Annotated in this window: 49 protein-coding genes, 2 tRNA genes and 2 pseudogenes (1 of these 53 cut by a window edge); 22 read left to right on the top strand and 31 right to left on the bottom strand. The window is 65.2% G+C overall.

What is annotated here, in order from left to right; genetic code table 11:
* The 13 genes and pseudogenes from MSIMFI_RS06485 to MSIMFI_RS06425 all read right to left on the bottom strand — a co-directional run.
* A protein-coding gene (locus MSIMFI_RS06485; RefSeq protein ID WP_191496585.1) for an EspB family ESX-1 secretion system-associated protein crosses the window boundary here: on the bottom strand, positions 1–402 show its 5' end (the start). Its footprint begins 984 nt before the window's first position; 402 of the gene's 1386 nt are visible here — the first part of the coding sequence; it begins with the start codon at positions 400–402; its stop codon lies beyond the left edge, outside the window.
* Between the two features lie 74 nt (positions 403–476).
* Positions 477–1865 (bottom strand): type VII secretion protein EccE, encoded by a 1389-nt coding sequence (eccE, locus tag MSIMFI_RS06480; RefSeq protein WP_191496584.1) that lies wholly within the window; start codon positions 1863–1865, stop codon positions 477–479.
* Entirely contained in the window at positions 1862–3202 is a 1341-nt protein-coding gene (gene mycP, locus MSIMFI_RS06475; protein ID WP_191496583.1) for a type VII secretion-associated serine protease mycosin, read from the bottom strand. The genes eccE (MSIMFI_RS06480) and mycP (MSIMFI_RS06475) overlap by 4 nt, the downstream gene beginning before the upstream one ends.
* A gap of 160 nt (positions 3203–3362) precedes the next feature.
* Complete coding sequence (eccA, locus tag MSIMFI_RS06470) at positions 3363–5222, bottom strand: type VII secretion AAA-ATPase EccA (protein WP_191496582.1); 1860 nt, start codon at positions 5220–5222, stop codon at positions 3363–3365.
* On the bottom strand, positions 5219–6760 hold the full coding sequence (gene eccE / locus MSIMFI_RS06465; RefSeq protein ID WP_191496581.1) for a type VII secretion protein EccE: 1542 nt from the start codon (positions 6758–6760) through the stop codon (positions 5219–5221). The genes eccA and eccE (MSIMFI_RS06465) overlap by 4 nt, the downstream gene beginning before the upstream one ends.
* Positions 6757–8255 (bottom strand): annotated as a pseudogene (mycP, locus tag MSIMFI_RS06460) (type VII secretion-associated serine protease mycosin). Before mycP (MSIMFI_RS06460) ends, eccE (MSIMFI_RS06465) begins: the two are co-directional and overlap by 4 nt.
* A complete protein-coding gene (eccD, locus tag MSIMFI_RS06455) occupies positions 8252–9742 on the bottom strand; it encodes a type VII secretion integral membrane protein EccD (protein ID WP_191496580.1) in 1491 nt (496 codons plus the stop codon). The pseudogene mycP (MSIMFI_RS06460) and the gene eccD overlap by 4 nt, the downstream one beginning before the upstream one ends.
* Positions 9742–10686, bottom strand: a pseudogene (locus tag MSIMFI_RS06450) (MinD/ParA family ATP-binding protein); the annotation flags it as partial. The pseudogene MSIMFI_RS06450 and the gene eccD, both read right to left, overlap by 1 nt.
* A gap of 73 nt (positions 10687–10759) precedes the next feature.
* Positions 10760–11593, bottom strand: coding sequence for an ESX secretion-associated protein EspG (locus MSIMFI_RS06445; RefSeq protein ID WP_191496578.1), 834 nt, complete (start codon positions 11591–11593; stop codon positions 10760–10762).
* Positions 11594–11668: 75 nt separating this feature from the next.
* Positions 11669–11959, bottom strand: a complete 291-nt coding sequence (locus MSIMFI_RS06440; RefSeq protein ID WP_085252957.1) for a WXG100 family type VII secretion target — start codon at positions 11957–11959, stop codon at positions 11669–11671.
* A gap of 56 nt (positions 11960–12015) precedes the next feature.
* Positions 12016–12342 (bottom strand): WXG100 family type VII secretion target, encoded by a 327-nt coding sequence (locus MSIMFI_RS06435; protein ID WP_186245399.1) that lies wholly within the window; start codon positions 12340–12342, stop codon positions 12016–12018.
* Positions 12343–12578: 236 nt separating this feature from the next.
* Positions 12579–13088, bottom strand: a complete 510-nt coding sequence (locus tag MSIMFI_RS06430) for a pullulanase (protein ID WP_191496577.1) — start codon at positions 13086–13088, stop codon at positions 12579–12581.
* A gap of 24 nt (positions 13089–13112) precedes the next feature.
* Positions 13113–14555: a CCA tRNA nucleotidyltransferase gene (locus tag MSIMFI_RS06425; protein ID WP_191496576.1), complete on the bottom strand. Its 1443-nt coding sequence runs from the start codon at positions 14553–14555 to the stop codon at positions 13113–13115.
* A gap of 510 nt (positions 14556–15065) precedes the next feature.
* Here MSIMFI_RS06425 and MSIMFI_RS06420 point away from each other — a divergent pair.
* The 5 genes from MSIMFI_RS06420 to sigM all read left to right on the top strand — a co-directional run bounded on the left by MSIMFI_RS06420 (position 15066) and on the right by sigM (position 23006).
* Positions 15066–15485, top strand: coding sequence for a MerR family transcriptional regulator (locus MSIMFI_RS06420; protein ID WP_191496575.1), 420 nt, complete (start codon positions 15066–15068; stop codon positions 15483–15485).
* 110 nt (positions 15486–15595) lie between these two features.
* Entirely contained in the window at positions 15596–16351 is a 756-nt protein-coding gene (locus MSIMFI_RS06415) for an NUDIX hydrolase (RefSeq protein ID WP_191496574.1), read from the top strand.
* Positions 16348–18741, top strand: a complete 2394-nt coding sequence (locus tag MSIMFI_RS06410; RefSeq protein WP_191496573.1) for a DUF6049 family protein — start codon at positions 16348–16350, stop codon at positions 18739–18741. The genes MSIMFI_RS06415 and MSIMFI_RS06410 overlap by 4 nt, the downstream gene beginning before the upstream one ends.
* 104 nt (positions 18742–18845) lie before the next feature.
* A complete protein-coding gene (murJ, locus tag MSIMFI_RS06405) occupies positions 18846–22382 on the top strand; it encodes a murein biosynthesis integral membrane protein MurJ (RefSeq protein WP_191498058.1) in 3537 nt (1178 codons plus the stop codon).
* Between the two features lie 51 nt (positions 22383–22433).
* Positions 22434–23006 carry an RNA polymerase sigma factor SigM gene (gene sigM, locus MSIMFI_RS06400; RefSeq protein WP_191496572.1) on the top strand — a complete coding sequence of 191 codons (573 nt, stop codon included), beginning with the start codon at positions 22434–22436 and terminating at the stop codon, positions 23004–23006.
* Positions 23007–23403: 397 nt separating this feature from the next.
* On the opposite strand, the gene MSIMFI_RS27865 is transcribed toward sigM, so the two are convergent.
* A complete protein-coding gene (locus MSIMFI_RS27865) occupies positions 23404–23559 on the bottom strand; it encodes a hypothetical protein (protein WP_224770101.1) in 156 nt (51 codons plus the stop codon).
* A gap of 63 nt (positions 23560–23622) precedes the next feature.
* Here MSIMFI_RS27865 and MSIMFI_RS27860 point away from each other — a divergent pair, with 63 nt between their 5' ends.
* The 5 genes from MSIMFI_RS27860 to MSIMFI_RS06375 all read left to right on the top strand — a co-directional run bounded on the left by MSIMFI_RS27860 (position 23623) and on the right by MSIMFI_RS06375 (position 27606).
* Complete coding sequence (locus tag MSIMFI_RS27860) at positions 23623–24051, top strand: hypothetical protein (protein ID WP_224770100.1); 429 nt, start codon at positions 23623–23625, stop codon at positions 24049–24051.
* A gap of 36 nt (positions 24052–24087) precedes the next feature.
* Positions 24088–24831: an anti-sigma factor gene (locus MSIMFI_RS06390; RefSeq protein ID WP_191496571.1), complete on the top strand. Its 744-nt coding sequence runs from the start codon at positions 24088–24090 to the stop codon at positions 24829–24831.
* 99 nt (positions 24832–24930) lie between these two features.
* Entirely contained in the window at positions 24931–25926 is a 996-nt protein-coding gene (gene trxB / locus MSIMFI_RS06385; protein ID WP_191496570.1) for a thioredoxin-disulfide reductase, read from the top strand.
* The gene (trxA, locus tag MSIMFI_RS06380) at positions 25923–26276 is read left to right on the top strand and encodes a thioredoxin (RefSeq protein ID WP_186245408.1); all 354 of its coding nucleotides are present in this window, start codon (positions 25923–25925) and stop codon (positions 26274–26276) included. Before trxB ends, trxA begins: the two co-directional genes overlap by 4 nt.
* 109 nt (positions 26277–26385) lie before the next feature.
* The gene (locus MSIMFI_RS06375; protein ID WP_191496569.1) at positions 26386–27606 is read left to right on the top strand and encodes an N-acetylmuramoyl-L-alanine amidase; all 1221 of its coding nucleotides are present in this window, start codon (positions 26386–26388) and stop codon (positions 27604–27606) included.
* On the opposite strand, the gene MSIMFI_RS06370 is transcribed toward MSIMFI_RS06375, so the two are convergent.
* From MSIMFI_RS06370 to rpmH, 9 genes are all read right to left on the bottom strand, one after another.
* Positions 27603–28379, bottom strand: coding sequence for an acetyltransferase (locus MSIMFI_RS06370; protein ID WP_191496568.1), 777 nt, complete (start codon positions 28377–28379; stop codon positions 27603–27605). The two genes, MSIMFI_RS06375 and MSIMFI_RS06370, sit on opposite strands and share 4 nt — an antisense overlap.
* Before the next feature lie 318 nt (positions 28380–28697).
* Positions 28698–29699, bottom strand: a complete 1002-nt coding sequence (locus MSIMFI_RS06365) for a ParB/RepB/Spo0J family partition protein (protein ID WP_191496567.1) — start codon at positions 29697–29699, stop codon at positions 28698–28700.
* Positions 29700–29701: 2 nt separating this feature from the next.
* Positions 29702–30682 (bottom strand): ParA family protein, encoded by a 981-nt coding sequence (locus MSIMFI_RS06360; RefSeq protein WP_390633717.1) that lies wholly within the window; start codon positions 30680–30682, stop codon positions 29702–29704.
* Positions 30683–30738: 56 nt separating this feature from the next.
* The gene (gene rsmG / locus MSIMFI_RS06355; protein ID WP_191496565.1) at positions 30739–31470 is read right to left on the bottom strand and encodes a 16S rRNA (guanine(527)-N(7))-methyltransferase RsmG; all 732 of its coding nucleotides are present in this window, start codon (positions 31468–31470) and stop codon (positions 30739–30741) included.
* Between the two features lie 91 nt (positions 31471–31561).
* Positions 31562–32137 (bottom strand): Jag family protein, encoded by a 576-nt coding sequence (locus MSIMFI_RS06350; RefSeq protein WP_191496564.1) that lies wholly within the window; start codon positions 32135–32137, stop codon positions 31562–31564.
* 150 nt (positions 32138–32287) lie between these two features.
* Positions 32288–33346 carry a membrane protein insertase YidC gene (gene yidC / locus MSIMFI_RS06345; protein WP_396820152.1) on the bottom strand — a complete coding sequence of 353 codons (1059 nt, stop codon included), beginning with the start codon at positions 33344–33346 and terminating at the stop codon, positions 32288–32290.
* 43 nt (positions 33347–33389) lie between these two features.
* Complete coding sequence (yidD, locus tag MSIMFI_RS06340) at positions 33390–33821, bottom strand: membrane protein insertion efficiency factor YidD (RefSeq protein WP_191496562.1); 432 nt, start codon at positions 33819–33821, stop codon at positions 33390–33392.
* Positions 33776–34138, bottom strand: a complete 363-nt coding sequence (gene rnpA / locus MSIMFI_RS06335; protein ID WP_191496561.1) for a ribonuclease P protein component — start codon at positions 34136–34138, stop codon at positions 33776–33778. The genes yidD and rnpA overlap by 46 nt, the downstream gene beginning before the upstream one ends.
* Before the next feature lie 24 nt (positions 34139–34162).
* Positions 34163–34306 (bottom strand): 50S ribosomal protein L34, encoded by a 144-nt coding sequence (gene rpmH, locus MSIMFI_RS06330; RefSeq protein WP_079219747.1) that lies wholly within the window; start codon positions 34304–34306, stop codon positions 34163–34165.
* A 517-nt stretch (positions 34307–34823) separates the two neighbouring features.
* Between rpmH and dnaA the strand changes: the two genes are divergently transcribed.
* The 9 genes from dnaA to MSIMFI_RS06285 all read left to right on the top strand — a co-directional run bounded on the left by dnaA (position 34824) and on the right by MSIMFI_RS06285 (position 47325).
* Positions 34824–36347, top strand: coding sequence for a chromosomal replication initiator protein DnaA (gene dnaA, locus MSIMFI_RS06325; RefSeq protein ID WP_191498056.1), 1524 nt, complete (start codon positions 34824–34826; stop codon positions 36345–36347).
* 524 nt (positions 36348–36871) lie between these two features.
* The gene (dnaN, locus tag MSIMFI_RS06320; RefSeq protein ID WP_186245418.1) at positions 36872–38068 is read left to right on the top strand and encodes a DNA polymerase III subunit beta; all 1197 of its coding nucleotides are present in this window, start codon (positions 36872–36874) and stop codon (positions 38066–38068) included.
* Positions 38069–39226, top strand: a complete 1158-nt coding sequence (recF, locus tag MSIMFI_RS06315; protein ID WP_191496560.1) for a DNA replication/repair protein RecF — start codon at positions 38069–38071, stop codon at positions 39224–39226.
* On the top strand, positions 39223–39783 hold the full coding sequence (locus MSIMFI_RS06310) for a DUF721 family protein (RefSeq protein WP_191496559.1): 561 nt from the start codon (positions 39223–39225) through the stop codon (positions 39781–39783). Before recF ends, MSIMFI_RS06310 begins: the two co-directional genes overlap by 4 nt.
* A 244-nt stretch (positions 39784–40027) precedes the next feature.
* The gene (gyrB, locus tag MSIMFI_RS06305; RefSeq protein WP_191498055.1) at positions 40028–42061 is read left to right on the top strand and encodes a DNA topoisomerase (ATP-hydrolyzing) subunit B; all 2034 of its coding nucleotides are present in this window, start codon (positions 40028–40030) and stop codon (positions 42059–42061) included.
* Between the two features lie 12 nt (positions 42062–42073).
* Positions 42074–45841 (top strand): intein-containing DNA gyrase subunit A, encoded by a 3768-nt coding sequence (gyrA, locus tag MSIMFI_RS06300; protein ID WP_191496558.1) that lies wholly within the window; start codon positions 42074–42076, stop codon positions 45839–45841.
* Between the two features lie 145 nt (positions 45842–45986).
* Positions 45987–46856: a DUF3566 domain-containing protein gene (locus MSIMFI_RS06295; protein ID WP_191496557.1), complete on the top strand. Its 870-nt coding sequence runs from the start codon at positions 45987–45989 to the stop codon at positions 46854–46856.
* 171 nt (positions 46857–47027) lie between these two features.
* Positions 47028–47101, top strand: a tRNA-Ile gene (locus tag MSIMFI_RS06290).
* Between the two features lie 151 nt (positions 47102–47252).
* Positions 47253–47325 (top strand) — tRNA-Ala (locus tag MSIMFI_RS06285).
* A 128-nt stretch (positions 47326–47453) separates the two neighbouring features.
* Here MSIMFI_RS06285 and MSIMFI_RS06280 read toward each other — a convergent pair.
* Positions 47454–47957 carry a cupin domain-containing protein gene (locus tag MSIMFI_RS06280; RefSeq protein ID WP_191496556.1) on the bottom strand — a complete coding sequence of 168 codons (504 nt, stop codon included), beginning with the start codon at positions 47955–47957 and terminating at the stop codon, positions 47454–47456.
* 62 nt (positions 47958–48019) lie between these two features.
* Positions 48020–48448: a cell wall synthesis protein CwsA gene (gene cwsA, locus MSIMFI_RS06275; RefSeq protein ID WP_191496555.1), complete on the bottom strand. Its 429-nt coding sequence runs from the start codon at positions 48446–48448 to the stop codon at positions 48020–48022.
* A 117-nt stretch (positions 48449–48565) separates the two neighbouring features.
* Between cwsA and MSIMFI_RS06270 the strand changes: the two genes are divergently transcribed.
* Positions 48566–49114 (top strand): peptidylprolyl isomerase, encoded by a 549-nt coding sequence (locus MSIMFI_RS06270; RefSeq protein WP_191496554.1) that lies wholly within the window; start codon positions 48566–48568, stop codon positions 49112–49114.
* 108 nt (positions 49115–49222) lie between these two features.
* Here MSIMFI_RS06270 and MSIMFI_RS06265 read toward each other — a convergent pair whose 3' ends face one another.
* Both MSIMFI_RS06265 and crgA read right to left on the bottom strand, forming a co-directional pair.
* On the bottom strand, positions 49223–49630 hold the full coding sequence (locus MSIMFI_RS06265; RefSeq protein ID WP_191496553.1) for a PH domain-containing protein: 408 nt from the start codon (positions 49628–49630) through the stop codon (positions 49223–49225).
* Between the two features lie 155 nt (positions 49631–49785).
* Positions 49786–50067 (bottom strand): cell division protein CrgA, encoded by a 282-nt coding sequence (gene crgA, locus MSIMFI_RS06260; protein WP_085252994.1) that lies wholly within the window; start codon positions 50065–50067, stop codon positions 49786–49788.
* Positions 50068–50168: 101 nt separating this feature from the next.
* On the opposite strand from crgA, the gene MSIMFI_RS06255 reads away from it, so the two are divergent.
* The gene (locus MSIMFI_RS06255; RefSeq protein ID WP_191498054.1) at positions 50169–50912 is read left to right on the top strand and encodes a DUF881 domain-containing protein; all 744 of its coding nucleotides are present in this window, start codon (positions 50169–50171) and stop codon (positions 50910–50912) included.
* 32 nt (positions 50913–50944) lie between these two features.
* A complete protein-coding gene (locus MSIMFI_RS06250) occupies positions 50945–51643 on the top strand; it encodes an aminodeoxychorismate/anthranilate synthase component II (RefSeq protein ID WP_191496552.1) in 699 nt (232 codons plus the stop codon).
* On the opposite strand, the gene pknB is transcribed toward MSIMFI_RS06250, so the two are convergent.
* The 4 genes from pknB to MSIMFI_RS06230 form a co-directional block, all read right to left on the bottom strand.
* Entirely contained in the window at positions 51621–53498 is a 1878-nt protein-coding gene (gene pknB, locus MSIMFI_RS06245; RefSeq protein WP_191496551.1) for a Stk1 family PASTA domain-containing Ser/Thr kinase, read from the bottom strand. The two genes, MSIMFI_RS06250 and pknB, sit on opposite strands and share 23 nt — an antisense overlap.
* Positions 53495–54799 (bottom strand): serine/threonine-protein kinase, encoded by a 1305-nt coding sequence (locus MSIMFI_RS06240; protein WP_191496550.1) that lies wholly within the window; start codon positions 54797–54799, stop codon positions 53495–53497. The genes pknB and MSIMFI_RS06240 overlap by 4 nt, the downstream gene beginning before the upstream one ends.
* A complete protein-coding gene (pbpA, locus tag MSIMFI_RS06235; RefSeq protein ID WP_191496549.1) occupies positions 54796–56274 on the bottom strand; it encodes a D,D-transpeptidase PbpA in 1479 nt (492 codons plus the stop codon). The genes MSIMFI_RS06240 and pbpA overlap by 4 nt, the downstream gene beginning before the upstream one ends.
* On the bottom strand, positions 56271–57671 hold a 1401-nt coding region (locus MSIMFI_RS06230; protein WP_191496548.1), incomplete at its 5' end, for an FtsW/RodA/SpoVE family cell cycle protein. The genes MSIMFI_RS06230 and pbpA, both read right to left, overlap by 4 nt.

Genomic DNA, 57671 nt, shown 5'->3' with positions numbered 1-57671 from the left:
TTTGAGATCCGTGAAGCCGGGATCGCCAGCTGCCGCCACCTGTGGCGTGTCCTGTAGCCCCGCCGAGCTGTCGCCCCCGGCACCCCCCGCCGATTCGGCCTCCACATTGCCGTTGCCGTCGCTGTTCAGGGCGGTCGCAGACTCGTCGTCAACCTCGCCGTAGGCCTTGGCCGCGTTGCGCAGCGACGTCGCCAGGCGCTGGCGTTCCCGATGGCCCGCCGCAAGGAAGGTCCGCATGTTCTCGGCTGAAAGGTCGAGCTGTTCGGCGGCATTCTGTGCGGCCGTGAGGGTGCACGGCGCGGCGGGGACATTAGTGGGCGGCTCGGCCATCGGGGCCTCCACCTCGTTGGCCCTCGCCAAGATTTCCTGCTGATCCACCGTCAGCGTCTGCGGCTGAGACATCTCGAATCATCCTCCTAAGTGCTACAGCCATTATCGTCGCTGGAGCCGGCGGTCCATGCACCAAAAATTTCGGACTACTTCGGCAGCGCCATCTGAAAGCGGCTCTCCTCAGGAGGGGAAACCCGACGGATCGGCAACTCGCGGTGCCGCGGCGTGCCGATCAGGTTGTGCCGCAGAATCACGCGGTCGATCCCGGGGTGCGGGCCGAGATAGGTCGTCGCATGCGGCCACACCACCTTGGCCACCGGCCCGACTTGTGCGCCGATCAACCTGGCAAAATCCGCGAACGGCGGTGCCACGGTGACGATCGCGCCCGCGGCCGCGGCCCGCACGGTGAACTGCGTGAATGTCTGGGCGTCGGCCAGGTTGATGCTCGCGTCGACGTCGTCGAACGGCATATAGACCGGACACCGGTTGACCGTCTCACCGACCAACACACCCGCGGACCCGATCGGCAGCTGGCAGTGCCGGTTGGCAACGAGGTTCTGGCCCGTCAACGCGGGCCGTTGGCCACCGAACAAGCGAGAGAAGCCTCGCGGTGTCTTGGGCTTATCCACTGTGGTCAACAGCACCGTGGTCTGCGGCGGCATCCCGGGAGCGATGCGGACCCTGGTGATGGTGTGATCGGCTCGCGCCGACCACCACAAGTCCGGGCCGCCGGGGGCGGTGTAGGCCGCGGTGTAGGAGTCGCGACCCTTGATCAGTGACCACTTCTCTCGTTCGAAGCCGATATCGGTGGCGTGGTCGTAATCGTCGAAGCTGCGTCCGCACACCGCGTCGACACCATTGCTGGCCAGGTTGTCGGCGATGCGTGTCGCCGAGGCCACCAGGTACCTGGCCAGCCCGGCGACGCCTTCGTCGCGCCGTTGCGCCGACTTGCGGGTGCGTTCCGGATCAGCACGCAGCATGATCCAGGTCCGGCGGTTCGCCGGAGCGGGGTCCGCACCAATCACCTGCTGGTACAGGCCGGCCACATCGGGTGATGCCGTCCTGCCTACGCGGTAGCCGGCCGACACGACATCGGCTTCCAAGTCGGGACAGTGCACCGACAGCAATTCCTGCAACAGTCGGGTGTCCAACACATCGTCGGTGTGGGCTTGCCCGTCGACAATGACCGTTGGCGTGAACGGACGGGGGTTGAGTTCGATGACGGCGATCAGGTACTTCCCTCGCCAACGCACCGCAACGTGATCCCCCGGCTTCACGGTGGCACCGACGACGGGCTCGGATGGGACGTCCGGCGGCTTGCGGCGCCGACGAAGCCACGCGTAGACCGTTGCCACCCAACCCGTCACCCGCCGCCCGTAGAAGGTGACGAAAGCAACGACGGCGCCCGCCGACGCTATCGCTACGCCCGCCCACCAATAACGCGTGGACAAAAACAGCATGACGACGGGTGGGCCCAGCGCCGCGGCGATCAATGTGTGCCCGGTGCTGAACCGTAGCCGTATTGGGTTCCTCATCGGCGTCTCATGGCCCGTGCGGTCAGCGAGCCCAAGCCGAGGGCCAGTACCAGGCCGACGACGGCCAGCGCCACAGCCGTGATCGGTCCACGGTCGGGGCCCGGCGCTATGACTGGAGGCGGAATTCGCCGGACGTTATAGGGGGCCGATGCGGGGCCAGGCGGAATGTCCCAAGTCAGCGCCGCGAGAGTGTTGATGACGCCGGCGCCTACGAGGTTGTCGACCCCTCCCCCAGGGTGACGCGCGGTGGCGGTGATTCGGTTCATGATCTGCGCCGGGGTCAGATCAGGAAACCGCTGCCGCAGCAATGCCGCTAAACCCGAGACGTATGCCGCGGCAAACGAGGTGCCGGCGATGGGGACCGGACCCTCCTTGCCCTGCAACGCGTTCACCGGGTCGCCGCGGTCGCCGAGCGCGACGATGTTCTCCGCGGGCGCCGCTACGCCCACCCACGGCCCGTGCATCGAGAACGAGCTCGGCACCCCGTTTTGTCCGGTTCCGCCGACGGTCAGCACCAACGGTGCATACCACGCCGGCGTGACCACCGTCTGCACCTTGTTCCAGCCACGCGCGTCGTCGGGTGCAGCCGCGTCAGGCGGCGGATTCTGAGCGCAGTCGCCACCGGTGTTGCCGGCCGCGACGACGATCACCGCGCCCTTGACGTTGACGGCGTAGTTAATGGCGCCCCCCAGGGTGGCCTCGTCGATCGGCCTGCTCACCTTGTAGCAAGCGGCTTCGCTGATGTTGATGACATTCGCGCCGAGGTTGGCGGCATGCACAACGGCGCGGGCAAGGCTACGGATGGATCCGGCCGCCGGTGTGGCGTTGGGGTCATTCGGATTGGGTTGTGTCCCGACCGGTTCGAAGGCCTCCGACGTCTGGCGCAAGGACAGCAGTCGCGCGTCCGGCGCGACGCCGATGAACCCGTCGGTGGGCGCGGGCCGGCCGGCGATGATCGAAGCGGTGAGTGTCCCGTGGGCGTCACAGTCGGACAACCCATTGCCGGCCTGATCGACGAAATCGCCACCCGGCTCGGCCGGGACTCGCGGTGAGGCGTTGACGCCGGTGTCGATCACGGCCACCGTGACTCCGGCCCCCGTCGCGAACTTGTGGGCGTCGGCCACACCCAGATACGCGTTGCTCCACGGCGGATCGTGAAAGCTGGAGTCGGGCAGGACTGTGGGGGCCGAACACAGGACTCGCTGCTCGGTGGGTTGGTCCGGTCCGGTCACATCGGGCGGTACCGCGCCCGGGTCGATCGCCGGTGGAGTGATGGCCAACGCGGGCGGCGCGGTTAGCAACGCGAGCGCCAGCGTCATCAGCAAGATCCGGTGCACCCCCGAATCACTCCGTTCATTTCGCCGCGTTGCTGCCCTGCGTGCAGTTTAGACGTAACGTACGCGTTAACGGAGCAGCTCCAGTAATCGAGTGTGCGTCCGGGCATCGATCGCGGTTCTGCGTACGCCGTAGGTTCACGTTCAAGCTTTGTCCGCACGCTCAAAGCGCTATCGGCACATGCTTTTCCGCGCACGCGTCGAGCACCGCGGTGATCACATCCTGGGTACGCAACGTCTGCAGATCCTCGACGGTGACCGAACCTTTCGCGCTGCGATGCTGGGCGGCCACCCGCGAATCCCGCAGCCGCTCGGCACGCTCGACCACGTTGCGTGCGAAGCGCCCGTTGTGCATGACGTCGACGCCGTGCGTGCCGTCGGGTGCGGTGTAGGCACGCAACGTCGTACACGCTTTGTTCAGCGCTTCGGCGGCGGCGGGCTCGATGACCGTGGCCCGCGGTTTGCCGTAGCGAACCGCGATTTCCACCAGCTCATCGGGTGTGTAGGACTCGAACCGCAATTTGCGGTTGAACCGGCCCGCCAGACCCGGGTTGACGGTGAGAAAGTCGTCGACTTCCTTCTCGTATCCCGCACCGATGAAACAGAAGTCGAACCGGTGCACCTCAAGTGCCACCAGCAGCTGGTTGACCGCCTCCATGCCGATCATGTCCGGCCGGCCATCCTGGTGACGTTCCACCAGTGAGTAGAACTCGTCCATGAACAAAATGCGGCCCAGCGAACGGTTGATGAGTTCATTGGTCTTCGGGCCGGACGCGCCGATGTGCTCGCCGCAGAAGTCCGCCCGCTTGACTTCGATGATCTCGGGATGACGCACGATTCCCAAACCCGCATAGATCTTTCCCAGCGCTTCGGCCGTGGTGGTTTTTCCGGTCCCGGGCGGTCCCACCAGCAGCATGTGGTTGGTTTGATTGGCCACCGGCAGTCCGGCAGCCAGCCGCAGTGCCCGCACCTCGATTTGATCCTCTAGTTCGGAGACCGCGCGTTTGACTTCGGCCAACCCGACCTGGTTGTCGAGAAGCGCGCGCCCCTCGTCCAGGAGTTCGTTGCGCCGCTCCTCGTGTTCGGCCTCCGTCCGCTGCTGTGCGGACCGCTGGGTGCTTACGTCCCATTTGTTGGACCGGGTTGCGATGGCTTCCTCGTCGGTGACCACTAGCTGCAGAGTGGGGTCGGCCAAAGCCTGTTTCGCGGATTCAACCAGCGCACCGTTGATCGTCGCCTTGGACAACCACACCTGCGCCTTGTGCTCCTCACCGAGTTGGCGATGCGCCATCCCCCGCACGTACGCCAGATCGGCCGCGATCAACGGAAAGTCGTTGGGATCGATTGCGGTGACGGCAGTATCGTTGCGGTCCCGACGCGACTCGGTGGGACTGGGGCGCCCGGCGCGCACCTCCACCCGGTCGGTCCAGTCCAGCGCGACCCGCGCCTGGCCTAGGTGAGCCGCGGCATGGGCGGCCAGCGCGCTGGTTGCCGCGGTCACCGCCGACATGATGATGGCCTGCGGCGGCAAGACGGTCGCCGCCACCGAGATCACGTCCGGCCAGCGCTGGGCAGCGAACATCAAGTAGGCCTCGATGTGCTGCTGCCACTGGTGGTTTTCCCACGTGTCCAGCAGAGATGAATCTGCCAGCAACGCTTCGGCTTTCTCGTACTGCCGATCGTCGATCAGTGCACTCGCCAATGCGAGGCCGGCGTGTGATGACTCGGTGACCGAAATCGACAGGTACGGACCGGCTTTGATGGGCGCCGATAGTCGCACGCCAAGCCGATTGGTCTCCCGGTGCAGCCGGGCCCCGTACCCGTAGAGCTGCTGCACCGTCGACAATGCCTCATCACCCGCGGCGATCCGGCCGAGCCAGGCGTCGGCCATCGACGGGTCGATCTCGGTAGCCTCGCAGAACCGCGCCCGTGCCGTGGCGATATCGGTGTCTAACAACGCCATTGCCTGATCGAACCGCTTGCGCGCGGCCGCCGTTGTCGTGACGCTGGTCCTATTGGTCATTGGGGTGTGTCCACTGGTTCGAGCTCTGAGCTTCGCAGATGCGTCGGCTCCGCCGATACGTAGCGGTTTTCGGCCCGAAACAATTCCACCTCCACCGTGTGCACTTGACCTGCTGCCCGCACCTCTATCGTCGCCGGACCCGTCTGCGTCACAAGGACATTGGCGTGTCCCCGGTAGGGCGCGTCCGGTTCGCCGACGGAGATGAGCGTGTTCGGACGCGGCGCCGGGGTAACGGTGCCGTCGACGACACTGACAGTGGTGCCCGACACCGGCTTGGCCCGATCGCTCACGGCGATGTCGGGCATGCGAACACTGGTCCACCGGTGGGTATTTCGGGTGTGCACCGTGATCCGCTCGCCCGCCCCGGCCAAACGCACCACGATCCGCTTGGCTAACGCATCCTCGGCGGCGATATGCACGCGGCTGAACTCCCCGGGATCGTCCAGCGGCAACAGCAGCCGATTTCCCCCGCCGACCTTCCCGAGCAACACCCCCGACGGCCCGATCGGGACAACGAGCGGACCGTTCAATCGCCCCCGGCTAATGCCGCGTAGTGCTGGCATGGGACCACACATATTGGCCGAGATGGCCCCGGCCTGCTCACCGGGCAACGTCTGCAACGTCATGCTCGGCACCGCCGTCGGCGGTTGTGCGGTGCGAACCGTCAAGGTTGCTGTGGCAGTGCCGTCACCGAAAAGCGTGATGTTCTGGATGATTCCGTCGGCACGGGTCGACCAGGCATGCGCCAACCTGTCCGTTGTGATGTCCCCGGGCCGGTACCAGTAGGTCGTCAACCAGCCGCCGTCGCCTCGGACCGAGCGCCAGCGCCGATTCATTACCTGGAGCGCGGAGCGTCCTAACCTTCGCTCCAGCTCGACCATGTCGGTAGCGGTCGCGACCTTCGCGCGGATGCCCTGTTGTCGCATCGCCGCATTGATCCGTTGTCCGACAGCCAGCGTCGCGGTACCGACCGAGGTACGCCATTGCAACGCCTCGGCGTTATCGAGCGCGCAGATACGCACGATGAGCCAGGTTTCCCGCTGACCGGCATACGGTGGTGTGCCAATCAGCGTGTCGTACACACGCGGATAATCACCAATGCTTCGCCGTCGGGCTCCCGCACTGACCACGCTGAGCGAATCGACTTGCAATCCAAGGCTTTGGCGTAGCAGCGGCTGTAAATCGGTTATGTCGAAGGCATTTTCGGTGAACGTTGCGGTCGATCCGGTGAACAAAGTCGGCGTATGGGCCCTGCCGAGCAGTTGCACAGCGACCACAGCTACGCCGTCCTGGAAGCGGACGCCGCCGCCGGCGCGGTCATTGGCCACCGTACGCGGCTCGGTCCACTCAATAGGCCGTCTGCGCTGAAGCCACAGGATCAACCATGACCACAGCGGCTGACCTCGCCAGGGTATGACGCCGGCGGCCAATCCGATCGCCAAACCGACTGCGGCGCCGAGGTATCCGTCGATCGCCCAGCCCGCCAGCGTTGCTACAAAGACGCCGACGATGATCGCCAGCCTGGTCGCGGCGCTCATCGCTCCCGCCGAGCGCGGGCGATCAGCGACGCCATCACGACCGCGGCCACAACCACACCGGCGAACGTGATCGCGATGTTGCGGGCGCGGTGATCGGGCGGCGGCGGCGGGGCGGCCGGCGTAAGCACCCGGTTGTGCGCCGCAGGTGGAAGTCGCTCGCCCGCAGGCACATCGAAGGTCAGCGCCGCCACCGGATCGACCACCCCGTACCCGACCTGATTGTCGACTCCGCGTGGCGGGTTGTGTGCCGTCTGCAAAATCCGGTTGATGATCTGATGGGCCGACAGGCCCGGATACTTGGCCCGTACCAATGCGGCCACCCCGCTGACGTAGGCCGCTGAGAAGCTGGTACCCCAGATGGGCATGTTCTTGTCACCCGGGTGGATCGGCGGGGAGGCATTGACCGGCCCCCCCGGTTGCGGGGACAGCCCCCTGATTCCGACGCCCGGGGCCGCGGCGGCCACCCATGGCCCCGTCAGGCTCTTATTGATCGGAGCGCCCGTGTTGTCCACTGCGCCAACCGATAACACGTAGTCGGAAAACCAGGATGGCGATGACACCGTCTTGACCTGATGCCAGTCGCGGGGGTCGGTCGCGTTCAACGGATCGAACAACGGGTTTTGGGCACAGCCATCTTCGCTGTCGTTACCAGCCGCGGCGACGATCACCGCGTCTTTCACGGTGGCGGCGTACCAGACTGCCGCGCCGATGGCACCTTGGTCGAGCGGGTCAACCGCTGACACACAGGATGTCACGCTGATGTTGATCACCTTGGCGCCCATGTTGGCGGCGTGCACAATGGCGCTGGCAAGGGTCGCGATCGATCCGGCCTTCTTGCGCACTTCCATGTCGCCCGGCCCTGGATTGACCGGTTCGAAAGCTCGCGACGACTGGCGGATAGACATGATCACGGCATGCGGTGCGACGCCGACGGGGTCGGCGGCGGTGGGGGTGCCGGTGGCGGCGGCGGTCCTCCCGGAGGCGGTGGCGCCGAGTCGGTCGCCGGCGGCGCTGCCGGTGGGGGAAAGGCTGGAGCGCTGGGCATCGCGGCGGGCATCGGGCTGCCCTGCGGTGCCGCGCCGATCACCGATGCCACGATGGTGCCGTGCGCGTCGCAGTCCATCAGGCCATCGCCGCCCATGATGTAGTCGCCGCCGGGCACGACCCGCAGCCGTGGACTGGGGTTGATGCCGGTGTCGATGATGGCCACCGGCACGCCGTTGCCAGTCGAGTACTGCCAGGCCTTGCTGATGTTCAGCATCGTGAAACCTGGTGCGGTAACGGCCAGGTTGGGATCGGCGACGGTTATGGTTCGCGCGCAGGTATTGCTTTGACGCATCGGTTGGTCCGGCCCCGGCTTGCCGTCTGCCGGTACTCGGGCAGGATCGACACTTGGTGGCGGAATCGCTTGTGCTGCGGGAAGGCTCGCTAGCATTGTGACGAGCACACCCACCCCGGCGATCGCGGAGACGCGACGGGTCAATCGACGGGTCATCGCATGCGCACCCAGGTAAACAGTCCACCGATCCAGGCCGCCAACGGGAGCGCGACGATGATGGCTGCTATCTCAAGCCATTCGGCGGTCATCCGCACCAGAGGCGTGAACCTGGTAATCGGCACCAGCAGCGCCGACAGCAAGCCGGCGCCGCCGAACGCGACCAGCACCAGCGCACCCCACGGCATCGAGTGACCCGATGCGGCGGGTTCGTGCACAACGTATTTGACAACACCCACGCAGGTCGCCGCGGCCGCACCGCACACCAGCGCCACGGCCTGCCGCTTGTCGGCGAACGCCCGGCCGCGGCTGATGAAGATCACCACGAACAGCCCGGCCAGCAGCGCGGCCGCGTTACCGCGGTCGCGACCCGGCATCAGGGTGGCCCACACCGCGGCTGGCAGCGCCAGCCCGGCCGCGACGCAAATGCCGGTCAACACGTGATTAGCTCGGACCGCGGCTGCCGCGGTCCGAGCCCCACGGGGCGTGGTGTCGGGATTGACATCCTCGTCGGCGCCCTCGACCGCGTCGTTCACCGGAGAAACCGCGTCAGCCGGCAAACCCGCGCTGCGACGGAACAAGTCACGCCCGGTGATGGATCCGAAGTATGGAGGCCGGATCCGGGCCACCCACAGTGCAATCGTCGGGGCCAGCGTGAGCACCAGCAGCAAACCGACCAGTGTGCACATGCCGAGCCACTGGCTAGGAACCGGCCACCACATCCTGACCGCGGCGACCGCACCACCCAGTCCGCACAGTGTCACCACCGTTGACGCCACATCGATGTGGCGGCGCGTCGCCGCGGCAATACCCCACGTCAGCACCCCGACCGCGAGTGCCGCGATGAATACGTGCGCGGATCCGACGTGGCCCGGAGCGCCGCCGCCCAAGGCCACCGCGAGCAACGGCACCGCCAACCACCCGAATCCGTCGAGCATGTCGTCACGCTGCGGCCACCACCGCCACACCGCAACCGCACCACCGGCAGCCAGCAGACCAACACTGCCGGTAACGATGCTGGGCATCAGGGAGTCGCTGCAAAGACGTTGGCGCACAGCCAATCCCAAAACCGTCGCCGCGACCATGGCCAGGATGGCCAACGCCGTGTGCGCTGCGGTTTGTACCGTGACCTGCTCGAAGAGGGACTTTGCGATCCGCGCCAGCCCGGTGGACAACGATTCGTACTGCGGTTCGAAGGACTCACCCTCGGCCGCGGGAACCAGGGCAAGCGTGGCGCCGTCCTCGACGCCGAGTTCGTCGAGGGTTTTGGTGACGTCCAGGCGCACGCCGTTTGCCTTGTGCATTTCGTATCCGACGCCCGACACCAGCCCGGGCAAGCCCCGGCGCTTGAGCTCGTCGTTAAGCAGCTCGACGACGTTGTCGATGAACACCTCGATCGGCACGGATGCCGGATATACCTGCGAGACGAGGTGCTCTCCACATACGACTGCAACGGCACAACGAGCCGGAAACGAAACTTTGGCCATTAACGCGGCCTGTCAGCATCTGGAACATACTTGTCGGCCAGCGTTGCTGTGATTTCGAATAGCCGTAGGCGCGTCTTTTTCTTCAGTTCGTGCCGGGTGTCGATTATCCCGCCTTTTGCGAGATACGGATCGTAGGGCATGAATTCCACGGTCGCCCCGGACTGACCGAAACGCTCAGTGAGGTAGCTCCGCGCGTCCGGATCGTATTTGTTGCGGCTGTCGTTCAATACGACCGTGCTACGTGACACCAATTCGTGGTAACCCATCGAACGCAATAGGTCGATCGCGCGCGTCACAGGTAGCGAGGTGTCCGCCGTCAGGCCGGACACGAAAACCAGCGTGTCACAGGAATCGAGCACGGCTTTCATCACCGGGTGTTCGAGGTCGTCAGAGGTGTCCACCACGATGACGGTATGTGTGCGCCGCAGCCGCGACAGCACTCCGGTGAACATCGACGGAACCAGCGGTCGCGGCTGGTCCGACGCGCGGTTCCCGGCCAGCACGTCCAGGCCGATACTGTTCTGCCCCAAGTGTTCCCGGATGTCCGCGTAGCCCTGGACATCGGTGTCGTTCAGAACCGCCGCGTAATCTCCCGGCGGGGATTCGTCGATGCGTCCGGCTAACGTTCCGAAGCCGGGTGCCGCATCGACCGCGACGACATTATCCGGCCGGCATTCCCGGAACACAGCGCCGATGCATGCGGTCATCGTGGTCTTTCCGACGCCACCCTTTCCCGAGACCACCCCGATAACATATTGCTTGCGGATGTGGCGCCGGATCCGCCCCTGTAATTCTCGGTAATGTCTTTCGGCTGGTGATTCGCCCAGGTTTACGGTTCGGAAAGATGCACCGTATAGGAGCTTTCGCCAGCCGGCGCCGGGCGGGATTTTTCGAGGGGCAACCATATCGGATATGCGTAATGTTCCCGACACGGAGTCCTGATGTTGGTAGCGCGCGGCGGGTACTTCGCGCTGGGTTGTCCCGGCTTCTTCGAACACTTTTTACGATACCTCTCAATTACACAACTTTTCGGTACGAATACCATTCTTGATCGGCGGGCAAGCGCCGTACCATTTGGTTGATCGCAGCGGCAATGTTGCTCTTTGTCCCGGGGGCGATGATCATCCAGTTCTTCCCGGCGGAAATGACGTCCTCGGCGATCAGCCGTCCTTCCGGGGTGTCGATGATGGTCACCGCACTCCCCTCGATGTGTGTCCGTCGGGCCTGGCCGGTCGCGACGCCGGACTGCATCGCGACGACCGAGGCTTGGGCGGATTGGCTGGGATCGGCGGCGAGTGAGAGCATCCGCAGCTGGTCGGTCTCCAGCCGCTGATCGGCCAAGAAGGCGCTCAACGTCTCTTGATTGGACGCCGCTGCGCGCAGGGCGTCCGCGTCCAGGGTGACGGGCCGTAGCGGGGCCGCCGTGTTTTCTCCGCACAGCCGCTCGATCTGTGCATCGAGCACGGTGCTGGCGGCCCCTTCTGCGCTGGCGGTTCCCGCCCCACTGATGCGGATGAGATCCGCCGACCGTTCCATGACCACCCACCAATGCGCGAATCTGGCCAGCAGCACCCGCGCCGGTTCGTCCTCACTGGGTATACGGATCTGGATGAACAGCGCGATGTCGCGGCGGGATAGGACGGTCAGCCATTCCACCACCGTGCTATCCACGACGTCCGACTCGTCGACAACCCCTGCCGCCCGTAGGTCCGTCATCACGGGGTGTTCCAATGCCAGGCGCTTGGGTTCCACGCTGGGCAGGGGCGGCCGCAGGCCTAGCTCTGGGGCTAGGGTCTCAATGCCCGTGAGCACTTGAAGGGCCCATAGCCCGTCGACGGTGGTGATTAACACGTTGCCCTCAACATAGGCCGGGGGCGCACGCTCCGCGTGCGCCCGCCAAGCCTCTTCACAAGTCCTTCACAGTTGTTACGCGAACAACGTGCCCATCTGTGCGTCACACGCCTGAGCCATCTCGTCCACGTTGTGCACGGTGTGGGCGTGCCGGCTGACGGTTTGGATCAGGTCTTCCAGCCCACGCAACATCTGTTGTTGCGCATCGAAGAACGCCGTTGCGCCGTGTCCTTGGAAAAAGTCACCGAGCGCCTGGGTGAGGTTGAGGACATCGCTGTGGATTTCCATCAACTGCGCCGCCTGCGACCCGACTTCGCCGGCGAAGCCGACGACGGCGCCGTGGTTGTACACAATCTGATCTGCCATGACAGTGGTTCCTTTACTTGGATAGGTCTGTTGGGATGAGGACGGCTGCGCTCGACCTAGACGGCCTGGGCGCCACCGCCGAAGACACCGTTGAGATTGTGGGAGGCGTCGGCTTCGTGGTTTTCCATCAGCACCGCAGCCTGGCCAAGCCCATGAGCGAGCCGCTGCCCGCCGGTCATGATCTGCTGCAGGTCGTGGTGGATCTGGCCGGCGGTATTGAGAGACGTCGTGCCCGCATCGCCGGCCCATCCGGTGGCGCTGATGATGTTCTCGTGGCCACTCAAGTACTGGTTGGCAATCGCAGCAGCCTCCTGCAATCGCGCTTCAATTCGTTGCTGAGTGCTCCGCAGCAGTTCCGGAGTGACGACGGTCGCATTTGCCATTATTTACGTCTCCCTCAATTAATTGCACTTCCCGGACCGGGATCTGGGTAAAACTAGAACAGCTACAACCAGCTGTCACTTCACTTCTCCCCAGGGCTACACCCGGCCCGAACAGGCTGTTCAGCACACACGAGAATTGATCGTGTGTCAAACGGTGGAGCAGCAAGCTGGCCTCGGCGTGCGGAGTGGCCGCGTCTTGATGGCGCGACAACCCGGCCGCGCAGGTTAGCTGGCCTTCACAACGGGGTGGCGCCGTCGGCGGTGCCGTCGCCGTCGGTGTCGGTCAACCGTATGTTCCAGCGCCCGTCGCCGTCGGTGTCGACGTAGCCGGTGACGCCTTCCTCACCGGCGCACAGCACTCGGTCGGCCACCCCATTGCCGTCGGCATCAAGGAGGCGGTCGTCGGGGTGACCGTGACCGTCGAAGTCGACCAGCGGACCGCCGGTGTGTTCGATGCCGTCTAACCCGAACCACCGCAGTGAGCCGCGGTGGTCGACGGCAACCGCCCACGTCCCCGAGCCGTCGTCGGTGAAGAAGCTTTCCGGGGTGCCGTCGTTGTCGAGGTCGAGAACTGCATGGTCGGCCACACCGTCACCGTCGAAGTCCGCCAGTGCGTCGTCTCGCATGCCGTCGCCATCGAAGTCGAGGCCGACGGCGTCGAGCCGGCCGTCACCGTTCAGGTCGAGGTCGGGCGGGTGATTCCAGATGGCAGCCGTGCCGTCGTCCGCGCCCATGCAGTACTCCACGACAGTTCTGACGCGGCCCCGCCGTTACGGGTTCCCCTTGGCCTTCCACCAGGCCAACAGCTCGGCCTTCGCTTCATCGTGCGTCAGCGGCCCGCGGTCCAACCGCAACTCCTTGAGGAAGCGCCACGCCTCCCCGACCTGCGGGCCCGCCGGGATCCCCAACAGCTCCATGATCTGATTGCCGTCCAGATCGGGGCGCACCCGGTCCAGATCCTCCTGGGCGGCCAGTTCGGAAATCCGCTCCTCGAGCCGGTCGTAGTTACCCCGCAGCCGAGCGGCGCGGCGCTGGTTGCGGGTTGTGCAATCGGCACGCACCAGCTTGTGCAGCCGCGGCAACAGCGGCCCGGCGTCGGTGACATAGCGGCGCACCGCGGAATCGGTCCACTTCCCGTCGCCGTAGCCGTGGAACCGCAGATGCAGATACACCAGCTGCGAAATGTCGTCGACCATCTGTTTGGAGTACTTCAGCGCCCGCAACCGCTTGCGAACCATCTTGGCGCCGACGACCTCGTGGTGGTGAAAGCTCACGCCGCCGTTGGGCTCGTGGCGCCGGGTGGCGGGCTTGCCGATGTCGTGCAGCAGCGCCGCCCAACGCAGCACCAGATCGGGGCCGTCATCCTCCAGCGCGATTGCCTGGCGCAGCACAGTCAGCGAATGCTGGTAGACGTCCTTGTGCTGGTGGTGTTCGTCGATGGCCATCCGCATGCCGCCAATCTCGGGCAGCACCACCTCACCCATCCCGGTCTCTACCAGCAAGTCGATGCCGGCGACCGGGTCATCGCCCAGCAGCATCTTGTCCAGCTCAAGGGCCACCCGCTCGGCACTGACGCGCGCCAGCTGCGGGGCCATCTCCTCGATTGCCGACCGCACCCGCGGTGCAACGGTGAACCCGAGTTGCGAGACGAACCGCGCGGCGCGGAGCATTCGCAACGGGTCGTCGCCGAAGGACACCGACGGTGCCGCGGGGGTGTCCAGCACCCTGGCTCGCAGCGCGGCCAAACCCCCTAGCGGATCGAGGAATTCGCCCGGTCCGGTCTGCGTGATCCGAACGGCCATCGCGTTGACGGTGAAGTCGCGGCGCACTAGGTCGCCGTCGAGGTTGTCGCCGAAACGTACTTCGGGATGACGCGACACCTGGTCGTAGGTGTCGGCGCGGAACGTGGTGAACTCCAGTCGTCGGCCACCCTTGCCGACGCCGACGGTGCCGAACTCGATGCCGGTGTCCCACACCGCATCGGCGAACGGCCGCACGATTTTCTGCACCTCTTCGGGATGGGCGTCGGTGGTGAAGTCCAGGTCGGGACTCAACCGACCCAGCACGGCATCGCGGACCGAACCGCCGACCAGGTACACCTCATGACCCGCAGCGGCGAATGCCGACCCGAGTTCTCGCAGCAAAGTGACATGCTGATGCAGGGTGACCGCGGCGGCGGTCAGCAGGTCAGCGTCTTGGGCGGGTTCGGCCACGTTCGATCAGCCTAGTCGGGCGACGATGCGGGCCGGGACGGCCCGCTGAGGAGCCCGACAATCAAGCCCCGTCGGGCGACGATGCGGGCCGGGACGGCCCGCTGAGGAGCCCGACAATCAAGCCCCGTCGGGCGACGATGCGGCTCTGAATCGAGTGTGCGTTCACGGCTTTGAGTGGGCGTCCAGGGCGGGCGTTTCGGCGATCCGTCGCCCTCGAATCACGCTGGAAGCCCTAGACGCACACTCAACCCGGCTCACCCGGTCTTTTTGACCAGGGCTACCCCGCAGCAGCAAGTCGGGGCGTTGTCGCACGCGCAGTCGCACGTCGAGGATGCGCCCTTGGTCACCGTCACCTCGCATCCACAGTTTGCGTTCGCGCAGGTGAAGACATCACCTTCCTGTAGCGCCATCGCGGACCCCTCTCTCCGTTGTGTCGTGCTCGGTATATCGGCGACGCTAGAACCTGCCCCCGGGGGCAAGGTCAACAATGGGTGCGAGGAGGTGTCAGCAATGACGCAACCGGGTTTGACCATCGGAGCGGCTGCCCGGGCCGCGGGCGTCACTCGCAAGGCGGTACGGGTGTACGAGGCCAAGGGCCTACTGCCCGCGGCCACGCGGACGGTCAACGGCTACCGGCTTTACGACAAATGCGACGTCGACCTGCTGACCTTCATCCGCCGTGCGCGTGCCCTAGGCCTGCACCTCGACGACATTCGCAGGATCCTCGCGACCCGCAACGATGGCATCGCGCCGTGCGCCACCGTCCGCGACCTGCTCGACGCCCGCATCGCCGAGCTCGACAACACCGTGGCCGAGCTGCTCGCGCTGCGCGAAACGCTGGTCCAAACCAGACAGCGCGCCGCGGACTGTACCGACGAGCAGCCCATCACCGTGTGTGGGATCATCGAGGACACCGCCGCGTTGGCGTAAGCCGGAGGCCCATCGATAAGCACCAGAATTGGGCACTCCGCACCCGTCGCGCATCCCGCGACCGGCGAGTACATCAGGAAGACCCGCCCGTGCCAGCTAATATCGCTTGAGTGTCCGACGGCGAACAAGCTAAACCACGTCGACGCCGGAACCGGCGCCGCGGTCGTGGCGGTGCGAATTCAGCCCAAAATCATACGGACGGTCACCCGGTCGGCGACGCCGCCCCGACCCCAGCTCCGCCTCCAGCAAATGCGAAACCGCGCCGGCCCAGTTCCCGCCGCGGTCCGGACCGGATGCGCACCGTCCACGAGACTTCGGCTGGGGGGCTGGTCATCGACGGTATCGACGGGCCCCGGGACGCGCAGGTCGCGGCGCTGATCGGGCGCGTCGACCGACGCGGGCGGATGTTGTGGTCACTGCCCAAGGGCCACATCGAGCTTGGCGAGACCGCTGAGCAGACCGCCATTCGCGAGGTTGCCGAGGAGACGGGAATTCGCGGGAGCGTCCTTGCCGCGCTGGGACGCATCGACTACTGGTTCGTCACCGATGGCCGGCGGGTGCACAAGACGGTGCACCACTATTTGATGCGGTTCTTGGGCGGTGAACTGTCCGACGAAGATGTCGAGGTCGCCGAGGTGGCGTGGGTCCCGATACGGGAACTACCGTCCCGGCTGGCCTACGCCGATGAACGCCGCTTAGCGGAAGTGGCCGACGAACTGATCGACAAGCTGCAGAGCGACGGCCCGGCCGCCCTTCCGCCGCTACCGCCCAGCTCGCCGCGGCGGCGGCCACAAACGCATTCGCGCACCCGTCACGCCGACGGATCCGCAGCCGGCCGGAAGAACGGTCACGGGCCGGGGTCGTGACCGGGGCGCGACTTCTGTGGGCCAGGTTGTTGCGGTTGGCCGCAGTGATCGGCGTCCTGGCCGGGTTTTCGGTGGTACTCACCGGACCCGCCGCGCCGCGCGCGACCGCCGGCGAGCCCAGCCCGACGCCTTTTGTCCAGGTCCGAATCGACCAGGTGACCCCGGACGTGGTCACCACCACCAGCGAACCCGTCGTCACCGTCAGCGGCATGGTGACCAATATCGGTGACCGCCCAGTCAAAGACGTGATGGTTCGGCTGGAGCACGCGCCGGCCGTCACATCGTCAGCCGGCTTGCGTACCTCGCTCGACGGCAGCACCGACCAATACGAGCCGGCCGCGGACTTCCTCACCGTCGCCCCCGAACTGCAGCGCGGGCAAGGGGCCGGCTTTACCCTGTCGGCCCCGCTGCGCTCCCTGACCAAGCCGTCGTTAGCCATCGACCAGCCGGGAATCTTCCCGGTCCTGGTCAACGTCAACGGGACGCCGGACTACGGTGCCCCAGCCCGACTCGACAACGCGCGGTTCCTGCTGCCGGTGGTTGGGGTGCCACCCGACCGGGCCGGCGACTTCGACTCCGTGGTGGCGCCCGAGACGACGAAGCCTGTGTGGGTCACCATGCTGTGGCCGCTGGCCGATCGGCCCAGGTTGGCCCCCGGCGTACCCGGCGGCACCATTCCGGTGCGATTGGTCGATGACGACTTGGCCACCTCGCTGGCCAATGGCGGCCGCCTGGACATCCTTCTCGCCGCCGCCGAACTCGCGACCAGCCGCGATGTGGACCCGGACGGCGCCGTCGGGCGGGCGCTGTGCCTGGCGATCGATCCGGATCTGCTCGTTACGGTCAACGCGATGACCGCCGGCTACGTGGTGTCCCACTCCCCCGACGGCCCCGCTCAACTTCCGGGCACCCCAACCCACCCCGGCACCGGCCAGGCCGCGGCGACCAGCTGGCTCAACCGGTTGCGCGCGCTGGCCCACCGGACCTGCGTGGCTCCGTTGCCCTACGCGCAAGCCGATCTGGATGCCTTGCAGCGCGTCAACGATCCCCGGCTGAGCTCGATCGCCACCATCAGTACCGGCGACATCGTCGACCGCATCCTGGACGTCACCTCCACGCGCGGCGCAACCCTGGTGCCCGATGGTCCCTTGACCGGCCGCGCCGTCAACCTGCTCAGCGCAGGCGACAGCATGGTCGCGATCGCGGCCGCCAATGTCTCTGCCCAGGATTCCGCCGATGGCCGGCCCGGCAGTGCCGATACCTCGCCCCGGCGGTTATCGACGCAGGTGGTCGGTGTGCCGTTCGACCCCGCCGTCGGCGCGGCGCTGGCCGGGGCGGGAACCAACCCGATCGTTCCCACCTATCTCGACTCCTCGCTGTCGGTCCGGATCACCCATGATTCGGCCACCGCTCGTCGTCAGGACGCCATAGGAGCCATGCTGTGGCGCGGCTTGGCGCCGGAAGCGGCTCCCCGCACCCAGATTCTGGTTCCGCCGGCGTCGTGGAATCTGCAGAGCGACGACGCACAGGTGATCCTGACCGCGCTGGCTACCCCCATCCGATCCGGCATGGCGGTGCCGCGCCCGCTACCGGCGGTGATCGCCGACGCCGCGACCCACACCGAACCACCCGCGCCGCCCGGCGCCTACGACGCCGTGCGGGGTCGCTTCAACGACGACATCACCGCCCAGATCGCCGACCAGAATGGCCGGCTGTGGAAACTGACATCCGCCCTGACCACCGATGACCGAACCGGGCTGACGGGAGTGCAGTACACCGCGCCCCTACGTGAGGACATGCTGCGCGCCTTGAGCCAATCGTTGCCGCCCGATACCCGCAACGGGCTGGCCCAGCAGCGACTGTCGGTCGTCGGCACGACGATCGATGACTTTTTCGGTGCGGTGACGATCGTCAACCCGGGCGGCTCCTACACCCTGGCCACCGAGCACAGTCCATTGCCGCTGGCGTTGCACAATGGGCTTGCCGTTCCGATTCGGGTCAGGCTGCAGGTCGACGCGCCGCCTGGGATGTCAGTCACCGACGTCGGTCAGATCGAGTTGCCGCCGGGATATCTGCCGCTGCGGGTGCCGGTCGAAGTGAACTTCACCCAGCGGGTGGCCATCGACGTGTCGCTGAAGACGCCCGACGGCACGGCGCTGGGTGCGCCGGTGCGGTTGTCGGTGCACTCCAATGCCTACGGCAAGGTGCTGTTCGCGATCACGCTGACTGCGGCCGCGGTGTTGGTGGCGCTGGCGGGACGACGGCTGTGGCACCGGTTCCGGGGCCAACCCGACCGTGCCGACCTGGACCGCCCCGACCCGCCCCACGCCAGGCACGCCGAGCAGCGCCGGCCGGTAGAACGGCGCGTCGACGAAGAGCACAGGGGATGAGACCCGCCCCGCGGCGGGTGCAGCCAACGCCGCAGCGTCCCGGACACGCACAGCCACCGGCACACCCGTACTCCCAGCCACGAGGCCCCGTCCCGCCGCCGGGCATGCCGCCCCGCCCGGGATGGACACCACAACAGCCACCCCAACGCAAGCCTGAACTGTCCGACGCCGCACTGGTGTCGCGGTCGTGGGGCATGGCGTTCGCGACGCTGATCAGCCGGCTCACCGGGTTCGCCCGGATTGTGCTGCTGGCCGCGATCCTGGGTGCGGCGTTGGCCAGTTCCTTCTCGGTGGCCAATCAGCTGCCGAACCTGGTCGCCGCCCTGGTGCTGGAGGCGACGTTTACCGCGATCTTCGTCCCGGTGCTCGCCCGCGCCGAGCAGGACGACCCCGATCGCGGCGCCGCGTTCGTGCGCCGGCTGGTGACGTTGGCCACCACCCTGCTTCTGGCAGCCACGGCGCTGTCGGTACTGGCCGCGCCGCTGCTGGTGCGGTTGATGCTGGGCCGCGACCCCCAAGTCAACGAACCCCTAACCACCGCTTTCGCGTACCTACTTCTTCCCCAGGTCCTGGCCTACGGCTTGTCCGCGGTATTCATGGCGATCCTCAACACCCGCAACGTGTTCGGGCCGCCGGCGTGGGCACCCGTCCTCAACAACGTTGTCGCGATCGCGACCCTGGCCGTGTATCTGGCCGTCCCCGGCGAACTGTCCGTCGATCCCGTGGAGATGGGCAACGCGAAGCTGCTGGTGCTTGGGATCGGAACCACATTGGGAGTGTTCGCCCAGACTGGCGTGTTGCTGGTCGCGATTGGGCGCCAGCACATCAGCCTGCGCCCGTTATGGGGAATCGATCAGCGGCTCAAGCGATTTGGTGCGATGGCCGCCGCAATGGTGCTCTATGTGCTGATCAGTCAGCTCGGCCTGGTCGTCGGCAACCAGATCGCCAGCACCGCCGCGGCTTCCGGTCCGGCGATCTACAACTACACCTGGCTGGTGTTGATGCTGCCGTTCGGGATGATCGGTGTGACCGTGCTGACGGTGGTGATGCCGCGGCTGAGCCGTAACGCTGCTGCCGACGACACCCCCGCCGTGCTCGCCGACCTGTCGCTGGCCACCCGTCTCACCATGATCACCCTGATCCCGACGGTGGCGTTGATGACCGTCGGCGGGCGGGCCATCGGTAGCGCGCTGTTCGCCTACGGCCATTTCGGTGACGTCGACGCCGGGTACCTGGGCGCGGCGATCGCGTTGTCGGCGTTCACGTTGATCCCGTACGCGCTGGTGCTGCTGCAGCTGCGGGTGTTCTACGCCCGTGAGCAACCGTGGACGCCGATCGTGATCATCGTCGTCATCACCGCCGTCAAGATCATCGGCTCGGTGTTGGCGCCGCATCTCACCGATGACCGCGAATTGGTCGCCGGCTATCTCGGGTTGGCCAACGGTCTCGGATTTCTGGCCGGAGCGATCGTCGGCTACGTGCTGTTACGCCGCGCGCTACGGCCGCGTGGCGGCCAGCTGGTGGGGGTGAGTGAGGTGCGAACCGTGCTGGTGGCGACCGCCGCGTCGCTGCTAGCCGGCCTGATTGCCTATGTGGCTGATCGGCTGCTGGGGCTCGACAAGTTGACCGCTCACGGCGGCGGTGTGGGCTCGCTGCTGCGGCTGGTTGTGCTGGTGCTAATCATGCTGCCGATCCTGGCCACGGTGATGCTGCGCGCGCAGGTTCCCGAGGCGCGAGCCGCGCTGGCCGCCATCAAGCGGCGGATCGGGGGCCGTCGCGGGCCCAGCAAGCCGGCTGGGCCGGATGGATCGTCTCGCCGCAGCCCGGTCACGTACCCTGAGCAGAGAAATTCGTCCCTGCCGGGGGCAAACGCGGTCCACGAGCCGATCCGGCGCAGACCTCCGGCAGCCCGAGCCGGGATAGCGAAAGGACCGGAGGTGACCGACCGCCCATCGGATAGCGCTTCATCGCACTCCGGATCCGGCACCGAGCGCCCGGTTGCTGACGACTTCCAGCCCGACATCCCGGCAGACCTCGACCGCGGGCCCGGTTCGGCGCCCCGCCAGCCCGACCAACGCAACGGCGATCGCGTACCCGCTCCCCGGGGCCCGATTCCATTCGACGCGCCGCGCGAGCGAGCTCCCGAACCGTCGGGGCCGCACGACGATGTCCACCTTGTTCCTGGCGCCCGCATCGCCAACGGCCGCTACCGGCTACTGATCAGCCACGGCGGCACACCGCCGTTGCAGTTCTGGCAGGCGCTGGACACCGCGCTGGACCGGCAGGTGGCGCTGACCTTCGTCGACCCGAAGGGCACCCTGCCCGACGACGTCTTGCAAGAGATCTTGAGCCGCACCTTGCGGCTGAGCCGGATCGACAAGCCCGGAATCGCCCGGGTTCTCGACGTCGTCCACACCGGTTCCGGCGGGCTGGTGGTCGCGGAGTGGGTCCGCGGCGGCTCGTTGCAGGAAGTGGCCGACACCTCACCATCACCGGTCGGCGCCATCCGGGCGATGCAGTCGCTGGCCGCCGCCGCCGACGCCGCCCACCGCGCGGGTGTCGCCCTCTCCATCGACCATCCCAGCCGGGTGCGAGTCAGCATCGACGGCGACGTGGTGCTGGCCTACCCGGCCACCATGCCCGACGCCAACCCGCAGGACGACATTCGCGGAATCGGCGCCTCGCTGTATGCGCTCCTGGTCAACCGGTGGCCGCTGCCCGAGTCGGGCACCCGCAGCGGATTGGCGCCGGCCGAGCGCGACGCCGCCGGCAACCCCGTCGAACCCACCATCGTCGACCGTGACATCCCCTTCCAGATCTCCGCCGTCGCGGTCCGATCGGTTCAAGAGGACGGCGGGATTCGCAGCGCATCAACGCTGTTGAACCTGCTGCAACAGGCGACCGCGGTGGCCGACCGTACCGAGGTCCTGGGTCCGATCGACGAGCTTCCCGCGCCGGCCACGCCCCGCGAGCCATCCGTTCGAGGCGCTGGGCCATTCGGCAACCGGCGCCGCAACCTGATAATCGGCATCACCGCGGCCGCCTCCGTCATCTTGGTGGCGCTGCTGGTACTGGCGTCGGTGTTGAACCGGATGTTCGACCTCGGCAACGGCATTAACAAAGACCAACTCGGTCTCAACGCGCCGACCTCGTCCACGTCGGCGTCGCCCGAGGGTTCCGCGCCGGCCGGCAGCACTGTCAAACCCACCAAGGCCACGGTCTTCTCGCCCGATGGCGAAGCCGACAATCCCAGCGAAGCCAGTCAGGCAATCGACGGTAATCCGGGCAGCGCCTGGCATACCGACATCTACACCGACGCGGTCCCGTTCCCGGGCTTCAAGAACGGGGTCGGTTTGATGTTGCAGCTGCCCAAGCCGACGGTGGTCGGAGCGGTCAACCTCAACGTGTCCAGCACCGGAACGAAGGTGGAGATTCGCTCGTCATCGTCTCCCACTCCGTCGAAGCTCAGCGATACCACCGTGTTGACTCCGGCCACGGCGCTCAAGCCGGGCCGCAACACCATCGCGGTGAAGACGTCTTCGCCGACGTCGAATCTGTTGGTGTGGATTTCCACGTTGGGCACCACCGACGGCAAGAGCCGCGCGGACATCTCTGAACTCACGATTCAAGCCGCATCCTGACCCGGCCGTGGGTGAAGTGCCCGACGACACCGGATTGGTTACTGTCCCGCCGTGGGTTTCGGGCGGGTTGGACAGGAAAGCAGCGATAGGGAGCTGCTGGCGGCCCACGTCGCCGGCGACCGCGACGCCTTCGCTCAGCTGTTTTTGCGGCATCACCGGCAGCTACATCGCCTGGCCCGGCTCACCAGCCAGACCCCCGAAGACGCCGACGACGCGTTGCAGGAGGCCATGCTGTCGGCGCACCGCCGCGCCAGCACCTTCAGGTATGACGCAGCGGTCAGCAGTTGGCTGCACCGCATCGTGGTCAATGCCTGCCTAGACCGGCTGCGTCGCACCAAGGCCCAACCCACGACCATTCCGCTGGACGACAGGTTTCCGGTGGCGGACCGCACGTCTCAGGTCGAGACGGCGATCCTGGTGCAGCGGGCGCTGATGCGACTGCCCGTCGAGCAACGGGCCACCGTGGTCGCCGTCGACATGCAGGGCTACTCGATCGCCGACACCGCCTTGATGCTGGGTGTGGCCGAGGGGACGGTCAAGAGCCGATGCGCCCGCGCGCGGGCCCGGCTGGCGCAGCTTTTGGATTACCTCGACGCGAGTGCGACGGCATTCGAAGTGACCTAGCGAGGGCGAAGAGGCGGGGTCCCAGTCCGCACATCCAATGTAGCCAGGGGACAAGAAAAGCTGCGATCGGGGGACACGGCGTTCATCCCCGGTGTGGCCGCTCGGCCGACAGACGCCGGCTCTTTGCCACGGCACGCTATTTCCAACGGATGTTCAGAGAGGTCCGGTAGCGATGACAACAACATTTGCGGCCAGCAGCCGTCATTATCACCGGAAGGTCCATGTGTTCCAAAGGGACCCGGCAATCGTTTCAAGCGAGTGTTCTGTCCCCGCCACCGGCGTCGCAACTCCCCCGAAGCAGGATTGGCCGCCCCTTCAGCTCCGACGCATCGTCAGGAGCGAAACTCTGCGGCCCGCATCGCTGGCGCCCGAGCAGCGTTCCGCGCTATTCGATCGGCTACACGCTGTCTACAGCGAAACCACGCTTGGCCTCACGCGCGACCAACTTGAAAATGTTCTCTTCAGCGCTGACGACCTTCGTCTTACGCTCTACTACGGCGCGTACGGCGAATTCGCCGGGTTCACCTCCATCGGCATCCAGTGCGTCGAACATGAGGGCAAAACTGTCGCGACGTTCTCGCCGGGCGGGTTCCTACGGCGCGGGTATCACGCCGGCGTGTCAGGCATACTTTTCGGGTTGCGCGAGGCGTTGCGGTTCAAACTTCGTCAGCCTCACATGCCGCTGGGCTGCCTGGTCCGCACATCGTCGCCCGTGGTCTATCGCCTATTCGCCAGAACGATGCCGCGGGTGTACCCGAATCGCATGTGCCGCACGCCGCCTGACGTCGAGGCGTTGGTCCGCGCGATCAGCGCGGGGCGCCACTACACCCCGGTTGGTGAGTCCCCGTGGGTCGTAACGTCGGTCGCCATTCCGCGGGACGGGTCGCGCATGCGCCTATTGGACGACGACCCCGACGTCCGGTTCTTCCTCCAGCTCAACCCGCGCTTCACCGAGGGAGAGGCGTTGCTCTTCTGGGTACCGCTCAATGCGGCAACCATTGCCGGCGGCTTGTACCGCCAGGTGCGCCTGCGCCTGGGCCGATGAGCGTCGCGCGACGCTCGTGCTGGGACAATGGGCGGGATGACTGCAGCCGAAAAGGATCCTGCGGAACAGGCTGCCGCCGGCGCAGACCCGCCACTGACCGTCGAGCTCCTCGCCGACCTGCAGGCGGGTCTGCTGGACGACGACACCGCCGCTCGGGTCCGCAGACAGGTCCGTGCCGACCCTGAGGCAGCCGCTGCCCTGCGAGCGTTGCACAAGGTGCGCCGCGACGTCGCCGCGGTGGCGGCGGACCCGGATTCAGCGCCGGGCGCTCCCCCGGATGTGGTCGAGCGGGTATTGGTTGGGCTGAAGCCTTCCGGTGCGACGCACGCGGCCCGGCCGTCCATCCGCCCCACCCGAGTGATCGCCGGCGTCGCCGGGTTGTGCGCGGTGATCGCCGCGATCGGTCTCGGTACCAGGGCACTGCTCAATACACCGCCGCCGGCGCCCAGCGCACCGACCACCGCACAGCACATCACCGTGTCCACGCCGCCGCCGGCGATCCCGCTGTCGCGGGCCGAGATTCTCGACCTGCTCGGCCGTACACCCGAGTTCGGCCCGCTCGACGACCCGCTGCGGCGCGCCTCCTGCTTGAGCGGCCTCGGCTATCCGGCGTCCACCCAGCTGCTGGCCGCGCGGCCGATCGATATCAACGCCCGTCCGGGAGTGTTGTTGGTGGTGCCCGGTGACACACCCGACGACCTGGCCGTCTATGCGGTGGCGCTGAACTGCAGCGCGGCCGATACCGGGTTGTTGGCCAGCACGACGGTCCCTCGCTCGTAATGTGGTGCAGGACACCCCCGGGAACACCCACACCTACGCTGGTGTTCGTAGAAGCGTTCGCAGCAGTTTGAGCCCAGCTTTCGCACCTGAAAGGCCCGCATGACCGCCGACTCCGCCGCGCAAGACACCATCCACGAGGTAATCGTTATCGGATCCGGCCCTGCCGGGTACACCGCTGCGCTCTACACCGCCCGCGCCCAGCTGGCACCCCTGGTGTTCGAGGGCACCGCGTTCGGCGGCGCGCTGATGACCACCACGGACGTGGAGAACTACCCGGGCTTTCGCGACGGCATCACCGGCCCGGAGTTGATGGACCAGATGCGTGAGCAGGCGCTACGGTTCGGTGCGGACCTGCGGATGGAAGACGTGGAGTCGGTGTCGCTGGACGGGCCGATCAAATCGGTGGTCACCGCCGAAGGCGAAACCTACCGCGCCCGGGCGATCATCCTGGCGATGGGCGCGGCGGCCCGTTACCTACAGGTGCCCGGGGAGCAGGAGTTGCTGGGCCGCGGGGTGAGTTCGTGCGCCACCTGCGACGGGTTCTTCTTCCGCGATCAGGACATCGCAGTCATCGGTGGCGGTGACTCGGCGATGGAGGAGGCCACGTTCCTGACCCGGTTCGCCCGCAGCGTGACACTCGTGCATCGCCGCGACGAATTCCGCGCCTCAAAAATCATGCTCGATCGCGCCCGCAACAACGACAAGATTCGGTTCATCACCAACCACACCGTCGAAGCGGTGGAGGGCGACACGACGGTGACCGGATTGCGGTTGCGCGACACCATCACCGGCGCCGAAACCACCTTGCCGGTCACCGGAGTTTTCGTCGCTATCGGGCACGAGCCTCGTTCTGAATTGGTGCGCGATGCCGTCGATGTCGACGCCGCCGGTTACGTGCTGGTGCAGGGACGTACCACGAGCACATCGCTTGCAGGCGTGTTCGCTGCCGGCGACCTCGTCGATCGCACCTACCGACAGGCGGTCACCGCGGCGGGCAGTGGCTGTGCGGCGGCCATCGATGCCGAGCGCTGGCTCGCCGAGCACGAAGCAGCTGGAGACGCTGACAGTACCGATTTGATTGGAGCACAGCGATGACCGATTCCGAGAAGTCCGGCGCCACAGTCGAAGTTTCCGACGCCTCCTTCGCGACTGACGTGCTATCCAGCAATAAGCCTGTGCTGGTTGACTTTTGGGCAACGTGGTGTGGACCCTGCAAGATGGTTGCGCCAGTGCTCGAAGAGATCGCTGCCGAACGGGGCGACAACCTCACCGTCGCAAAGCTGGACGTGGACGCCAACCCTGAGACCGCGCGCGACTTCCAGGTCGTCTCGATCCCCACGCTGATCCTGTTCAAGGATGGCCAGCCGGTCAAGCGCATCGTCGGCGCCAAGGGTAAGGCGGCGTTGTTGCGCGAGCTCGCCGACGTGGTTCCCAACCTCACCTAGGCTCGCGGCCAGCCTGGCGTTTTCCCGATATCGCCAAGGATCTGCGACAATACCGGTTAGCTGCCGTGTATTTATCGGCGAAGTCAGTGAGTCCCGGAGGGCCCTTGGTATGCCAAGTCCGCGCCGCGAAGAAGGCGACGCACTGCGCTGTGGCGACCGCAGCGCCGCTGTCACCGAGATCCGGGCCGCGCTGTCCGCGCTGGGGATGCTGGACAATCCCGACGAAGACCTGACCACGGGACGGCACGTCGCACTCGAGCTGTTCGACGAGGAGCTCGACCAGGCGGTGCGCGCCTTTCAACAGCATCGCGGATTGCTTGTGGATGGCCTTGTCGGAGAAGCCACTTACCGCGCATTGAAGGAAGCCTCCTATCGGCTCGGCGCCCGCACGCTGTATCACCAGTTCGGCGCGCCGCTGTACGGCGACGACGTCGCCACACTCCAGGCCCGCCTGCAGGATCTGGGTTTCTATACCGGCCTGGTCGACGGACATTTCGGGTTGCAAACCCACAACGCATTGATGTCGTATCAACGCGAGTATGGGCTTGCGGCCGACGGCATTTGCGGCCCAGAAACGTTGCGCTCCTTGTATTTTCTGAGTTCACGGGTCAGCGGCGGCTCTCCGCATGCGATTCGCGAAGAAGAGCTGGTCCGTCGGTCCGGTCCGAAATTGTCGGGCAAGCGGATCATCGTTGACCCTGGCCGCGGCGGTGCCGACCACGGACTGATCACGCAGGGGCCAGCCGGACCGGTCAGCGAGGCAGACATATTGTGGGACTTGGCAAGTCGGCTCGAAGGCCGGATGACCGCCATCGGCATGGAGACGTTCCTGTCTCGGCCGACCAACCGCAGCCCATCGGATGCCGAGCGCGCCGCGACCGCCAATGCCGTTGGCGCAGACCTGATGATCAGCCTGCGCTGCGAAACTCAGTCCAGCCCTTCGGCGAACGGCGTTGCGTCTTTCCACTTCGGCAACTCACACGGTTCGGTCTCCACCATCGGCCGCAATTTGGCCGATTTCATTCAACGAGAAGTGGTGGCGCGCACCGGCTTACGGGACTGCCGCGTGCATGGCCGCACCTGGGATCTGCTGAGACTAACCCGGATGCCGACCGTTCAGGTCGATGTCGGTTACATCACCAATCCGCGCGATCGCGCGATGCTGGTTTCAACACAGACCCGTGATGCCATCGCCGAAGGCATTCTCGCCGCGGTCAAGCGGCTATATCTGTTGGGCAAGAATGACCGGCCCACTGGCACGTTTACTTTCGCCGAATTGCTTGCCCACGAACTATCGGTCGAGCGGGCCAGCAGAATGAGCGGTCCCTAGCCGTACGAGGCGCCAAATTCGGTGGTTTGCAAGCTATTTCCGGCGGTTGAGGCCGCTCCCACCGGCTGTTGCAGCTGAGCGTTCTCCAGCAGGCGTTCCAGGGCGGCTTCCACTTCGGCTTTCCACCCGAGTCCCTTGTCCAGTTCAAGCCGCAGCCGCGGAAAGTACGGATGTGGTGCCACCACGACGAAACCCACGTCCATCAAGAAGTCCGCGTCGATGATGCAGTGCTCGACCGAACAATCACCGAGCGCCTCCAGCACTGGCCGAACGTCGGCGTCCACCGCCGCTGGATCTTGCAAGTCCGTGGCCGCCGGCGTGCGGCCGAATGCCTCCAGTGCCCGAACGCCGCGACGGACCAACTCATCGATCACCCGGGCGAGCAGGCTGTGCGGCAGATCGTCGGCGGCTTGCCCCCGCTCGATACCCATCGAGGTCAGCAGCACCGCATCCGCAGACACCGGCGCGGTCGGAAAGCGATGGGCCCTGGGCACCGCCCGCGGCGGAGCGTAGAGCACGTATCCCAAACATGGTGGATCGGTCTGGCCGCGGTCATCCGGCACCGCCTTCGAAGTAGCCCAAGCAACTTGACCGCACGAGCCCCATTCCAGCATCACCATCGACAACCAGGCTTCTTTTTCGAATTCGGGGTCAGCGAGATGGTCATCGTTTCCGAGGGTCGCGGGATCGACTTCCCAGAAGACGCAGCGGCGTGCGTGCTTCGGAAGCTGCTCGAAGGCTTCGAGCCGCAGCGCTGTGATACGAGCTGACACTAGTTTCCTGGCCTCCGTGCGGTACTGGAGCCCGGCTTATCCTCAGGCTGATGTGCACCAGCAGCCCCTCTAGGATAGGAGAGTTGGTCTCGATCGGGCCAGTGTTGGCCGGACCACACGCGGATCACCCGCGCCGCCCGGCCGGCCCCGCCGGCACCACCATCTTCGCCCCGCCTCATAAGCCGGTCGAAGCTTGAAATCGCTTGACGCACACTAGATCTCCGTCGAAACGCGGTACGTGTGACCGCCCTCCCCCACCCCGGGAACCGCCGCAGTGTCACAGTGACGTAATTACAGCGTATCCCGGTTCGGGCCTGATCAGGGTTTTCCCGGGGCCATCAGCCCGACGATGCGCTGGAGATCGTCGACCGAGCCGAACTCCACCACGATCTTGCCTTTGCGTTTGCCGAGGCTGACTGTCACTCGGGTGTCGAAGGTATCCGAGAGTCGTTCAGCAACGTCTTGAAGACCGGGCATCTGGATCGGCTTACGTCGTGGCGTCGGCGTCGGCCCTCCCCGACCGGCCAGGTTCTTGGCCTCGTGATTGGCAACCGTGACTGCCTCCTCGGTGGCTCTCACCGAGAGGCCTTCGGCGACAATCCGGCTCGCCAGTTCCTCCTGTGCCTCGGGTCCGGCCTCCAGTGACAGCAGCGCGCGGGCATGGCCGGCAGACAGCACACCCGCGGCGACCCGTCGCTGGACGGGGATCGGCAGCTTCAGCAACCTGATCATGTTGGTGATCAGGGGCCGAGACCGACCGATGCGCGCCGCGAGTTCATCGTGGGTGACTCCGAACTCATCCAACAGTTGCTGGTATGCCGCCGCTTCTTCCAAGGGGTTCAGCTGTACCCGATGGATGTTCTCCAGCAGAGCGTCGCGTAACAGATTGTCGTCGCCCGTCTCGCGCACGATGGCTGGGATGGTGGCCAGGCCGGCCTCCTGGGCAGCCCGCCAGCGCCGCTCCCCCATCACAATCTGGTAATGCGCGCCGCTCTGTGAACCCTGCACCGCCCGCACCACGATCGGCTGCAACAGCCCGAACTCGCGGATGGAATGCACCAGCTCCGACAGCGCCTCCTCGTCGAACACCTGCCGCGGCTGACGGGGGTTGGTCTCGATATCGGCCGGTGCGATCTCTCGATACACCGCGCCCATCGCGGCGGCGTCCGGTGCCGGCCCACCGATCACCACATCCGCAGCGGCGGCGCCCATCCGCGGCCCGAAGCTCGACGGCCCGGATTCACCTTCCGCGGGACCCGTGGGGATCAGCGAAGCCAGGCCGCGGCCGAGGCCGCCCTTTCTGCGTGACGCTTGCGTCATGGTCATCCCTTCCCGGCTGGTGGTCGATCGCGCTCGGCGAGTTCACGGCTAGCGTCGAGGTAGCTCATCGCCCCGCGCGAACCGGGATCGTAGTCGATGATCGTCATGCTGTAGCCGGGCGCCTCGGAAACCTTGACGCTGCGCGGAATCACCGTGCGCAGCACCTTGCTGCCGAAGTACCGGCGCACCTCCTCGGCAACCTGATCGGCGAGCTTGGTGCGGCCGTCGTACATGGTGAGGATGACCGTCGTCACCTCGAGCTGCGGGTTGAGGTGGGCCTTCACCATCTCGATGTTGCGCATCAGCTGTGACACGCCCTCGAGTGCGTAGTACTCGCACTGGATCGGAATCATCACCTCGGGCGCAGCGACGAGCGCATTGATGGTCAGCAGTCCCAGCGAAGGTGGGCAGTCGACGAAGACGTAATCGAAATCGAAGTTGTCGAGCTCGGCCAATGCGGTGCGCAGCCGATTCTCGCGCGCCACCATGCTCACCAGCTCGATCTCGGCACCCGCCAGATCGATCGTGGCCGGCACGCAGAACAGGCGCTCGCTGTGCGGGCTGCGGCGCAGCGCCGACCGCAACGAGACCTCGCCGATGAGCACCTCGTACGACGACGGTGTGCCGGACTGCCGGTCGGTGATGCCAAGTGCCGTGCTCGCGTTGCCCTGCGGATCGAGATCGATGACGAGCGTCTTAAGTCCTTGCACGGCAAGCGCGGCGGCCAGGTTGACGGCCGTGGTGGTCTTGCCTACGCCGCCCTTCTGGTTAGCGACGGTCAAGACCCGCCGCTGGCGCGGTCGCTGCAGTGTCTCATGGGTGGTGTGCAGGACGCGCATGGCTCGCTCAGCGGCAGCGCCTATCGGGGTGTCCAATTCGACCGATGTTTCACGTGAAACATTCACCGTGGGATTGTGCGCCGTTCCGGGCGCCGGCGCCACTCCGCCCCGCGCCGGCCCGGTGCTCGCCACCGCCTGCGCCATGGCACTCGGCGACGACGGTGCGGCGGGCATGGCCGAGGTCGGACCCTGTATATACGTCATGCCGTTCCCCTGTCCGCCGTCGGTGCCGACTTGTGTCGCGTCTGCCTTCGGGTCCCCCCATGTCGTGCGGACACGACGGTTGCGGGCGGATGCAAGTAGTTCGCGCCACATGTCACTACCCTGACATCGACGGCCCCCAACGCGGCCATCACACGCCGGTGCTCTCGGACTTCGTCGGGGGCGCGCTCTCCCTTGATCGCAAGCATCCGCCCGTCCTGCCGTAGCAACGGCATGCTCCATTTCGTCAGCTTGTCCAACGCGGCCACCGCGCGGGAGACCACGGCATCGCTCTCGCCCAACCGGTCGCGTACCGATGAGTCCTCGGCACGTCCGCGAACCACCTCAACCGCCAACCCGAGGTTGGCCACCGCCTCACGAAGAAAGTCGGTCCGGCGCAATAGCGGCTCCACAAGGACCACGCGTAGGTCGGGCCGCGCGATCGCCAGCGGCAGCCCTGGCAATCCGGCGCCGCTGCCGATGTCCACCACCCGATCGCCGGGATCGAGCAGTTCCCCGATCGCGGCGCAGTTGAGTAGATGCCGGTCCCACAACCGGTCCACCTCGCGGGGTCCAAGGAGTCCGCGCTCCACGCCGGCGTCCGCCAGCAGCGCAGCGTACCGGTGCGCAAGTTCGAGTCGTGGCCCGAAGACTGCGGATGCGGAGTCGGGCACAGGGCTGCCGCTCGGCTCCGCCCCCTCCCGAGGCCCGACATGTTTCACGTGAAACATCCTCCGCTCGTCCTGCCTGCCGCCCCGCCGGAACTACACCGCTGTAACTCCGCCTTCTCTGGTTAGGGATTGGTCACGGGTGCATCGCGCTTTAGTCGCGCAGTACAACAACGCGCCGCGCCGGCTCCGCGCCCTCGCTTTCGCTGTGCACACCGGGAACCGCGGCGACCGCATCGTGGACGATCTTGCGCTCGAACGGCGTCATCGGGGCCAGCTCTTCGCGTTCACCCGTCTCGGCCACCCGCCGTGCGACCTTGTCGCCCAGCGCAGCCAATTCTTCGCGGCGACGCCGACGCCAACTCGCGATGTCGAGCATCAGCCGGCTGCGCACACCGGTCTTCTGATGCACCGCCAGCCGGGTCAGTTCCTGCAAAGCGTCGAGCACCTCGCCCCCGCGGCCCACCAACTTGTTCAGGTCGTCGCTGCCGTCGATGCTCACCACCGCACGGTTGCCCTCGACGTCCAAGTCGATGTCGCCGTCGAAGTCCAGCAGATCCAACAGCTCCTCCAAATAGTCGCCGGCGATCTCGCCCTCGGCGACCAACCTCTCCTCCAAATCGTCCGGCTCCTCGGCACCGCTATCCGCCGCAGCCGCGGCCTCGTCGGGCGTTGTCTGAGCCCCGTCCTCGAGGTCGCTGTCGAGCTCGGTGGTGTCGGCGTCAGTCATGGCTTTCTCTCCCCTCATCCACGGGTCGGTATTCGCGCTATTCGCGGGTCTGCAGTGTCTCGAGCGGTCTTCGCGGTCTTCGCGGTCGTCGCGGTCTTCCTCCAGGGGCCGCATCTTTCCGGCTAGCTCCGGTATCCCCGGGCCTGCTCGTCAACGCTTGCGTTTCTTCGGTCGCGCACCCGGGCGGGGTGTGCGGCTAGGCGGGCTGCTGTTGCGGCCCGCCGGACTCTGCTTCTCGGCTTCCGGCTTGGATGCCTTCGTCTCAGACGTGCCGTCGGTAGCCGAGGTATCTGATGTCTCGGTCGAGGACCCATTACCGCTCGCCGGCATGGGCTTCGTTGAGGGCTTCGTTTGGCGCTTGGGCTTAGCCCCCGGCGCCGGCGCGTTGGCAGCTCGGCGCTGCAGCGCTTCCTGCTTTTTGGCTTCGTCCTCTTTTTCGATCATCCCGAACACGTAGTGCTGCTGGCCGAAGGTCCAGATGTTGTTGGAAAACCAATAAAGGATGATCGCCAACGGAAGGAACGGGCCACCAACCACCACTCCGAGTGGGAACACATACAGGGCCAGCTTGTTCATCATCGCGGTCTGCGGATTGGCCGCGGCCTCCACACTCTGCCGGGCAATCGACGCGCGGCTGTTGAAGTAGGTCGCTACGCCCGCCAAGATCATCACCGGCACACCGACTGCGATCACCGCGGGCCGGCTGAAGTCGATGAACGCGTCCAACCCGCCGCGCTGTGTCATGGACGCACCGATCGGTGCGCCCAACAGATTGGCGTCCAGGAAGTGGCCGACGTCGGCGGGGGTGAATACGTAGTTGCCCGTGAGGCGGTTCTCAACGACCGACATCTGCTGCTGGCCGAAGCCACCCACGGTGCGATTAAACGATCGCAACACGTGATACAGCCCAAGGAACACCGGGATCTGCGCCAGCATCGGCAAACAACCCAGGATTGGATTGAAGCCGTGCTCGCGTTGCAGCTTCTGCATTTCCAGCGCCATCCGCTGACGGTCCTTGCCGTACTTCTTCTGTAGCGCCTTGATTTGCGGTTGCAGTTCCTGCATCTGCCGGGTGGTGCGAATCTGGCGCACAAAGGGCTTGTACAACAGCGCCCGCAACGTGAACACCAAGAACATCACCGACAGCGCCCAGGCGAAGAAGTTGGACGGCCCCAGCACGAAAGCGAACAGCTTGTACCAGAGCCACATGATCCACGACACCGGGTAGTAGATGAAGTCGAGACTGAAAAAATCAAACAAAAGACTTGCTCTCCCCTCGCATCGCTGGGCTATCCCAGCTGGCCCAGCCGGCGTCGTCGACGTCAGCCTGGCAATCGGCGCGACACTCGTGCCGCTCCGGTATTGGGTCCCATCCTCCCGGATGCCATGGTCCGCACTTGGCGAGTCTGGCCGCCGCCAGCCAACACCCCCGTAGCACCCCAAACTCGGTTAGGGCATCCACGGCATACTGACTACAGGTAGGGATGAAGCGGCAGGACGCCGGTCGAAGCGGCGAGATCATGTGCCGATAAAGCTGGATCAGAAAAATCAACCCCCGCGCCAACCTCCGCGCGATGGCCCTGCCGACGGGTCGGTCCGCACTCGCACCTGTTCGGCTCGACCTGCCCACCAACGCGGTCACCGGTCGGTACCCGCAAGCTCGAAAGCACGTCGCAACCCGCATCGCAGCTGCTGCTCCAACCATGCCGACGACACCTTCCGGCTACTCGGCAACGCGCGAATCACCACTTGATCGCAAGGATGAAGGTCGCTCAACATTGGCCTGGCAATGTGCCGCAACCTGCGCGCCACACGATGTCGTTCCACCGCCGAACCCACGCGCTTGACGACAATCAGGCCGACCCGGGGACCTTGGCACTGTTGGCGGTCACATCCCCGCCGGACGTGGACGATGACATCTGGCTGCACCGTACGGATCCCGTACTTCACCGTCGCGTCGAACTCGGTTGACCGCCTCATGCGGTTGCGTGCGGAAAGCACCGCTAGGAAACCCGTTGGAAGCGATCAGGCAGTTAAAGCGCGGCGGCCCTTACGGCGCCGGCTCGACACGATGGCCCGCCCCGCACGGGTGCGCATCCGAAGCCTAAAACCGTGAACGCGGGCTCGGCGCCGGTTGTTCGGCTGGAAGGTCCGCTTGCCCTTGGCCACGGCGTTCTCCTCGCTGTGTCTGGCATAACCATCCGGCCGCCTACGCTTGGCAACTCGTCGGTCGGAGGTGGTCTCGCGACTGGCCGGCGCGGTCCCCAGGCACAAATATTGGGTCGCTGCCGTATCGCCGACTTTCGGGCGACTGTTTGAGGGTACTGACGAGGCTTCGCCTGGTCAAACCTGGCCGACAACGATTGCAACACAAAGAACCCCAGCGGAATACAAAACAACGGTTGGCAGCCGCACGGAAAACTGTTAGCTTCGGGCGGTGTAGTTTTCAAGCCGTTTCAAGTTTGGAACAGCTTGTCGACAACGAAGCGAGGATGGCGGATCAACTAGCTGCCCTGACAGCCCCCTGGTTGTCTTCAGCCCGGAGATCGCGAGCCGTTGCCGGTAGGCTGCGGCACGTTTTCGACCGTCCTTTCCACATCTGTGGATAACCATGTGGACAGTTGCGTTGTCGTCACCAACGGTTGTACCTCGACCCGGAATGAGCGAGAACCAGGGAGATGCGGCGTTGACCGATGACCCCGGTTCCGCCTTTGCCACAGTGTGGAGCGCGGTTGTCTCCGAACTCAACGGGGAGCCCAGCACCGGCATCACCCTCACCACTCCCCTGACCCCGCAGCAAAGAGCTTGGTTGAATCTTGTGCAACCGCTCACGATCGTCGAGGGATTTGCTTTGCTGTCGGTGCCGAGCAGCTTTGTTCAAAACGAGATCGAACGTCATCTGCGCACCCCGATCACCGACGCGCTGAGCCGACGACTCGGTCACCAAATACAACTTGGGGTCCGCATCGCTCCCCCCTCAACCGATGACGGCGCGCTCTCCCAAGACAGCTCTTTGTCGCAAACCGACACATTCACCGCTACCGAAGACGTCGGCTTCGATCTGTCCACAGACGCCGACGAGTTTGACGACAGTGGCGAAACCTTCGGCGGTGCTCACCAAAATTGGCCGACCTACTTCACCGAACGACCGCAGAGCACCGATACCGCAGCCGCCGGCGGAACCAGCCTCAACCGCCGCTACACCTTTGACACGTTCGTCATCGGTGCATCCAATCGGTTCGCCCACGCGGCCACCCTGGCCATCGCCGAAGCACCGGCCCGCGCATACAACCCGCTGTTCATCTGGGGCGAGTCCGGCCTCGGTAAGACCCATCTGCTCCATGCGGCCGGTAATTACGCCCAGCGGTTGTTCCCAGGGATGCGGGTCAAGTACGTCTCCACCGAAGAGTTCACCAACGACTTCATCAACTCGCTGCGCGACGACCGCAAGGTCGCCTTCAAACGCAGCTACCGCGACGTCGACGTGCTGCTCGTCGACGACATCCAGTTCATCGAGGGCAAGGAAGGTATCCAGGAAGAGTTCTTCCACACCTTCAACACGTTGCATAACGCCAACAAACAGATCGTCATCTCCTCCGACCGACCACCTAAACAGCTCGCCACCCTCGAAGACCGGCTCAGAACGCGGTTCGAGTGGGGGCTGATTACCGACGTCCAGCCCCCAGAGCTAGAGACCCGGATCGCCATCCTGCGCAAGAAAGCACAGATGGAACGTCTCGCCGTGCCCGACGATGTCCTCGAACTGATCGCCAGCAGCATCGAACGTAATATCCGCGAACTTGAGGGTGCCCTCATTCGGGTCACCGCCTTCGCTTCACTGAACAAGACGCCGATCGACAAGGCGCTGGCCGAGATCGTGCTGCGCGATTTGATCGCCGATGCCAGCACGATGCAGATCAGCTCGGCAACGATCATGGCGGCCACCGCCGAATACTTCGACACCACGGTCGAAGAGTTGCGCGGCCCCGGCAAAACCCGAGCACTGGCTCAGTCGCGGCAGATCGCGATGTACCTGTGCCGCGAGCTCACCGATCTCTCGCTGCCCAAGATCGGCCAGGCGTTCGGTCGAGATCACACCACCGTCATGTACGCCCAGCGCAAAATCTTGTCCGAGATGGCCGAGCGTCGTGAGGTCTTCGATCACGTCAAAGAGCTCACCACTCGCATCCGCCAGCGCTCCAAGCGCTGACCCGAGCCCATTTCCTGCACCTTTTTGCAAAAAACTTCTCTACCTCGAGTCACACCAGTCACAGCCAAGCGTTGTTGGTGGTTCTGTGTACAAACCACCCAAACTGCCGTGGACTCCCGCGTCTGCGGTGCACACCGTGATTCATCCCCAACGGCCCAACACCGACCACACAGTTGTCAAGCCAGTCATCCACAACCCGGCGCGCCGCCTAGCAGCACGGAGGTCTGGCTGTCCCCAAGATCCACACCCCTTATTACTGTTATTGAGATCTCTTCGTTGTTTGTTCGTTGAAATACAGCGTTGGGGACACGCGTTGCACAGCGGCGCAAGATGGCCCCTCAAGCGGTGGTTGTCAGCGCGAAGGATTAGCTTTCAAGTTGGCCCCAGAAGCTCTACGGTTGTTGTTCGACTACCGTTACGGTCGTCGTGGCGGACTAGACGTCACCGGCGTTCGTCACTGGGAGTCCCCACGCTAGCGGGGGCTAGCCACTGGATTTGATCTCACTGGTAGGTGAAGGGACGCAATGGACGCGGCTACGACACGTGGTCTCACCGACTTAAAGTTTCGTTTGGTGCGAGAGTCTTTCGCCGATGCGGTGTCGTGGGTGGCCAAGAATTTGCCCACCAGGCCCGCGGTCCCGGTGCTCTCGGGAGTGCTGCTGACCGGCTCAGACGACGGTCTGACGATCTCCGGGTTCGATTACGAAGTTTCCGCCGAAGTACAGGTGGCCGCCGAAATAGCTTCTCCTGGAAGTGTTTTGGTATCTGGCAGATTGTTGTCAGACATCACCAGGGCGCTGCCCAACAAGCCCGTTGATTTCTACGTCGACGGTAATCGCGTCGCACTGACCTGCGGAAGCGCCCGGTTTTCGCTCCCGACAATGGCGGTTGAGGATTACCCGACGCTGCCGGCGTTGCCGGAAGAGACCGGGACGTTACCGGCCGAGTTGTTCGCCGAAGCGATCAGCCAAGTTGCCATCGCGGCCGGCCGTGACGACACATTGCCCATGCTGACCGGGATCCGGGTCGAGATCTCCGGTGAGACGGTGGTTTTGGCCGCGACCGACAGATTCCGGCTGGCCGTTCGGGAACTGACCTGGACGGCGTTGTCGCCTGACATCGAGGCCTCGGTGTTGGTGCCGGCCAAGACGCTGGCCGAGGCCGCCAAAGCCGGCCCCGAAGGTTCTGATGTGCGGCTGTCACTGGGCGCCGGAACGGGGGTCGGAAAGGACGGGCTACTCGGCATTAGCGGGAACGGCAAGCGCAGCACCACGCGGCTTCTTGACGCGGAGTTTCCGAAGTTTCGCCAGTTGTTGCCCGCCGAACACACCGCAGTGGCCACTATCGATGTGGCCGAGTTGATCGAAGCAATCAAGTTGGTTGCATTGGTGGCTGACCGGGGCGCGCAGGTGCGCATGGAATTCGCCGACGGCATGTTGCGGCTTTCGGCCGGCGCCGACGATGTGGGACGAGCCGAAGAAGATCTTGCGGTGGACTACGCGGGTGAGCCGCTGACCATCGCGTTCAACCCGACTTATCTGACGGACGGCCTGGGGTCGTTGCACTCCGAGCGGGTGTCGTTTGGCTTCACGACCCCGGGTAAGCCGGCGTTGCTGCGGCCGGCGTCGGCTGAGGATGCGGTGCCGACAGGCAACGGCCCGTTCCCCGCGGTGCCGACCGATTACGTGTACTTGTTGATGCCGGTTCGGTTGCCCGGATAGGTGTATGTCCGGCATTTAGGACTGCGCGACTTCCGGTCCTGGGCCCACGCCGACCTCGAATTGCAGCCGGGGCGAACGGTGTTCGTCGGCCCTAATGGCTATGGAAAGACGAATCTGGTTGAGGCACTGTGGTATTCAAGCACATTGGGCTCACATCGAGTCGGAACCGATATGCCGCTGATCCGGGCGGGTGCGGATCGCGCGGTGATCTCAACCATCGTCGTCAATGAGGGTAGAGAGTGTGCGGTCGACCTGGAGATTGCCGCGGGGAGGGCCAACAAGGCCCGGCTGAACAGGTCACCGGTACGCAGCACCCGCGAGGTGGTGGGAGTGCTGCGCGCGGTGTTGTTTGCTCCAGAAGACCTTGCCCTGGTCCGTGGCGATCCGGCCGATCGGCGACGCTACCTCGATGAGCTTGCGACGGTGCGCCGCCCGGCGATCGCGGCGGTGCGTGCCGATTACGACAAGGTGCTGAGGCAGCGCACAGCGTTATTGAAAGCCGCCTCCGGTACGCGATACCGCGGCGATCGGGCGGCGTTGGACACGCTTGATGTGTGGGACAATCGCTTGGCCGAGCATGGCGCTGAATTGATGGCCGCCCGTATCGATTTGGTGAGTCAGTTGGCTCCGGAAGTGGAGAAGGCGTATCAGCTTCTGGCTCCGGAATCACGGTCGGCCTCGATTGGATACCGCGCCAGCATGGACGGGGTCGGTCGCGGAGAATCTGGTGGCGCGGATCGTGAGGCATTGGAGACCGGGCTGTTGGCTGCGTTGGCGGCGCGACGCAACGCCGAACTGGAACGCGGGGTATGTCTGGTTGGTCCGCACCGTGACGATTTGGAGTTGCGCCTCGGTGATCAGCCTGCGAAAGGCTTTGCTAGCCATGGGGAGTCGTGGTCGCTGGCGGTGGCGCTACGGTTGGCGGCGTACGAGTTATTGCGCGCCGACGGTACCGAGCCGGTGTTGTTGCTCGACGACGTGTTCGCTGAGCTGGATACGAAGCGTAGGCGCGCGTTGGCCACGGTGGCCGAGTCGGCAGAGCAGGTGCTGGTGACCGCAGCGGTGCTAGAGGATGTCCCCGCGAGCTGGGACGCTAGGCAGGTGTATATCGATCTGCGCGACGACGACACCGGGCGGGTTTCGGAGGTGCAGCGGTGACTGGCAAATACGACCGGAGCGGGCAGGATCGCGGTGAGCCGACCGAGCTTCGAGGGATTGACTTGGTCAGGCGAACCCTGGAGGAAGCCCGGGCCGCCGCACGCGCTCGGGGGTTGGATGCCGGTCGCGGTCGCGCGGCGCCGCCGCTCCCCCGCCGCGTGGCCGGACAGCGACGCAGCTGGTCGGGACCGGGGCCCGATGTTCGCGACCCGCAACCGTTGGGCAGGCTCACACGCGAGTTGGCAAAGAAACGTGGCTGGTCCACCCATGTCGCCGAGGGAATGGTGCTCGGCCAGTGGGCATCGGTGGTTGGCCAGCAGATTGCCGACCATGCCACCCCGACCGCGCTTACTGACGGGACGCTGAGCGTCACGGCCGAATCAACCGCGTGGGCCACGCAGTTGCGGATCATGCAAGCGCAGCTATTGGCCCGCATCGCCGCCGCGGTCGGCAACGGTGTGGTGACATCGCTGAAAATCACCGGACCGGTGACGCCGTCGTGGCGGAAAGGTCCGCGACACATCGCGGGCAGGGGGCCGCGCGACACCTACGGGTAATAGAGCCAACGGCCCCGACCGGGCAACGTTGGCGCGGCGGCTCAGAGCCGCCAGGACGAAACGGACCAGCATCTCCGACGTCGGGACGCGCCTGGAATAAAGATATCGAGCGCACGGCGCAATCAGATAGGTAGAAACGCGGCCAGAGAATCGGTGCCGACCGCGGCTCACGGTACAGTGGTGTGGTGCGACCGCTGCGGTGACTGGACCGCTCGCATGCAACCCCAAGGAGAGCATTCCGAACGTGGCTGCCCAAAAGAAGAAGCCCCAATCCGGATACGGCGCGGAACAGATCACCGTTCTCGAAGGGCTGGAGGCCGTCCGCAAACGCCCGGGCATGTATATCGGGTCCACCGGTGAGCGTGGTTTGCACCACCTCATTTGGGAGGTGGTCGACAACTCGGTGGACGAGGCGATGGCGGGTTTCGCCACCCAAGTCGATGTGCGATTGCTCGATGACGGCAGTGTGGAGGTCGCCGACAATGGCCGCGGTATTCCGGTTGCCATGCATGCCACTGGCGCCCCCACGGTAGACGTGGTGATGACGCAACTGCACGCCGGCGGCAAGTTCGGTGGCGAGAACAGCGGCTACAACGTCAGTGGCGGTTTGCACGGTGTCGGCGTGTCGGTGGTAAACGCGCTGTCAACCCGCCTTGAGGTCGATATCAAGCGCGACGGACACGAGTGGTCGCAGTATTACGACCACGCCGTTCCGGGCACCCTCAAACAGGGTGAGGCCACCAAGAAGACGGGAACCACCATCAGGTTCTGGGCCGATCCCGACATCTTCGAAACCACCGAATACGACTTCGAAACGGTGGCCCGCCGACTGCAGGAAATGGCGTTCCTGAACAAGGGCTTAACGATCAACCTCACCGACGAGCGGGTGAGCAACGAGGAGATCGTCGACGACGTCGTCAGCGACACCGCCGAGGCGCCGAAATCCGCTCAAGAGAAGGCAGCGGAATCGTCTGCGCCCCACAAGGTTAAGCACCGTACCTTCCGCTACCCTGGCGGCCTGGTCGACTTCGTCAAGCACATCAACCGGACCAAGAGCCCGATCCAGCAGAGCATCATCGACTTTGACGGCAAGGGCGCCGGCCACGAGGTCGAAATCGCGATGCAATGGAACGCCGGCTATTCGGAGTCGGTGCACACCTTTGCCAACACCATCAACACTCACGAAGGGGGCACCCACGAAGAGGGCTTCCGCAGTGCGTTGACATCGGTGGTGAACAAGTACGCCAAAGACAAGAAGCTGCTTAAGGACAAGGATCCCAACCTCACCGGCGACGACATCCGGGAGGGCCTGGCCGCGGTCATTTCGGTGAAGGTCAGCGAACCGCAGTTCGAGGGCCAGACCAAGACAAAACTCGGCAACACCGAGGTGAAGTCCTTCGTGCAGAAGGTGTGCAACGAGCAGCTCACCCACTGGTTCGAGGCCAACCCCTCAGAAGCGAAAACGGTTGTCAACAAGGCGGTGTCCTCGGCGCAAGCGCGGATCGCGGCCCGCAAGGCGCGAGAGTTGGTGCGCCGCAAGAGCGCCACCGATCTGGGTGGTCTCCCCGGCAAGCTCGCCGACTGCCGTTCCACCGATCCACGGAAATCGGAACTCTATGTCGTGGAAGGCGACTCGGCCGGCGGCTCGGCCAAGAGCGGTCGCGACTCGATGTTCCAGGCGATTCTTCCGTTGCGCGGCAAGATCATTAACGTCGAGAAGGCCCGCATCGACCGGGTGCTGAAGAACACCGAAGTCCAGGCGATCATTACGGCGCTGGGCACCGGGATTCACGACGAGTTCGATATCACCAAGCTGCGCTACCACAAGATCGTGCTGATGGCCGACGCCGACGTCGATGGCCAGCACATCTCCACGTTGTTGTTGACGCTGTTGTTCCGGTTCATGCGCCCGCTCATCGAAAACGGACACGTGTTTCTGGCGCAGCCGCCGCTGTACAAGCTGAAATGGCAGCGCAGCGATCCCGAGTTCGCCTACTCCGACCGCGAGCGCGACGGCCTGTTGGAGGCGGGGCTAAAGGCAGGCAAGAAGATCAACAAGGAAGACGGCATCCAGCGCTACAAAGGTCTGGGCGAAATGGACGCAAAGGAGTTGTGGGAAACCACAATGGACCCGTCGGTGCGGGTGCTGCGGCAAGTCACTCTGGATGACGCCGCGTCCGCGGACGAGTTGTTCTCGATCCTGATGGGCGAGGATGTCGATGCTCGTCGCAGCTTTATCACCCGTAATGCCAAAGACGTTCGCTTCCTAGACGTTTAACGCGAGGAATACATGACAGACACCACGCTGCCACCGGGTGACGATTCCGTCGAACGAATCGAACCGGTTGACATTCAACAGGAGATGCAGCGCAGCTACATCGATTACGCGATGAGCGTGATCGTCGGCCGCGCGCTGCCGGAAGTGCGCGACGGGCTCAAACCGGTGCACCGCCGCGTGCTCTACGCGATGTACGACTCGGGGTTCCGCCCGGACCGCAGCCACGCCAAGTCGGCGCGGTCGGTGGCCGAGACGATGGGCAACTACCACCCGCACGGCGACGCGTCGATCTACGACACCTTGGTGCGGATGGCCCAGCCGTGGTCGCTGCGGTATCCGCTGGTCGACGGTCAGGGTAACTTCGGCTCGCCGGGCAACGACCCGCCGGCGGCGATGCGCTACTGTACCTCTGCAGATGCATTGGTGCGCTTACCATTTGGGCAATCGGCGCGGATCGGCGACGTCGTGCCGGGCGCCCGCCCCAATTCTGACAACGCGGTCGAGCTGAAGGTCCTCGACCGGCACGGCGACCCCGTGGTAGCCGATCGGTTGTTCCATTCGGGCGAGCACCAGACCTACACCGTGCGCACCGCCGAAGGCTATGAGGTCACCGGCACCGCAAACCATCCGTTGCTGTGCCTTGTCGACGTCGGCGGTGTGCCGACGCTGCTGTGGAAGCTGATCGGGGAGATCCGCGACGAGGACCATGTCGTGTTGCAGCGGACTCCGCCGGTGGAACTCGGGCCGGCGGACTGGCACGACGTGATGGAAGCGCTCTTGTTGGGCGCGTTTATCAGCGAGGGCTTCGTATCGCAGACGCGCGCGGGATTCAACAACCTCGACCGCGAGTACTTCAACATGGTCGTCGCTGCGTATGACGCCGTCGTGGGTGGCCGACGCTATACGTCGGTTCGGACCATTGCGTCCGGATCGACGTTGCATGAGCTCGATATTCATAACCTCGCCGAACTCAAGAAGACACGCCTAGGCGACCTGTGTGGGCAACGATCGGCGGACAAGGTGGTACCCGACTGGCTGTGGCAGTCCTCGGCCGCCGTCAAGCGGGCCTTCCTGCAGGCGCTGTTCGAAGGTGATGGTTCGTGCTCTGTCTTACCACGCAACACGATTCAGGTGTCGTACTCGACACGCAGCGAGCAGCTAGCTGTCGACGTTCAGCAGATGCTCCTCGAGTTCGGTGTGGTATCTCGGCGGTACCTGCACGCAACGGGTGAGCACAAGGTCGTCATCACCAACCGTGCGCAAGCCGAAATGTTTGCAACACAAGTCGGTTTCGGTGGTGCGAAGCAATCCAAGCTCGCCAAGATTCTTGGTGCGATGCCACCGTGTGCCGGTCGCGATGGAGATCACGTTCCCGGACTGTCTTCGTTCATCCGTAAGCATGCCAGAGGTTCGTGGGCCGACCGCGATTGGCTCAACCGCCACAACATCGATCGCATCCAACGGTGGCGCACCCGCGGCGACGAGATCCTCTCGCACATCGCCGATCCCGACGTGCGTGCCATCGCCACCGAACTCACCGATGGCCGGTTCTACTACGCGCGGGTCGCCTCGGTGACCGAAGCCGGTGTCCAACCGGTCTACAGCTTGCGTGTCGACACCGACGATCATGCCTTCCTCACCAACGGCTTCGTTAGCCACAACACCGAGGCGCGGTTGACTCCGCTGGCCATGGAGATGTTGCGTGAAATCGACGAGGAGACAGTCGATTTCATACCGAACTACGATGGTCGTGTCCAGGAGCCGACCGTCCTGCCCAGTAGGTTCCCCAACCTGCTGGCCAATGGCTCCGGCGGCATCGCCGTCGGCATGGCCACCAACATCCCGCCGCACAACCTGCGCGAGCTCGCCGACGCGGTGTTCTGGGCGCTGGACAATTACGACGCCGACGAAGAGGCCACGCTGGCCGCCGTCATGGAACGCGTCAAAGGCCCCGACTTTCCCACCTCCGGACTGATCGTCGGAACCCAGGGCATCTCCGATGCCTACAAGACCGGCCGGGGTTCCATCAGGATGCGCGGAGTCGTTGAGGTAGAAGAAGATTCGCGCGGGAGAACCTCGCTGGTCATCACCGAGCTGCCCTACCAGGTCAACCACGACAACTTCATCACCTCGATCGCCGAGCAGGTCCGCGACGGCAAGCTGGCCGGCATCTCCAACATCGAGGATCAGTCCAGCGACCGGGTGGGCTTGCGTATCGTCATCGAACTCAAGCGCGACGCCGTGGCCAAGGTTGTCCTGAACAACCTCTACAAGCACACCCAGCTGCAGACCAGCTTTGGCGCCAACATGCTGTCGATCGTCGACGGAGTGCCACGCACGTTGCGGCTGGACCAGCTGATTCGCCACTACGTCGAACACCAGCTCGACGTCATCGTCCGCCGCACCACCTACCGGCTGCGCAAGGCCAACGAGCGGGCCCACATCCTGCGCGGTCTGGTCAAAGCGCTCGACGCGCTGGACGAAGTGATCGCGTTGATCCGCGCGTCCGAGACGGTCGACATCGCCCGCGCCGGCCTGATCGAACTGCTCGACATCGACGAGATCCAGGCGCAAGCCATCCTGGACATGCAGCTGCGCCGACTGGCGGCACTGGAACGCCAGCGCATCATCGACGACCTGGCCAAGATCGAGGCCGAGATCGCGGACCTGGAAGACATCCTGGCCAAGCCGGAGCGGCAACGAAAAATCGTGCGCGACGAACTCGGCGAAATCGTCGACAAGCACGGCGACGACCGTCGCACCCGGATCATCGCGGCCGACGGCGACGTCAGCGACGAAGATTTGATCGCCCGCGAGGACGTCGTCGTCACCATCACCGAGACCGGATACGCCAAGCGCACCAAGACCGATCTGTACCGCAGCCAAAAGCGTGGCGGAAAGGGTGTGCAGGGCGCCGGGCTCAAGCAGGACGACATCGTCCGGCACTTCTTCGTGTCCTCCACCCACGATTGGATCCTGTTCTTCACCACGCAGGGTCGGGTGTACCGGGCCAAGGCCTATGAGCTGCCGGAGGCCTCTCGAACGGCGCGCGGTCAGCACGTCGCCAACCTGCTGGCGTTTCAGCCCGAGGAGCGCATCGCCCAGGTCATCCAGATCCGCGGTTACGAAGACGCGCCGTACCTGGTGCTGGCCACGCGGAACGGCCTGGTTAAGAAGTCGAAGCTGACCGACTTCGACTCCAACCGCTCGGGCGGGATCGTCGCGATCAACTTGCGCGACAATGATGAGCTGGTCGGGGCGGTGCTGTGTTCGGCCGACGACGATTTGCTGCTGGTATCGGCCAACGGCCAGTCCATCAGGTTCTCGGCGACCGACGAGGCGCTGCGCCCGATGGGCCGCGCCACCTCCGGTGTGCAGGGCATGCGGTTCAACGCCGACGACCGACTGCTGTCGCTGAACGTGGTCCGCGAAGGCACCTACCTGCTGGTCGCCACGTCCGGAGGCTATGCCAAACGCACCGGGATCGAGGAGTATCCGGTACAGGGCCGTGGCGGCAAGGGGGTCCTGACCGTTATGTACGACCGTCGCCGTGGCAGGCTGGTCGGAGCGTTGATTGTCGACGACGACAGCGAGCTTTACGCGATTACCTCTGGGGGCGGCGTCATCCGCACGGCGGCGCGCCAGGTCCGCAAGGCGGGACGGCAGACCAAGGGCGTTCGGCTGATGAACTTGGGTGAGGGCGACACACTGTTGGCGATTGCCCGTAACGCCGAGGAAAGCGCTGACGACGTCGACAACGAGGGCGAGTCGCCTACCTGATAGGCGACAATTTCCGGCGGTGGATCGGCCGCAGGAAAGCCTGGGCAATTAGACTCAGCCCGATGACGATGCGAGCCGCATCGCAGCCCCAGGCGGTGCCGGGCAATTAGGCTCAGCGGCCTGGGTACATATGTTAGGAGTCGGGGTGACCTCACCGAACGAGCCGGACACCTCCAACTGGGGCGACAAATCGAATGGGGATGGTTCGGTCGAACGTGCCGGTGCACACCGGGCGGCGACCGGACCCGGCCGCATACCGGATGCCGGAGACTCGCCGCCATGGCAGCGTGGTGCGACCAGACCGTCCCAACCAGCGCATCGCCAGGCTGCCGATCCGCCTACCGACGTGCGGGCGCCCTCCAGCGTTGATGCCCGACTCAACCGCTTCATCACGGGCACGTCGGCGCCGTCGGCAGGCCCATCCGCGAAGCCCGCGCCGCCGGAGTCCGACGCTCTGCCGGTGCGCAGTGACGGCCCGCCCGCTGAGGCGTACGCCAGCGAATTGCCCGACCTGTCCGGGCCAATGCCCCGGGCCACGCAACGCAAGCCTGCCGTGGACCGTGCCGCTGAGCCGAGCCCGGGCCGTTCGGCGACCTCTGAAGCCCGAGAAACCCGCGAATCCCGGGTCCAGGTGTCCTCCCGACGAACCCGTGGTCCGGTGCGCGCCAGCATGCAGATCCGGCGGATCGACCCGTGGAGCACGTTGAAGGTGTCGCTGTTGCTGTCGGTGGCGCTCTTCTTCGTGTGGATGATCGCTGTCGCGTTCCTCTACCTGGTGCTTGGTGGCATGGGTGTGTGGGCCAAACTGAACAGCAATGTCGGCGATCTGTTGAATAACACCAGCGGTACCAGCGGAGAGCTAGTCTCCAGCGGAACGATATTCGGTGGCGCCGTCCTGATCGGCCTGGTCAACATTGTCCTGATGACCGCGATGGCCACGATCGCGGCGTTCGTCTACAACCTGACGACCGATCTGATCGGCGGTATCGAAGTGACGCTGGCAGACCGGGACTAGGTTGGATGCGTGGCGACCCGCTGCGCCCGGCTGCGCCGCGCTTGCGATCGCCACTAGCGTTTTGGGTGGCGACCCGCTGCGCCCGGCTGCGCCGCGCTTGCGATCGCCACTAGCGTTTTGGGTGTCGGGCGGCGATTGCGGTAATCTCGTCGCTCGGCCGTACGCGAGTACGGGCCTATAGCTCAGGCGGTTAGAGCGCTTCGCTGATAACGAAGAGGTCGGAGGTTCGAGTCCTCCTAGGCCCACGACCATGTACCCGTTGAGACGTTGCGTGAAGCTCGCGGTGCCACTGGCGGCGATCGCTGCGGTGGCGGCGGTAGTGCGATCACGACGCGGCGTCGAGGTGTGGCACATGGAGCCAGATCCACCCTCTGGTCTTGCACCTAACCATGAAGAGGGGCCTTAGCTCAGTTGGTAGAGCACTGCCTTTGCAAGGCAGGTGTCAGGGGTTCGATTCCCCTAGGCTCCACAAATTGCCATAGGCGGGTATGCCGGCAATCCTCACACCCGAAGCCCCGCAATCTCCAATCGCCCCAACGCCCTTGTGGCGCAACGAAATTACCTGTGCGCGGTCCATCCGTGGCGGGCGGCCGCGCGTCACGGTGCCGGGGGCGGACCCAGGATCTCGATGCCGTACGAACGTGCCATGGCCGTAAGGGCGGCCGGGTCCGGCGGTACTTCGTCGGGCGGCGTGGTGGTGTCGGTCGCGGGCGTTCCGACGGCGCGCGTGAACTTTGCAAACCCGGCCGGCGTGTGCACGGTGAGGAACCAAGCATCGGGGCTGGTTACTACAAAGGCGTGCGGTAGCTGCCGGGGCAAAAAGGCGACCGATCCGGGTCCGGCGGCATGCGCCTCACCGCCCACCTCGACGCGTAGTTCGCCGTCGAGCACGAAAAAGGTCTCCTCCTCGGCCAGATGCCGATGCAGCGGGCTCCCGTAGCCTCGCTCGCCCCGCTGTTCCAGCACGTCGAAGGTTCCGTCGGTTGCATCCCCGGTGGCGCGGACCCGGATGAGCGCGCCCAGGAACCACACCGCCTGCTGGGCCTCCGGCGTGATGATCGCCGGCGTAGCCGGCGCGTGGTGGTGCGTCTGAAAGGTCATGGCCCCAGGGTTGACAACGTCTGACGGCCTCAAACTGGGTAGCGCCGACGCTCAAGATTCCGTCACGGCCGCGGGTGCACGTCCACGCTCGGCGGCAGCGGTGACGGCTCCTTGCGCGTCGAGCGCCGGACAATGCTGAACGCGACCGCCCCGCCCGCCAGTACCGCGATGGCGGCGCCCGCGCTGAGCCACGGACGACGCTTGCTTCGGCGTTGCGACCGGCGTGCCTCCTGGAGCACCTGCGGCAGGTTGGCGACCACCTCCTGTGCGGCGGCCAGCTCCTGAGCGATCGTCTCTTGGGCGGCTGCGATCTCGCGGGCCAGCCGGCCTTTCCGGTAGCGGCGACGAAGCTCCGATGCCGTCGACTGCGCCGAGTGAACCCCGAGTCCGACAACGCCTCGGGTGACGTCCACAGGTCCCACCGCCGAATAGGTCAGGCCGCGGGTCAGTCGTTCCCTTGGGGTCAACCGGGTTTCCGCGTTCTCGCTCATCTGCCGCCTTTCTCTTTCGTCAGGTACCTCCACGTACCTAGGACAGACTGCCACCATAAAGACGCCTGCGGACCTATTGTGCGAACGCCGCACCCGGTGCGGACGGGCCGGCGCGTAATGGCAGACTGTGATCCCGTGACTAACAGCCCCATTCAGCCCGCCACCGCCACGCTGCACACCAACCGCGGAGACATCAAGGTCGCCCTGTTCGGAAACCACGCGCCCAAGACCGTCGCCAATTTTGTGGGCCTGGCGCAGGGCACCAAGGAGTACTCGACCCAAAACGCCTCGGGCGGCCCGTCCGGCCCCTTCTACGACGGCGCGGTCTTTCACCGGGTGATCCGGGGCTTCATGATCCAGGGCGGCGACCCGACCGGAACCGGTCGTGGCGGCCCCGGCTACAAGTTCGCCGACGAGTTCCATCCCGAGCTGCAGTTCGACCGGCCCTACCTGCTCGCGATGGCCAACGCCGGGCCGGGCACCAACGGCTCACAGTTCTTCATCACCGTCGGTCCGACCCCGCACCTGAACCGGCGTCACACGATCTTCGGTGAGGTGACGGACGCGGAGTCGCAGCGTGTCGTCGAGGTGATTTCAACGACGGCCACCGACGGCAACGACCGGCCGACTGACCCGGTCGTCATCGAGTCGATCACGATCACCTAGACGCCGGGCCGAAACCCTCGCGAGGGTGCGCAAAATGCCGGCCGCGTCGGCGTGTCGGTGTGCGGACACGCACGCTCGGCGCCCGATGCGCCGCGCGCGCCCAAAGGATCAGTAGCCGGCCTCGGTAAGGGCGTCGAGCACCTCGAGTGGTTCGGTGCCGAGATCCCAACGGGACAGGATTAGCAGTCCGCCGTTGACCGTTTCGATCTCGAGCAATCGGACTTTGCGACCAAAGCGGCGGAACTCGGTGATCCTGATGATCTTGATCTGAGGACGCCGTAATAACTGCGTCTGAAACCACCCCCGGATCGCCAAGCCTTCGGTGGTAATTGCCAGCTTTGGACGCGCGCGCCACGAGCCGCCCGCAAACAAGATCAGACCCAGCGCGGCAATTCCGGTGATAACACGCCCGGGCGGATCTGTGACCAGGGTCACACAGGCGATAGCCATCACAACGCCTGCAACCCCACAACCAGCGATTCCTGCCGTCCGAGGCGCCCATTCTGTTTGCTGCATTCGGTAGCTAGACCCTCCCACCACCGCGGATACAGTTATCCACAGACGCTATCAACAGTGGGGATAAATCACACGCGTGTGATTGTGTGATCTTAAGGTTGCTGCGCCAGTAACGCGCAGACCGCAAAATGAATTCATTACGTTCGCGTCAACCGTCAGTGCCACCGCATCGTGAGCAACAAACCGGTGATCATGAAAGCGAACGCGATCGCGTAGTTCCACGGACCGAGCTCAGCCATCCAATGCAGCGCCGTGGGCGCATTGCTGCCTACGGCGGCCAGCTGAAACACCATCAACCAGATGAGGCCGATCAGCATCAAACCGATGAACAAGGCGACGAACCACACACTCGACGGTCCCGCCTTCACCTTCACCGGCGTGCGGCTGACCGCGCTGACGGTGAAATCGTTTTTCTTGCGGACCTTGGATTTCGGCATCTGCTACCTCGGGTTACGGTTGCTGCTGCAGGCATAGCTTGTTTTCAGGCTTGGCTACGAGACTAACCCACCTGGCACCGTGACCAGGAAACGGAGACATGATGATCGACAGGCGCCGCTCGCCATGGCGGTTCGGTGTGCCGCTGGTCTGCTTGCTGGCGGGGCTGCTGCTGGCCGCGACGCACGGGGTGTCCGGTGGCGCGGAGATCCGCCGCAGCGACGCACCGCGCCTGGTCGACCTGGTGCGCCAGGAGCAGTCGTCGGTGGCCCGCCTCAACGCCCAACGCGAAGCACTGACCCAACGGATCGACGCCGCGCACGGTCGGTCCTCGGATACCGCATTGACGGCGATGCTGCGGCGAACCGCCGAACTGGCCGGTGAGGCCGATATGAACCCGGTCCACGGTCCGGGCCTGGTGGTGCGTCTCAGTGACGCACAACGCGACGCCAACGGCCGCTTCCCACGCGACGCCTCTCCCGACGACCTGGTTGTGCATCAGCAAGACATCGATGGCGTCATGAACGCGATGTGGAGTGCCGGCGCGGAGGCGATCCAGATGCAGGACCAGCGCATCATCGCGACCTCGGTAGTTCGCTGCGTCGGCAACACGTTGCTGCTCAATGGGCGTACCTATAGCCCGCCCTACACGATCACCGCGATCGGCAATGCCGCCGGCATGCAAGCGGCGCTGGCTGCCGCGCCGCTGGTGACGCTCTACAAGCAGTACGTCGTTCGATTCGGCCTCGGCTACCACGAGGAAGTCAAGCCGGACGTACAAATCGTCGGCCATTCCGAACCGGTCCAGCTGCATTTCGCAAAGCCGTCGGGGCCCTTGGGGTACTGAGGCTTTATCGAGCCGGACGGTAACCTGTCACGATGCGGATCCTGGTCGTCGACAACTACGACAGCTTCGTTTTCAACCTGGTGCAGTATCTTGGCCAGCTTGGCGTCGATGCCGAGGTGTGGCGCAACGACGACGCTCGGCTGTCTGATGAAGCCGCCATCGCCGCCCAGTTCGACGGCGTCCTGCTAAGCCCCGGTCCGGGTACCCCGGAACGCGCAGGCGCGTCGATCGGCTTGGTTCGTGCCTGCGCCGCGGCCTGTACCCCCCTGCTCGGAGTATGTCTCGGGCACCAGGCCATCGGCGTCGCCTTCGGCGCGACCGTCGACCGCGCGCCCGAGTTGCTGCACGGCAAGACCAGCAGCGTGTTCCACACGAACACCGGTGTGTTGCAAGGACTTCCGGACCCGTTCACGGCGACCCGATACCACTCGCTGACCATCCTGCCGGACTCGCTGCCCGCGGAGCTGGTGGTCACCGCCCATACCCGCAGCGGTGTGATCATGGGCGTACAGCACACCGGGTTGCCCATCCACGGTGTCCAGTTCCACCCGGAGTCGATCCTCACCGAAGGCGGGCACCGGATGCTCGCCAACTGGCTGGCGTACTGCGGCTGGGCGCGCGACGACACGCTGGTGCGCCGGCTGGAAAACGAAGTTCTCATCGCAGTTCGGTCGCAGATCCCGAGCTCAACAAACAGCTCGGCCGAGGCTACTGGCCGAACTTCAGCGTGATGATGCCGTCGCGGTTGACTCCGGTACCGGCCGGCGGACTCTGATAGACGACCCGGTTGTGCTGGGAGCCACCGGCATCGACGTCAGCTCCCTTGTCCAACACCCCGGTCCAACCCAGTGCGCGCAGCCGCGGTTCGGCGTCGGTCCAGAACATGCCGGACAAATCGGGCATGACGAACTGATTGCCCTTCGAGACCTGCAGTTCGATGACCGAGTCGACCGGAACCGTGGTACCCGCGGGCGGGTTGGTGCCGATCACGTCACCGGCCGGCTTCGGGCTGTCCACCTGCGACTGACTGAACTTGGTGAAGCCGTAGACGGTGAGGTTTTTCTGGGCTAGGTCGACGGTCTGGCCGCCCACGTCGGGAATCTGCTTAGCCTCAGGCCCAGAGCCGACAATGATGGTGATCACGTTGGTGATCGCCGACGTCTGATTGGCCGGCGGATTCGTACCGATCACCTTGCCCATCAGTTCGGGGGTCGACGGCGAATTCGCCTGCTTGAACTTGCCGAATCCAGCGGCAGTCAACTTCTTGACCGCCTCGGCGTAGCTCAGCGAGGAGACGTCGGGCAGTTCACGTTGCTCAGGCCCGGTGGAAACGTTGATCGTGATCTCGTCGCCCGCACCCACCGACGAATTGGCGCCCGGATCGGTGCCGATCACGTGGTCCGGTGGGATCGTCGAGTCAGGCTTTTGCAGGGTACGTGTTTTGAAGCCCCGGTTCTGTAGTGCGGCAATCGCGTCGGCGGACGCTTGCCCTCGCACGTCGGGCACTTGGATATTGCGCGTGTTGCCGCCGAACGTGTTGATTGCGATGAAGACGACGATGGTTAGCACCGCCAGTCCGGCGACCGCGGCCACCCACCGGCCGACGGACCCCATATTGCGCTCGCGGTCGGTGTCGAAGACCTGGCGAGGTAGCGGATCGGTCCGCGGACCGCTGAGGTTTCCGGCCGTGGAGGACAGCATTGAGCGGCGCTCGGCACCGGTGAGCACCTTGGGCGCCTCCGGTGGCTCACCGTTGTGCACGCGGACCAGGTCGGCGCGCATCTCCGCCGCGGTCTGATAGCGGTTCTCGGGGTTCTTGGCCAGCGCCTTGAGCACGACGGCGTCGAGGTCGGCGGAGATGCCTTCGTGCCGCTCTGACGGCGGAACGGGGTCTTCACGCACATGCTGGTAGGCGACGGACACGGGCGAGTCGCCGGTAAAGGGTGGCTCTCCGGTGAGAACCTCGTAAAGAACACAACCCAACGAATAGACATCGGAGCGGGCGTCGACGGCGTCACCGCGGGCCTGTTCCGGTGACAGGTATTGCGCCGTCCCGATCACCGCCGCGGTCTGGGTGACACTGTTGCCGCTGTCGGCAATCGCGCGGGCGATGCCGAAGTCCATCACCTTCACGGCGTTGGTGGTGCTGATCATGATGTTGGCTGGCTTGACGTCGCGGTGGATGATGCCGTTTTGATGGCTGAAGTTCAGTGCCTGGCAGGCATCGGCGATGACTTCGATGGCTCGTTTGGGCGGCATCGGACCATCGGTGTGCACGATGTCGCGAAGGGTGACGCCGTTGACGTACTCCATGACGATGTAGGGCAACGGGCCGGCGGGTGTTTCGGCTTCGCCGGTGTCGTAAACGGCGACGATCGCCGGATGATTCAGTGCCGCGGCGTTTTGGGCCTCTCGCCGGAAGCGCAGGTAGAAGCTGGGATCACGGGCCAGGTCCGCGCGCAGCACCTTGACCGCGACGTCGCGATGCAACCGCTGGTCACGGGCGAGATGAACTTCGGACATCCCCCCGAAACCGAGGATGTCGCCCAGTTCGTAGCGGTCGGACAGGTGCCGAGGGGTGGTCATTGCGGTATCTCGTATCGGGCCAGCGACGCGCTGCCATGCAGCGTCAGTGGGGCGTCGACTGGGCTGAGGTTCTGAAGTCCAGAAATACCTGCTTCTTCGCCATCCGTCCAATTGAGGCCCGGGCCCTGCCCGGCAGGGGTCTTGGTCGCTGGTGGGCCGCCGGTGTCGGTAACAGTCGGCGGTGGTGATTGCTGCTGAGTCTCCGCGCTGGAATTGATGACGATAAGCACGGCGATGATGATCGCCAGCGCACCCAACACGCCCGCGGCCCAGAGCAGCGCGCGCTGGCCCGACGAGAACGTGCGCCGCGCCGGGGGCTGGCGGCGACTTCCGGTCGTCGGGCGGGACCGGCGGGGCGGCGGGGTCCGGCTGCTGGAGGTGGCCGCGATCCTGGCAGGAGCGCCCGAAGGTATCGCCGCCGGGGCGGCCCGGCCGGCCGGCGGTGTCTGACTGGGCCGCGGAGGGCGGCGTCCGGCTCGGACCGCGGCGACGGCGTCAGCGAACGGTCCCCCACTGCGATAACGCATGGCGGGGTTCTTCACCAGGGTGATCTCGATGAGTTCGCGCACATTGGGCGGCAGGTCGGCGGGCAGCGGCGGCGGTGGCTCTTTGATGTGCTTCATCGCCACCGTCAGAGCACCGTCGCCGGTGAACGGCCGCTTACCCGAAACTGCTTCGTATCCAACAACTCCCAGTGAGTAGACGTCACTGGAAGGGCTCGCGTCTTGCCCCAGAGCCTGTTCCGGCGCGATGTATTGCGCGGTGCCCATGACCATGCCGGTCTGGGTCACCGGCGCAGCATCGACGGCCTTGGCGATGCCGAAGTCGGTGATCTTCACCTGCCCGGTGGGGGTAATCAAGATGTTGCCCGGTTTGACGTCGCGGTGTACCAATCCGGCCGCATGTGCAACTTGCAGGGCGCGACCAGTCTGCTCGAGCATGTCGAGTGCGTGGCGCAGCGACAGCCGGCCGGTGCGCTTGAGCACCGAGTTCAGCGGCTCGCCGTTGACCAGCTCCATGACCAGGTAGGCGGTGCGACCTTCCCCGTTCAGCTGGCTTTCGCCGTAGTCGTGGACGCCGGCGATCCCAGGGTGGTTGAGCATCGCGGTGGTGCGCGCCTCGGCGCGGAACCGTTCGATGAACTCTGGGTCCTGGGAGAACTCCTGCTTGAGGACCTTGACCGCAACGCGTCGGCCCAGCCGGCTATCCACCGCCTCCCAGACCTGGCCCATGCCGCCGGTGGCGATGAGGCGCTGCAGGCGGTACCTGCCAGACAGCGTCACACCTACTCTCGGGCTCATGGTCCCCCCTGCAGCGCGGCTTCGATCACGGCCCGCCCGATAGGCGCGGCGAGCGCACCACCGGTCGCAGACAGGCGATCGCCCCCGTTCTCTACCAGCACGGCAACGGCAACCTTCGGAGCTTGCGCGGGCGCGAAGGCGATATACCACGCGTGCGGTGGAGTGTGGCGGGGGGCGGTGCCGTGCTCTGCGGGACCAGTCTTGGATGCGATCTGCACGCCGGGGATGGCCCCTTTCTGCTGTGCGAATTTCTCGGCGCCGACCATCAGCTCTGTTAGCTTAGCGGCGATCTGCGGCGACACTGCGCGGCGCTGCTGATAAGGGGCTGTAGTGGCGATGTTGGCCAGGTCAGGCCCCTTGAGGCTGTCGATCAGGTAGGGCCGCATCGTGATCCCGCCATTTGCGATAGTCGCAGCCACCTGCGCGTTCTCCAGCGGTGTCAGCGCAACATCTTTCTGTCCCATACTCGACATCCCCAGTGCGGCGGCGTCTGGAAGTCCTCCGATCGTTGATTCGGCGACCTGCAGTGGAATTGGGCTGGGTGGGGTGTCGAGGCCGAACGACCGCGCCATGCTGCGCAGGGCGTTGGCGCCGGTGACGATGCCCAGTTGGACGAATGCGGTGTTGCATGACTTGGTGAAGGCCTCGCGCAGCGACACCGTCGGGTCGGGGCTGCACGGTTCGCCGCCGTAGTTTTCCAACGTGGCCGTGCTATTGGGCAGCGGAATCGTGGCCGCCGCGGTCAGCTGATCGGTATCGCTGGCTCCGGCCGCCAGTGCGGCGGCGGTGGTGATCACTTTGAAGGTGGACCCGGGCGGGTACGTCTCGGAGATGGCGCGGTTGATCAGCGGGTTATCCGGATTGTCCCGGAGCCGCTGCCACGCCAGCGCCTGCACCTCGGGATTGTGCGACGCCAGCTGGTTCGGGTCATAGGACGGCGAGGACACCAGCGCCAGGATCCTCCCGGTTGACGGTTCCAGGGCGACGACCGCTCCTTTACAGGGCGACCCACCACAGCCTTGTTGCATGGCGTCCCAGCCGGCCTGCTGGACGCGCGGGATGATCGTGGTGTCGACGCTGCCGCCGCGTGGGTCGCGTCCGGTGAAGAAGTCGGCCAGCCGACGGCCGAAAAGTCGCTCGTCGGAGCCGTTTAGCACCGGATCCTCGGCCCGTTCCAGCCCCGTGCTGGAATAGCGCAGCGAGTAGAAGCCGGTCACCGGTGCGTACATCGCAGGGTTGGGATACACCCGGAGGAACCGAAACCGACTGTCGGTGGCCATCGAATAGGCCAGCAGCTGCCCGCCCGCGGTAATCTGTCCGCGCTGGCGCGAATACTCATCGAGTAGGACGCGCTGGTTGCGGGGGTCAGCGCGTAGTCCGTCGGCGGTGAATACCTGCGTGTATGTGGCGTTGAGCAGTAGCAACACGATCAACGCCATCACGGTCACCGAGATCCGGCGCAGCGACGCGTTCATACTTTCTGGATCACCTCGGTGCTGGCCGCCGCGATCGGCGATGTTTTACGCGGGCGGGTGCGCAGTGGACGTCGGGCACCGTGCGAGATGCGGGCCAGGATGGCCAACAGCACGTAGTTGGCCAGCAGCGATGACCCACCGTAGGACATCCACGGAGTGGTCAATCCGGTCAGCGGGATGAGCTGGGTTACTCCGCCCACGACGATGAATAGCTGGATCGCCAGCGTCGAGGCCAGGCCCGCGGCCAGCAGCTTGCCAAAGCTATCCCGGATGGCGATCGCGGTGCGCAGCCCCCGCACGATGACGATCGTGTAGAGCATGAGAATGGCCGCCAAACCCACTAATCCAAGCTCTTCGCCGAACGCGGCGATGATGAAATCGGTCGATGCCGCGGGCACGGTGTCGGGTTGCCCGTTACCCAGTCCGGTGCCGAAGATGCCACCGGTAGCAAAGCTGAACAGCGACTGCACCATCTGGTAACCGCTGCCGTCGGGGTCGGCGAACGGGTCCAGCCACGTCTGCACGCGAACGCGAACATGGGCAAAAAGGAAGTACGCCACAACGCTTCCCGTGGCGAACAAGACCAGACCGATGACCACCCAACTAAACCGCTGCGTGGCCAGATACACCACCACCAGAAATGACGCGTATAACAGCAGCGAAGTGCCGAGGTCCTTTTCGAAAACCATCACACCCACCGAGATCACCCAAGCCGCCAGTAGCGGCGCGAGGTCTCGGGGGCGGGGCAGGGTCATACCCATCAAGTGCTTGCCGGCGCTGGTGAATAGGCCGCGTTTGGCCACCAGCACCGCCGAGAAGAAGATCAACAGCAGAATCTTGGAAAATTCGGCGGGCTGAATCGAGAAGCCGGGCAAGCGAATCCAGATCTTGGCGCCGTTCTGCTCGGACAGCCATGCCGGCAGCAGTGCGGGAATCGCCAAGAAAACCAAGCCCGTGAGTCCACAGATGTAGCCGTAGCGCGCGAGTTGTCGGTGGTCCTTGAGGAACGTCACCACAAGCGCGAACGACGTCACGCCGACCAGAGTCCACAGCATCTGCTGATTTGCGCTGGGGTGACCGTACCGGCCAACTTCTTTGTCGACGAGGTCAAGCCGGTGGATCATCACCAGCCCAAGCCCATTGAGCAGCGCCACCACGGGCAGCAGGAGCGGATCGGTATAGGGTGCGAAACGCCTGATGGCCAGGTGCGCAAATCCGAAGAGGGTCAAGAATGCCAGCCCGTAACTGGCCAGGTCCCAGTGCAAGCCCCGCTCTTGGTTGGCCTCCACGATAAGCAGTGCAGCGATGGTGATGACGGCGGCGAAGCACAACAGCAGCAGCTCGGCGTTGCGTCGAGTCGGCAGCGGGGGTGTCACCGCTACGGGTGGCTGCAGTTG

The organism is Mycobacterium simulans, from assembly GCF_900232995.1.
Taxonomy (GTDB): Bacteria; Actinomycetota; Actinomycetes; order Mycobacteriales; family Mycobacteriaceae; genus Mycobacterium; species Mycobacterium simulans.
The sequence above is the reverse complement of the archived record's forward strand: the minus strand, read 5'-3'. Positions and strand labels throughout refer to the sequence as shown.

Bases quoted from the DNA above. Each gene is read 5' to 3' on its own strand.
- eccE (WP_191496584.1), bottom strand. From the start codon at position 1,865: ATGAGGAACCCAATACGGCTACGGTTCAGCACCGGGCACACATTGATC.
- eccA (WP_191496582.1), bottom strand. From the start codon at position 5,222: ATGACCAATAGGACCAGCGTCACGACAACGGCGGCCGCGCGCAAGCGG.
- eccE (WP_191496581.1), bottom strand. From the start codon at position 6,760: ATGAGCGCCGCGACCAGGCTGGCGATCATCGTCGGCGTCTTTGTAGCA.
- eccD (WP_191496580.1), bottom strand. From the start codon at position 9,742: ATGGCCAAAGTTTCGTTTCCGGCTCGTTGTGCCGTTGCAGTCGTATGT.
- MSIMFI_RS06440 (WP_085252957.1), bottom strand. From the start codon at position 11,959: ATGGCAGATCAGATTGTGTACAACCACGGCGCCGTCGTCGGCTTCGCC.
- MSIMFI_RS06435 (WP_186245399.1), bottom strand. From the start codon at position 12,342: ATGGCAAATGCGACCGTCGTCACTCCGGAACTGCTGCGGAGCACTCAG.
- MSIMFI_RS06420 (WP_191496575.1), top strand. From the start codon at position 15,066: ATGACGCAACCGGGTTTGACCATCGGAGCGGCTGCCCGGGCCGCGGGC.
- murJ (WP_191498058.1), top strand. From the start codon at position 18,846: ATGCCGCCCCGCCCGGGATGGACACCACAACAGCCACCCCAACGCAAG.
- MSIMFI_RS27865 (WP_224770101.1), bottom strand. From the start codon at position 23,559: ATGTTCGACGCACTGGATGCCGATGGAGGTGAACCCGGCGAATTCGCC.
- MSIMFI_RS06390 (WP_191496571.1), top strand. From the start codon at position 24,088: ATGACTGCAGCCGAAAAGGATCCTGCGGAACAGGCTGCCGCCGGCGCA.
- trxB (WP_191496570.1), top strand. From the start codon at position 24,931: ATGACCGCCGACTCCGCCGCGCAAGACACCATCCACGAGGTAATCGTT.
- trxA (WP_186245408.1), top strand. From the start codon at position 25,923: ATGACCGATTCCGAGAAGTCCGGCGCCACAGTCGAAGTTTCCGACGCC.
- MSIMFI_RS06375 (WP_191496569.1), top strand. From the start codon at position 26,386: ATGCCAAGTCCGCGCCGCGAAGAAGGCGACGCACTGCGCTGTGGCGAC.
- MSIMFI_RS06365 (WP_191496567.1), bottom strand. From the start codon at position 29,699: ATGACGCAAGCGTCACGCAGAAAGGGCGGCCTCGGCCGCGGCCTGGCT.
- MSIMFI_RS06360 (WP_390633717.1), bottom strand. From the start codon at position 30,682: ATGGCGCAGGCGGTGGCGAGCACCGGGCCGGCGCGGGGCGGAGTGGCG.
- rsmG (WP_191496565.1), bottom strand. From the start codon at position 31,470: ATGTTTCACGTGAAACATGTCGGGCCTCGGGAGGGGGCGGAGCCGAGC.
- MSIMFI_RS06350 (WP_191496564.1), bottom strand. From the start codon at position 32,137: ATGACTGACGCCGACACCACCGAGCTCGACAGCGACCTCGAGGACGGG.
- yidC (WP_396820152.1), bottom strand. From the start codon at position 33,346: ATGTGGCTCTGGTACAAGCTGTTCGCTTTCGTGCTGGGGCCGTCCAAC.
- yidD (WP_191496562.1), bottom strand. From the start codon at position 33,821: ATGCGGGTTGCGACGTGCTTTCGAGCTTGCGGGTACCGACCGGTGACC.
- dnaN (WP_186245418.1), top strand. From the start codon at position 36,872: ATGGACGCGGCTACGACACGTGGTCTCACCGACTTAAAGTTTCGTTTG.
- gyrA (WP_191496558.1), top strand. From the start codon at position 42,074: ATGACAGACACCACGCTGCCACCGGGTGACGATTCCGTCGAACGAATC.
- MSIMFI_RS06280 (WP_191496556.1), bottom strand. From the start codon at position 47,957: ATGACCTTTCAGACGCACCACCACGCGCCGGCTACGCCGGCGATCATC.
- cwsA (WP_191496555.1), bottom strand. From the start codon at position 48,448: ATGAGCGAGAACGCGGAAACCCGGTTGACCCCAAGGGAACGACTGACC.
- MSIMFI_RS06270 (WP_191496554.1), top strand. From the start codon at position 48,566: ATGGCAGACTGTGATCCCGTGACTAACAGCCCCATTCAGCCCGCCACC.
- MSIMFI_RS06265 (WP_191496553.1), bottom strand. From the start codon at position 49,630: ATGCAGCAAACAGAATGGGCGCCTCGGACGGCAGGAATCGCTGGTTGT.
- crgA (WP_085252994.1), bottom strand. From the start codon at position 50,067: ATGCCGAAATCCAAGGTCCGCAAGAAAAACGATTTCACCGTCAGCGCG.
- MSIMFI_RS06255 (WP_191498054.1), top strand. From the start codon at position 50,169: ATGATCGACAGGCGCCGCTCGCCATGGCGGTTCGGTGTGCCGCTGGTC.
- MSIMFI_RS06250 (WP_191496552.1), top strand. From the start codon at position 50,945: ATGCGGATCCTGGTCGTCGACAACTACGACAGCTTCGTTTTCAACCTG.
- pknB (WP_191496551.1), bottom strand. From the start codon at position 53,498: ATGACCACCCCTCGGCACCTGTCCGACCGCTACGAACTGGGCGACATC.
- MSIMFI_RS06240 (WP_191496550.1), bottom strand. From the start codon at position 54,799: ATGAGCCCGAGAGTAGGTGTGACGCTGTCTGGCAGGTACCGCCTGCAG.
- pbpA (WP_191496549.1), bottom strand. From the start codon at position 56,274: ATGAACGCGTCGCTGCGCCGGATCTCGGTGACCGTGATGGCGTTGATC.